Source organism: Clavibacter michiganensis (genome assembly GCF_016907085.1).
GTDB classification, from domain to species: Bacteria; Actinomycetota; Actinomycetes; order Actinomycetales; family Microbacteriaceae; genus Clavibacter; species Clavibacter michiganensis_O.
The window spans coordinates 2,324,068-2,380,469 of record NZ_JAFBBJ010000001.1 but is presented as its reverse complement, the minus strand read 5'-3'; the positions used below and the strand labels follow the sequence as shown (position 1 = coordinate 2,380,469).

General features: G+C 71.6%; 52 protein-coding genes, 1 pseudogene and 1 riboswitch (2 of these 54 only partly in view). Of the genes and pseudogenes, 29 read left to right on the top strand and 24 right to left on the bottom strand.

Going from position 1 to position 56,402, the window contains the following annotated elements; all coding sequences use genetic code 11:
* From JOE38_RS11165 to JOE38_RS11150, 4 genes are all read right to left on the bottom strand, one after another.
* Positions 1-715, bottom strand: partial view of an alpha/beta fold hydrolase gene (locus tag JOE38_RS11165; protein ID WP_204576339.1) — the 5' portion only. Its footprint begins 140 nt before the window's first position; only the first 715 of its 855 coding nucleotides appear in the window; the start codon lies at positions 713-715; the stop codon falls past the left edge of the window.
* 68 nt (positions 716-783) lie between these two features.
* Entirely contained in the window at positions 784-1,983 is a 1,200-nt protein-coding gene (locus JOE38_RS11160) for a type II toxin-antitoxin system HipA family toxin (protein ID WP_204576338.1), read from the bottom strand.
* Between the two features lies 1 nt (position 1,984).
* Positions 1,985-2,290, bottom strand: coding sequence for a helix-turn-helix domain-containing protein (locus tag JOE38_RS11155; RefSeq protein WP_204576336.1), 306 nt, complete (start codon positions 2,288-2,290; stop codon positions 1,985-1,987).
* A 119-nt stretch (positions 2,291-2,409) separates the two neighbouring features.
* Complete coding sequence (locus JOE38_RS11150; protein WP_204576335.1) at positions 2,410-3,930, bottom strand: DHA2 family efflux MFS transporter permease subunit; 1,521 nt, start codon at positions 3,928-3,930, stop codon at positions 2,410-2,412.
* An 81-nt stretch (positions 3,931-4,011) separates the two neighbouring features.
* Here JOE38_RS11150 and JOE38_RS11145 point away from each other — a divergent pair, with 81 nt between their 5' ends.
* Positions 4,012-4,752 carry a TetR/AcrR family transcriptional regulator gene (locus JOE38_RS11145; protein WP_307838863.1) on the top strand — a complete coding sequence of 247 codons (741 nt, stop codon included), beginning with the start codon at positions 4,012-4,014 and terminating at the stop codon, positions 4,750-4,752.
* 76 nt (positions 4,753-4,828) lie between these two features.
* On the opposite strand, the gene JOE38_RS11140 is transcribed toward JOE38_RS11145, so the two are convergent.
* From JOE38_RS11140 to JOE38_RS11125, 4 genes are read right to left on the bottom strand one after another with little or no spacing between them, the layout of a single operon-like run.
* Positions 4,829-6,136: an LLM class flavin-dependent oxidoreductase gene (locus JOE38_RS11140; protein WP_204576334.1), complete on the bottom strand. Its 1,308-nt coding sequence runs from the start codon at positions 6,134-6,136 to the stop codon at positions 4,829-4,831.
* 2 nt (positions 6,137-6,138) lie between these two features.
* Positions 6,139-7,524, bottom strand: coding sequence for an O-acetylhomoserine aminocarboxypropyltransferase/cysteine synthase family protein (locus JOE38_RS11135; protein ID WP_374191169.1), 1,386 nt, complete (start codon positions 7,522-7,524; stop codon positions 6,139-6,141).
* 2 nt (positions 7,525-7,526) lie between these two features.
* Entirely contained in the window at positions 7,527-8,714 is a 1,188-nt protein-coding gene (locus JOE38_RS11130; RefSeq protein WP_204576333.1) for a cobalamin-independent methionine synthase II family protein, read from the bottom strand.
* Entirely contained in the window at positions 8,711-9,928 is a 1,218-nt protein-coding gene (locus JOE38_RS11125; protein WP_204577185.1) for a MalY/PatB family protein, read from the bottom strand. Before JOE38_RS11125 ends, JOE38_RS11130 begins: the two co-directional genes overlap by 4 nt.
* A 185-nt stretch (positions 9,929-10,113) precedes the next feature.
* Here JOE38_RS11125 and JOE38_RS11120 point away from each other — a divergent pair, with 185 nt between their 5' ends.
* Together JOE38_RS11120 and JOE38_RS11115 are read left to right on the top strand one after the other, a co-directional pair.
* Entirely contained in the window at positions 10,114-10,290 is a 177-nt protein-coding gene (locus tag JOE38_RS11120) for a hypothetical protein (RefSeq protein WP_204576332.1), read from the top strand.
* 78 nt (positions 10,291-10,368) lie between these two features.
* Positions 10,369-11,709, top strand: a complete 1,341-nt coding sequence (locus JOE38_RS11115) for a glycosyltransferase (protein WP_204576331.1) — start codon at positions 10,369-10,371, stop codon at positions 11,707-11,709.
* Positions 11,710-11,742: 33 nt separating this feature from the next.
* Here the strand turns inward: JOE38_RS11115 and JOE38_RS11110 are convergent, their stop codons facing one another.
* Complete coding sequence (locus JOE38_RS11110; protein WP_204576330.1) at positions 11,743-12,096, bottom strand: hypothetical protein; 354 nt, start codon at positions 12,094-12,096, stop codon at positions 11,743-11,745.
* 77 nt (positions 12,097-12,173) lie between these two features.
* Complete coding sequence (locus tag JOE38_RS11105) at positions 12,174-13,553, bottom strand: NAD-dependent succinate-semialdehyde dehydrogenase (protein ID WP_204576329.1); 1,380 nt, start codon at positions 13,551-13,553, stop codon at positions 12,174-12,176.
* Between the two features lie 177 nt (positions 13,554-13,730).
* Between JOE38_RS11105 and JOE38_RS11100 the strand changes: the two genes are divergently transcribed.
* On the top strand, positions 13,731-14,582 hold the full coding sequence (locus JOE38_RS11100; RefSeq protein ID WP_204576328.1) for a helix-turn-helix transcriptional regulator: 852 nt from the start codon (positions 13,731-13,733) through the stop codon (positions 14,580-14,582).
* Between the two features lie 33 nt (positions 14,583-14,615).
* Here the strand turns inward: JOE38_RS11100 and JOE38_RS11095 are convergent, their stop codons facing one another.
* The gene (locus tag JOE38_RS11095) at positions 14,616-15,116 is read right to left on the bottom strand and encodes a hypothetical protein (protein ID WP_043582879.1); all 501 of its coding nucleotides are present in this window, start codon (positions 15,114-15,116) and stop codon (positions 14,616-14,618) included.
* A 413-nt stretch (positions 15,117-15,529) separates the two neighbouring features.
* Here JOE38_RS11095 and JOE38_RS11090 point away from each other — a divergent pair, with 413 nt between their 5' ends.
* From JOE38_RS11090 to eno, 3 genes are all read left to right on the top strand, one after another.
* Positions 15,530-16,273: a 2,3-bisphosphoglycerate-dependent phosphoglycerate mutase gene (locus JOE38_RS11090; RefSeq protein WP_204576327.1), complete on the top strand. Its 744-nt coding sequence runs from the start codon at positions 15,530-15,532 to the stop codon at positions 16,271-16,273.
* 53 nt (positions 16,274-16,326) lie between these two features.
* Entirely contained in the window at positions 16,327-16,812 is a 486-nt protein-coding gene (locus JOE38_RS11085) for an inorganic diphosphatase (RefSeq protein ID WP_204576326.1), read from the top strand.
* A gap of 64 nt (positions 16,813-16,876) precedes the next feature.
* On the top strand, positions 16,877-18,211 hold the full coding sequence (eno, locus tag JOE38_RS11080; protein WP_204576325.1) for a phosphopyruvate hydratase: 1,335 nt from the start codon (positions 16,877-16,879) through the stop codon (positions 18,209-18,211).
* 94 nt (positions 18,212-18,305) lie between these two features.
* Here the strand turns inward: eno and glnA are convergent, their stop codons facing one another.
* Entirely contained in the window at positions 18,306-19,730 is a 1,425-nt protein-coding gene (glnA, locus tag JOE38_RS11075) for a type I glutamate--ammonia ligase (protein ID WP_204576324.1), read from the bottom strand.
* A 75-nt stretch (positions 19,731-19,805) separates the two neighbouring features.
* Positions 19,806-19,879, bottom strand: a riboswitch (Fluoride riboswitch).
* Between the two features lie 59 nt (positions 19,880-19,938).
* On the bottom strand, positions 19,939-21,468 hold the full coding sequence (locus tag JOE38_RS11070; protein ID WP_204576323.1) for a SulP family inorganic anion transporter: 1,530 nt from the start codon (positions 21,466-21,468) through the stop codon (positions 19,939-19,941).
* A 158-nt stretch (positions 21,469-21,626) separates the two neighbouring features.
* Between JOE38_RS11070 and JOE38_RS11065 the strand changes: the two genes are divergently transcribed.
* Positions 21,627-22,019: a MerR family transcriptional regulator gene (locus JOE38_RS11065; RefSeq protein WP_204576322.1), complete on the top strand. Its 393-nt coding sequence runs from the start codon at positions 21,627-21,629 to the stop codon at positions 22,017-22,019.
* A gap of 31 nt (positions 22,020-22,050) precedes the next feature.
* Here the strand turns inward: JOE38_RS11065 and JOE38_RS11060 are convergent, their stop codons facing one another.
* Complete coding sequence (locus tag JOE38_RS11060) at positions 22,051-23,580, bottom strand: SulP family inorganic anion transporter (protein ID WP_204576321.1); 1,530 nt, start codon at positions 23,578-23,580, stop codon at positions 22,051-22,053.
* Between the two features lie 197 nt (positions 23,581-23,777).
* Here JOE38_RS11060 and JOE38_RS11055 point away from each other — a divergent pair, with 197 nt between their 5' ends.
* From JOE38_RS11055 to JOE38_RS11035, 5 genes are all read left to right on the top strand, one after another.
* Positions 23,778-24,833, top strand: a complete 1,056-nt coding sequence (locus JOE38_RS11055; protein WP_204576320.1) for a LacI family DNA-binding transcriptional regulator — start codon at positions 23,778-23,780, stop codon at positions 24,831-24,833.
* A 92-nt stretch (positions 24,834-24,925) separates the two neighbouring features.
* Positions 24,926-26,620, top strand: a complete 1,695-nt coding sequence (locus JOE38_RS11050) for a ribonuclease J (protein ID WP_204576319.1) — start codon at positions 24,926-24,928, stop codon at positions 26,618-26,620.
* A gap of 71 nt (positions 26,621-26,691) precedes the next feature.
* Positions 26,692-27,207 carry a GNAT family N-acetyltransferase gene (locus tag JOE38_RS11045; RefSeq protein WP_204576318.1) on the top strand — a complete coding sequence of 172 codons (516 nt, stop codon included), beginning with the start codon at positions 26,692-26,694 and terminating at the stop codon, positions 27,205-27,207.
* A 57-nt stretch (positions 27,208-27,264) separates the two neighbouring features.
* A complete protein-coding gene (locus JOE38_RS11040; RefSeq protein WP_204576317.1) occupies positions 27,265-27,681 on the top strand; it encodes a putative immunity protein in 417 nt (138 codons plus the stop codon).
* Between the two features lie 145 nt (positions 27,682-27,826).
* Positions 27,827-28,411 carry a GNAT family N-acetyltransferase gene (locus tag JOE38_RS11035; RefSeq protein WP_204576316.1) on the top strand — a complete coding sequence of 195 codons (585 nt, stop codon included), beginning with the start codon at positions 27,827-27,829 and terminating at the stop codon, positions 28,409-28,411.
* Here the strand turns inward: JOE38_RS11035 and JOE38_RS11030 are convergent.
* From JOE38_RS11030 to JOE38_RS11010, 5 genes are all read right to left on the bottom strand, one after another.
* Complete coding sequence (locus tag JOE38_RS11030) at positions 28,408-28,632, bottom strand: hypothetical protein (protein ID WP_204576315.1); 225 nt, start codon at positions 28,630-28,632, stop codon at positions 28,408-28,410. The two genes, JOE38_RS11035 and JOE38_RS11030, sit on opposite strands and share 4 nt — an antisense overlap.
* The gene (locus tag JOE38_RS11025; RefSeq protein WP_204576314.1) at positions 28,629-29,270 is read right to left on the bottom strand and encodes a uracil-DNA glycosylase; all 642 of its coding nucleotides are present in this window, start codon (positions 29,268-29,270) and stop codon (positions 28,629-28,631) included. Before JOE38_RS11025 ends, JOE38_RS11030 begins: the two co-directional genes overlap by 4 nt.
* A 46-nt stretch (positions 29,271-29,316) precedes the next feature.
* On the bottom strand, positions 29,317-29,721 hold the full coding sequence (locus JOE38_RS11020) for a tautomerase family protein (protein WP_204576313.1): 405 nt from the start codon (positions 29,719-29,721) through the stop codon (positions 29,317-29,319).
* Between the two features lie 66 nt (positions 29,722-29,787).
* Positions 29,788-30,450: a response regulator transcription factor gene (locus tag JOE38_RS11015; RefSeq protein WP_239544812.1), complete on the bottom strand. Its 663-nt coding sequence runs from the start codon at positions 30,448-30,450 to the stop codon at positions 29,788-29,790.
* Positions 30,451-30,476: 26 nt separating this feature from the next.
* Positions 30,477-32,000: a sensor histidine kinase gene (locus tag JOE38_RS11010; protein WP_204576312.1), complete on the bottom strand. Its 1,524-nt coding sequence runs from the start codon at positions 31,998-32,000 to the stop codon at positions 30,477-30,479.
* 201 nt (positions 32,001-32,201) lie between these two features.
* Here JOE38_RS11010 and JOE38_RS11005 point away from each other — a divergent pair, with 201 nt between their 5' ends.
* From JOE38_RS11005 to JOE38_RS10990, 4 genes are all read left to right on the top strand, one after another.
* Positions 32,202-32,558 carry a cupin domain-containing protein gene (locus tag JOE38_RS11005; protein ID WP_204576311.1) on the top strand — a complete coding sequence of 119 codons (357 nt, stop codon included), beginning with the start codon at positions 32,202-32,204 and terminating at the stop codon, positions 32,556-32,558.
* A gap of 262 nt (positions 32,559-32,820) precedes the next feature.
* Positions 32,821-32,964: a hypothetical protein gene (locus JOE38_RS16110; protein ID WP_374191162.1), complete on the top strand. Its 144-nt coding sequence runs from the start codon at positions 32,821-32,823 to the stop codon at positions 32,962-32,964.
* Between the two features lie 479 nt (positions 32,965-33,443).
* Positions 33,444-33,797 carry a VOC family protein gene (locus JOE38_RS10995; RefSeq protein ID WP_204576310.1) on the top strand — a complete coding sequence of 118 codons (354 nt, stop codon included), beginning with the start codon at positions 33,444-33,446 and terminating at the stop codon, positions 33,795-33,797.
* A 499-nt stretch (positions 33,798-34,296) separates the two neighbouring features.
* A complete protein-coding gene (locus tag JOE38_RS10990; protein WP_204576309.1) occupies positions 34,297-34,917 on the top strand; it encodes a cysteine hydrolase family protein in 621 nt (206 codons plus the stop codon).
* A 92-nt stretch (positions 34,918-35,009) separates the two neighbouring features.
* On the opposite strand, the gene JOE38_RS10985 is transcribed toward JOE38_RS10990, so the two are convergent.
* Positions 35,010-36,464 (bottom strand): MFS transporter, encoded by a 1,455-nt coding sequence (locus JOE38_RS10985; RefSeq protein ID WP_239544811.1) that lies wholly within the window; start codon positions 36,462-36,464, stop codon positions 35,010-35,012.
* A 617-nt stretch (positions 36,465-37,081) separates the two neighbouring features.
* Here JOE38_RS10985 and JOE38_RS10980 point away from each other — a divergent pair.
* A complete protein-coding gene (locus JOE38_RS10980; protein ID WP_204576307.1) occupies positions 37,082-37,909 on the top strand; it encodes an aldo/keto reductase in 828 nt (275 codons plus the stop codon).
* A gap of 76 nt (positions 37,910-37,985) precedes the next feature.
* Here JOE38_RS10980 and JOE38_RS16105 read toward each other — a convergent pair.
* Positions 37,986-38,348, bottom strand: a pseudogene (locus tag JOE38_RS16105) (ABC transporter permease); the annotation flags it as partial.
* Positions 38,349-38,806: 458 nt separating this feature from the next.
* Here JOE38_RS16105 and JOE38_RS10970 point away from each other — a divergent pair.
* On the top strand, positions 38,807-39,829 hold the full coding sequence (locus JOE38_RS10970) for a GNAT family N-acetyltransferase (protein ID WP_194683853.1): 1,023 nt from the start codon (positions 38,807-38,809) through the stop codon (positions 39,827-39,829).
* A gap of 189 nt (positions 39,830-40,018) precedes the next feature.
* Here the strand turns inward: JOE38_RS10970 and JOE38_RS10965 are convergent, their stop codons facing one another.
* Positions 40,019-41,518, bottom strand: a complete 1,500-nt coding sequence (locus JOE38_RS10965; RefSeq protein ID WP_204576306.1) for an MFS transporter — start codon at positions 41,516-41,518, stop codon at positions 40,019-40,021.
* Positions 41,519-41,638: 120 nt separating this feature from the next.
* On the opposite strand from JOE38_RS10965, the gene JOE38_RS10960 reads away from it, so the two are divergent.
* From JOE38_RS10960 to JOE38_RS10915, 10 genes are all read left to right on the top strand, one after another.
* A complete protein-coding gene (locus JOE38_RS10960; RefSeq protein WP_204576305.1) occupies positions 41,639-42,298 on the top strand; it encodes a TetR/AcrR family transcriptional regulator in 660 nt (219 codons plus the stop codon).
* 482 nt (positions 42,299-42,780) lie between these two features.
* A complete protein-coding gene (locus tag JOE38_RS10955; protein ID WP_204576304.1) occupies positions 42,781-43,371 on the top strand; it encodes a hypothetical protein in 591 nt (196 codons plus the stop codon).
* 275 nt (positions 43,372-43,646) lie between these two features.
* Complete coding sequence (locus tag JOE38_RS10950) at positions 43,647-44,294, top strand: vitamin K epoxide reductase family protein (protein ID WP_204576303.1); 648 nt, start codon at positions 43,647-43,649, stop codon at positions 44,292-44,294.
* Positions 44,295-44,320: 26 nt separating this feature from the next.
* Positions 44,321-45,127, top strand: coding sequence for a DsbA family protein (locus tag JOE38_RS10945; RefSeq protein ID WP_194683858.1), 807 nt, complete (start codon positions 44,321-44,323; stop codon positions 45,125-45,127).
* On the top strand, positions 45,124-46,185 hold the full coding sequence (locus JOE38_RS10940; RefSeq protein ID WP_204576302.1) for an ABC transporter substrate-binding protein: 1,062 nt from the start codon (positions 45,124-45,126) through the stop codon (positions 46,183-46,185). Before JOE38_RS10945 ends, JOE38_RS10940 begins: the two co-directional genes overlap by 4 nt.
* A 2-nt stretch (positions 46,186-46,187) precedes the next feature.
* Positions 46,188-47,249 (top strand): FecCD family ABC transporter permease, encoded by a 1,062-nt coding sequence (locus JOE38_RS10935; protein WP_194683860.1) that lies wholly within the window; start codon positions 46,188-46,190, stop codon positions 47,247-47,249.
* Positions 47,246-48,025 carry an ABC transporter ATP-binding protein gene (locus tag JOE38_RS10930; protein WP_307838861.1) on the top strand — a complete coding sequence of 260 codons (780 nt, stop codon included), beginning with the start codon at positions 47,246-47,248 and terminating at the stop codon, positions 48,023-48,025. Before JOE38_RS10935 ends, JOE38_RS10930 begins: the two co-directional genes overlap by 4 nt.
* A gap of 61 nt (positions 48,026-48,086) precedes the next feature.
* On the top strand, positions 48,087-48,932 hold the full coding sequence (locus JOE38_RS10925; RefSeq protein WP_204576301.1) for a DJ-1/PfpI family protein: 846 nt from the start codon (positions 48,087-48,089) through the stop codon (positions 48,930-48,932).
* A gap of 109 nt (positions 48,933-49,041) precedes the next feature.
* Entirely contained in the window at positions 49,042-50,985 is a 1,944-nt protein-coding gene (locus JOE38_RS16040; protein WP_204576300.1) for a cytochrome c oxidase assembly protein, read from the top strand.
* The gene (locus JOE38_RS10915; RefSeq protein ID WP_204576299.1) at positions 50,982-53,255 is read left to right on the top strand and encodes a heavy metal translocating P-type ATPase; all 2,274 of its coding nucleotides are present in this window, start codon (positions 50,982-50,984) and stop codon (positions 53,253-53,255) included. Before JOE38_RS16040 ends, JOE38_RS10915 begins: the two co-directional genes overlap by 4 nt.
* Before the next feature lie 367 nt (positions 53,256-53,622).
* Here the strand turns inward: JOE38_RS10915 and JOE38_RS10910 are convergent, their stop codons facing one another.
* Entirely contained in the window at positions 53,623-54,528 is a 906-nt protein-coding gene (locus JOE38_RS10910) for a hypothetical protein (RefSeq protein ID WP_204576298.1), read from the bottom strand.
* A gap of 966 nt (positions 54,529-55,494) precedes the next feature.
* Positions 55,495-56,402, bottom strand: partial view of an ABC transporter permease gene (locus tag JOE38_RS10905; protein WP_204576297.1) — the 3' portion only. Its footprint extends 325 nt past the window's final position; the window shows 908 of its 1,233 coding nt (coding positions 326-1,233); its start codon lies beyond the right edge, outside the window; it ends in the stop codon at positions 55,495-55,497.

Sequence of the window (56,402 nt, the reverse complement as noted above, 5' to 3'; positions counted from 1 at the left end):
GCAGATCCTGGAGGATCCGCTCGCCCTCGGCCCGCGGGTCGGCCCAGTCGGGATCCGCGCCGCCCTCGATCACGAGCACGGGGCACCGGACGTCGGCGAGCCGCGCGCCCGCGTCCGCCGGGCTCGTCTTCGCCATCGCCCGCAGCACGGCCATGCGCTCCGGTCGCCCGAGGGTCGTGCGGATGCGGGCGCTCTCGGCAGCCCAGTCGGCGGGCTTGGCGGGGAACGCGAGGTCGAGGTACTTCATCCAGCCGGCGAGGCTGCCGCTGAGGAGGACGCGGGCGAGCTGCACGGTCGCCGCCCGGTGGGCCTTGGCGCGGAGGAGGCCGCCGAGGTCCGCCGACTGCGCGCGCGTGAAGGGCGCGAGCTCGACGACGCCCGAGATGACATCGGGGGCGTCGGCCGCCGCGATGGTGGCCGCGCCGCCGCTGATCGACTGGCCGACGACGACGGCCGGGCCGCCGAGGTGCCGGACGAGGGCGACGAGGTCGCCCGCGATGTCGGTGCGGCTGTAGCCGGTCCAGCCGGTGCTGGACTCGCCGCAGCCGCGGATGTCGACGTTCGCGACCCGGTAGCCGGCGGCCACGAGCTGCGGCACGAGGAAGCGGTACGAGCGGCGGCTGTCTCCCATGCCGTGGGCGAGCACGACGAGCGGGCCGTCGCCGATCAGGTCGTAGGCGAGGGTCTCCGCGCCGATCTCCATGGTGTCGCTCATCGTGTCCTCCCGGGCAGCTAATCGTCTTAGCTAGAAGCTAACACAATTAGCCGCAAGAGGGGACAGCGTCATCGGCCCGACTTCTCGAGGCCCTGATCCACGGCCGCGACCGCGGCATCGACTCGGGAACGCATCGTCTCGATCGTGAGAGCGTCCGCGCCATGGGCGGCAGCTCGTCGCGGAAGCCGCGGCAGCGCCGACCGCAGCCGCTCGAGGAGATCGCGTGCGGGTGACGGACGGACACCGAACAGGTCGAGCGCGTCCACGGCGGTGAAGGAATCGAGGCTCGTCTCGCGATCGCCGAGGAGCGCCAACTGGTGCGAGTCACCGTTGCCGAGCGGCTCCGGGTTCACGTCGAACGCGGGAGCGAGGGCCCAGGCTGTCCCCTCACGGAGGAAGCCGTGATTGCGCAGATGGTCGTCGAGGTTCCCGATGAGCGCACCGAAGACGGACCTCCGCCACAGCTCGGTCGTGTCGGCGCCGGCCGATCGAGCGAAGTCGACCAGGTCGACCCAGTCCCCTCCGTCGCCATCCGTCGCCTCGAGAGCGGTCATCGCCGAGATGTACGGGACTCGGACGCCGTCGGCGGTGCGGTCGAAGCGCCTCAGGAACAGCACGGTGCGTCGAGTCCCCTCCACCGTGATCGTCTTCGTGATGTGCTGCGGCACGTCGATGCCCACCTCGCCCATCACGTCGAGCGTCGCCGCTTCCCACGCCATCACGTCCCATTCGTCGCCGATGGGCTTGGGGAACTTCGCCAGCCACAGGTCGGCGCCGATCCTCACGTTCGCCTTGGGACGGGCACCACCCAGCGAGCCGGTCGCTCGGAAGAGGCGCCGGACCGCGGCGTCGTCGATCTCCGTCGCGCCACGCTCGATCTGGTCGGCGACATGGATGATCTGGGACAGGTCTGCTTCCACGGGGACCCCGGCGCCTGGCGCCATCGCGACACCGCCCTCCCAGAAGCGGGTCGCCCCCTGTCGCCCCTCGTCATTGACGCCGAACATCAGCGTGAGCTCATCGAGGGCGCGGCCGGCTGCGCGGTTCTGCACCTTCCGACCCCAGGTGTCCGGCGCCGAGTCGCTGAAGGGGTTGATGGGAGAGAGCGCCTGGGCACCGGGGAACAGACCCAGGGCGGGCGACAGCGCGAATGCGTCCCTTCGCCGCAGGTAGTCCGAGTCGTACTCGAACGACCCGGAGGTCCTCGTGCGGTAGATCCGGCCCGCGCGCACCTCTTCGCGGCCGAGCACCGTGGTGACCTCGTACACGTCAGCCACGCTTGCTCACCCGGACCCGTTCCGGCAGCTTCTCATCGGCCATCAGTCGGCCTCGCTCGGTCTCGAACGGATCGGTGGCGACGACGACGGCGTCCATGAGTCCCAGGACGCGCAGGACCCGGAGCGTGATCTCGAGGCTGGTCCCTTGGCCGTTCTCGAGCTTGCTGATGGTCTGCGGCGTCGTCCCGGCGCGCTCCGCGACCATCTTCGCCGTCAGACCCAGCAGCTTCCGTTGCGTGGCGAGGTTGCGCCCGACGGTGCGCATCGCTCGCGAGACAGGAGGAGGCGTGGGCGGCATGCCATCAACTTAGATCAAGCACGCCATAAGCAGAAGCGCTTTGCATCACGCAGGATGGATGCTGCGATGCGTCCATCCGCCGCGGGCCGCGGGCGGCGGCCCACGCCGGAGCCTGGCCGCTAGTGCGCCGCGACGCCCTCGGGGACGGGCTCGGCCGGGCGACGCACGAAGAACGACGCGACGATGGCGGCGAGCGAGATGAACCCGCCGATCATGAAGGCCGCCTGCACGCCGGCCGCGGTGGCCGTCACCTCCGACTGCCCGTCGGCGAGGCCCGCGACCGTCGTGGTCGTGAGCACCGTGACGAACAGCGCCGTGCCCGCCGCGCCCGCGAGCTGCTGCATCGTCGAGACGGTCGCGCTGCCGTGCGAGTAGAGGCGCGGCGGCAGGGATCCGAGCGCCGAGGTCAGCAGCGGCGTGAACATGAACGCGAGGCCGGCGTTGAGCACCAGGTGCACCGCGATGACCCAGCCGATCGACGTGCCCTCGTGCAGCATCGTGGTCATGCCCCAGAGGGCGATGCTCACGACGATGGCGCCGGGGATCACGAGCGGGCGCGGCCCGACGCGGTCGAAGAGCCGGCCGACGATGGGCGACAGGATCGCCATCAGCGCGCCGCCGGGGAGCAGCAGCAGGCCGGTCTCGAGCGTGCCGAGCTCCAGCACGTTCTGCAGGTAGAGCGGCAGGACGATGAGGCTGCCGAACAGCGCCATCATGCTGACGCTCACCATGATGATCGCGACCACGAACGGACGGCTGCGGAAGGTGCGCAGGTCCATGAGGGCGCGGTCCTCGCGCTGCAGCGCGATCTGGCGGGTGATGAACGCGGCGAGCGCGAGCACGCCGACCGTGATGGGGATCCAGAGCGGCAGCGGCGCGTCGCCCTCGGCGGACTCGCCCAGGCTGGAGAGGCCGAAGATCAGGCCGCCGAACGCGAGCGTCGAGAGCACGACGGAGAGGATGTCGAACGGCAGCTTCCGCGGCGTCGTGAGGTTCGTGATCTTCCAGAGGCCGAGCGCGAGCGCGATGAGCGCGATGGGCAGCACGATCCAGAACATCCAGCGCCAGGACAGCGAGCTGAGGATGAGGCCAGAGACCGTCGGGCCGATCGCCGGGGCGACTGCGATGACGATGGAGATGACGCCCATGAGGCGGCCGCGGCGCGCGGCGGGCACGAGGTTGAGGACGGTCGTGAACAGCAGCGGCATCATGATCGCCGTGCCGCTGGCCTGCACGATGCGGCCGAGGAGCAGCACGCCGAAGCCGGGCGCGATCGCGGCGACGAGCGTGCCGAGGGAGAACAGCGTCATGGCGGCGCCGAACACCTGGCGCGTGGAGAAGCGCTGCAGGATGAAGCCGGTCGCGGGGATCACGACGGCCATCGTCAGCATGAAGCCGGTGGTGAGCCACTGCGCGGTGGCGGTCGTGATGTCGAGGTCGGCCATGAGGCTCGGCAGCGCCACGCTCATGATCGTCTCGTTGAGGATGACGACGAACGCGGCGACCACGAGCAGGCCGATGACGAGCGGGGCGCCCTGTGGGAGGCGCTCGTCCTCGGGGGCGACGGCGCGGTCGGAGGCGGCGCGGCTCGCGGTGGGGAGTGTCTCGCGCCGGGTGTCGGCGGAAGGCGGCGTGGTCATGGGGTGTCTCCGGGGAGTGGATGGCGGGGCGCACGCGACGCTGCGGAGCGGGGGACGATCCAGATGTCAGACTCGGACCATGTGGCAGTCTATGACACGAACGACGGATCCGGCAGGTCGGATCCGCGGAGGGCGGACGAGGGCATGAGCACGGTGAGCGAGACGGCGGACGGCGAGAGCGCAGGCGCGAGCCTCCCGGCGGCCGGCACGACCGGCCTCCGCGAGCGGCGGCGCATGGCGACGACCACCGAGATCAGCGAGGCGGCGCTCGCGCTGTTCGAGCAGCGCGGCATGGCGGCCACCACCATCCACGACATCGCGCAGGCCGCGGGCGTCTCCGACCGCACGTGCTTCCGCTACTTCCCGAGCAAGGAGGAGTCGGTCCTCACGCTCCACCCCGTGTTCGACGCGCCGCTCGACGCGTGGCTGGCCGACGTCGACCGTGGATCCGCACCCCTCCCCCAGCTCGAGGCGGTCTACGAGCGCGTGCTCGCGACCCTCGACGGCGACCTCTCCGCCATCGCCCACCAGCAGCTGCGCGTGCGCCGGCTCATGGCCGCCGAGCCGCAGCTGCGGTCGACGGCGGTCTCCCTCGACGCGACGCGCTCGTGGGAGCTGGCCGAGCGGATGACGACGGCGTTCGGCGGCCGCATCACCGCCCAGGAGGCCCGGCTCGTGACCGAGTTCGCGGGCGTCGCGGTGCGCGCGGCCTTCGACGAGTGGGCGGATGCGCGCACGGCCGGCCTCGACGCGACCCTCGTCGCGTCCTACGCCGCGGTCCGCCGGCGGCTGCGCGAGATCGCGGGGACCGGCGCGGCCTGAGACGCGACGGGCGCGCAGATCAACTCTGAGCGCGTCAGAGGTGATGCCGACCGGCTCGGAGCGCGCTTGTCGCGCCTCACCCGAACAGGTTCGCCCGCAGCCCGCCCGGCGTGAGCTCGTCGCGGAGGATCCCGCGGCGGCGGAGCACGGGCACGAGGTCGTCGAGCATGCGGTGGAGCGTGACCGGGTGCAGGTCGCCCGAGAGGAGCAGGCCGTCGTTGTCGGCGTCGTCGCCCAGCTCCTCGACGAAGTCGGCGAACGCCTCGGCCGTGCCGACGAACCCGGTGCGCTCGGACACGAGGCCCTTGCGCGCCTTGCGGGTGAGCAGCTCGCGGAGGGGCGCGTCCTCGGTGCCGCCGTAGAGGCCCGCGATGGTGCCGTGCGAGACGTGCTCGCCGAAGACGCCGCGGTCCACCGGGCGGTCGAGGTCGAGGCCCGTGAGATCGGTCTCCAGGTCGCTCGACCAGCCGAGCGCGATCGCCCGCAGCTGCGCGTCGGTCGGGTGGCGCGACGCATCCACGACCCGGCGGGCCTCCTCCGCGCTCGCCACGATCTCGGGCTTCACGACGAAGAGGATCCGGATGTCGCCGGGCCCGCGGCCGTGGGCGGCCGCCGCGTCGAGCACCTTCGCGCGGTACGCCAGCAGCTTCGCGGGCTCCAGCGGGGCGAGGCCGAGCTGCACGTCGGACTGCGTGCCGGCGAAGGAGAGGCCGCGCGGGGATCCGCCGGGCGAGACGATCACGGGGTCGCCGAACGCGGAGGGCACGGCGTTGAGCGGCCCGTCGACGGAGAAGTGGGCGCCGCGGTGCTGGAACGCGTCGAGCAGGGATCCGTCGGCGAAGCGGTCGGTGGCCGCATCCTCGACGAGCGCGCCGCCGTCCCAGCTGTGCCAGAGGCGGCGGACCACCTCCATCCACTCGTCGGCGCGGTCGTACGCGCCGTCGTGCGAGAGCGGTTCGAGGCCCACGTGCCGGGCGCTGCCGACGTCGGTGACGAGGTTGATCCCGAACCGGCCCGCGCTCATGTGCTGCAGCGTCTGCGCCTGCCGGGCCGCGAGGTACGGCGGCGTGATCCCGGCGTTGATGGTCGGCACGAGTCCGATGCGCGAGGTCGCGGCGAAGAGCCACGGCGCGAGCAGCAGCGGGTCGTGCTTGGGGCCGCCGTACGCGCCGCGCACCCGGAGGTCGAGCGTCTCGGGCGAGCCGAGGGAGACGGCGTCCTCCATCACGACGAGCTCGAAACCGGCCTGCTCCAGCTCGCGCGCGGACTGCTGGTAGAGGTCGGGCCGGGTCCAGTCGTGGTTCCACTCGCGGTACGGGTGGCCCCAGCCCTGCGGGCCGAAGCCGCGGGAGAGGAACCAGCCGAGGTGCTGGCGGCGGGCCACCGTCAGGATCCGATCGCGCGCGCGGCATCGAGGCCGCGCTCGAGGTCCCGGAGGATGTCGGCGATGTCCTCGATGCCGATGGACACGCGCAGGAGGCCCGGCCAGATCCCCGCGGCGTCGCGCTCCTCGGGCGTGCGGCCGGCGTGCGTGGTGGACGCCGGGTGCAGCACGAGCGAGCGCACGTCGCCGAGGTGCGTCATGCGGCTGAACAGCCGCACCGCGTCGGTGAACGCCTCGGCTGCTGGCTCGCCGCCCGCGAGCGTGAACGAGAACACGGATCCCTGGCCGTCGGGCAGGTACTTGAGCGCCAGGTCGTGCGACGGGCTCGACTCGAGCCCCGCGTAGTCGACCGACGACACCTCGGGCCGCCGCTCGAGGAAGCGCGCCACCGCGAGCGCGTTGGCGGAGTGGCGCTCGACCCGCAGCGACAGCGTCTCGATCCCCTGCCGCAGCAGGAACGAGCTGAAGGGCGCGGGCGTCGGGCCGAAGCGGGAGGCCACGATCTCGCGGGCGTACGCGGCGAGCGCGCCACGGCCGAAGCGGTCGGCCCAGCTCGCGCCGCCGAACGAGCGCTCGGGCTGGTTGAGGTGCGGGAAGAGGTCGGGCCGGGCGGCCCAGTCGAAGGATCCGCCGTCCACCACCACGCCGCCGAGCACCGAGCCGTGGCCCGCGAGGAACTTGCTCGTCGAGTGCACGACGACGTCGGCGCCGTGCTCGATCGGCCGCAGCAGGTACGGGGTCGCGAGCGTGTCGTCGACCACGAACGGCAGGCCGTGGCGGTGCGCGACGTAGGCGATGCCGGCGAGGTCGAGCAGGTCGTTCTTGGGGTTCGGGATGGGCTCGCCGAACAGCACGCGCGTCTCCGGGGTGATCCGGCGCTCCCACTCGTCGAGGTCGCGGTGGTCGTCCACGAAGTCGACGCCGATGCCGAGCCGGCCGAGGTTCTGGCGGAAGAGGCCGCGGTTGCCCTCGTAGATGCTGCTCGAGGAGAGGATCCGGTCGCCGGCCTGGAGGATCGAGAGCAGCGCCGTCGTGGTCGCCGCCTGGCCGCTCGCGAGGAGGATCGCCTCGGTGCCGCCCTCGAGCTCGGCGAGGCGCTTCTCGACCTCGTCGGTGGTCGGGTTGCCGTTGCGCGTGTAGAGGTAGCCCTCGTCGACCCCGGCGAAGCGGTCGCGGGCCTCGGCGAAGCTGTCGAAGACGAAGCCGGCGCTGAGGTGCACGGGCGAGACGCGGGCGCCGTGGTCGCCGTCGATCGCGGATCCGGCGTGGACCTGGCGCGTGGTGAAGCCGGCGGCGGTCGGGGCGGTGTCGGTCGGGGCGGTGTCGGTCGGGGCGGTGTCGGCCCGGGCTCCGTCGACAGGCGCGGCGGCGCGGATCCCGTCGAGCACGCTCACTCGCCGAACGCCCGACGCGAGGCGATGGCCGCGCCCTCGACGAGCGCGCCGAGCTTCGCCCACGCCACGTCGGTGGCGACGAACTCGTAGCTCGCGAAGGTCGAGAGGCCGCAGTCGGTGCCGGCGATCACGCGGGTCGGGTCGCCCACGGCGTCGATGACCTCGAGGATCCGGTTGGCGATCACCTGCGGGTGCTCCAGGTAGTTGGTGGTCACGTCCACCACGCCCGGGATGAGCACCGCGCCCTCGGGCAGCGGGTGCGCGCGGAACGACGGCGCCTCGTGCTGGTGCGCGGGGTTGCCGAGCGGGATGCTGAACGCGCCCACGTTGGCCCGGTACAGGTGCGGGAGGAGCACGTCGACGGGCACGTCGTCCTGGTGCGGGCCCTGCCAGTTGCCCCAGCACACGTGGAGGCGCACCTTCTCCCGCGGGATGTCGCGGATCGCGTGGTTCAGCGCGTCCACGTGCAGGTCGACCGCCGCCAGGAACTCCTCGAGGGTGGCGTCGCCGAACTGGATCACCCGCTCCATCGCGAGGTCGGGCGCGTCGAGCTGGAGCGTGTGGCCGCGCGCGACGATGGCGTCGTACTCGAGCTTGAGCTGGTCGGCGAGCGCGAAGACGTAGGCGCGGTCGTCGCCGTAGTGCGGGTTCGCGGCGTCGAGCAGCAGGGTCGTCGAGACGATCCCCGGGGTCGCCGCGGAGAAGAACGTGCCGACGGGCGCGAGGCCGCGTCCGGCCTGCACGGCGAGCTCGCGGTCGAAACCGTCGAGGTCCTCCGTGATCCCGGCGAGCGCGGGGTCGTACTCGAGGAGGCCCTGGGCGACCGGCGGATCCCAGACTCGCGCCACGTCCGCCCCCTCCACGATCTGCTTCGCCTGGAACGCGGCGTACTCGGGGAACTTGATCGAGTCGAGCGTGGGCTTCCGGTGACCGGCTCCGCCGAACCCGTCGATGCGCTCGAGCACGTAGGTCGAGAAGCCGACGCGCGGCACCTCGCCGTCGTTGACGATGTCGAGGCCGGTCTCGAGCTGCCGGCGCACGGTGTCGGCGACGGCGGAGGCGGTGACCTCGGCGAGCTCGTCCACGTCGAACGCGCGCCGCTGGTCGCGGGCGACGAGCAGGCGGGTCAGCTCGGGCGTGCGCGGGAGGCTGCCGGCGTGCGTGGTCAGGATGCGGTCGGTCATGCGGGTGCTCCTCGGTGGGTGACGGCGCGGGTCGGGACGCGGGCGGGGGTGCGGGTGGATGCGGCGGATCCGACGGCGGCCGCGATCCGCCGCACGGCCTCCCGCAGCACGTCGGGATCGCAGGCGAGGTTGAGGCGCGCGTGGCCGGCGCCCCCGGTGCCGTAGCGGTGGCCGGCGTTGAGGGCGACTCGAGCCCGCTCGAGCAGCACCGCGGCGGGATCGGCGCCGAGGCCGAGCGGGCGGAGGTCGAGCCAGGCGAGGTAGCCGGCGGCGGGGCGGTGGTGGACGACGCCGGGCAGGTGCTCGGCGAGGAGGGAGGCGAGGAGGCGGTCGTTCGCGACGATTCGGGCGATGGCATCGTCGAGCCAGTCGGTACAGGAGAACGCGACGACGTTCGCGTGCAGCCCGAGGATGCTCGTGCGACACGCCACCTCCTCGACGAGGCCGGCGAGGAGGGCGTGGGTGCGCGGATCCCCCGCGATGACGAGCGAGCACTTGGCGCCCGCGAGGTTCCAGCCCTTGCTCGCCGAGGTGACGCACACCGAGCTCGCGCCGAGCGACTCGGCCAGCGGCGCGAACGGCGTGAAGGTCGCGCCCGGCAGCGTGAGCGGCGCGTGCACCTCGTCGCTGATCACGAGCACGTCGTGGCGGGCGGCGAGACGCGCGACGGCCGCGAGGGTCACCGCGTCGTGCACGAGCCCCATCGGGTTGTGCGGGTTGCAGAGGAGGAACGCGTCGACCCCCGACGCGAACGCGCGCTCGAGCCCCGCGAGGTCGAGGGAGGCGCGGCCGTCGGCCACCAGGAGCGGCACCTCCTCGACGCGCGCGCCCGCCTCCTCCACCAGCTCGAAGAACGGCGGGTACACGGGCGGCGTGACGACCACGCGGCCGCCGCGCGGCACCGCGAGCCGCAGGGTCTCGACGATGCCGACGCTCACGTCGGTGGCGATGCGCACGCGGGACTCGTCGACGATCCAGCCCCACCGCTCGCGGGCGAACCGGGCGAAGGCGGGCGCGAGCGGCCCGGGCCCGTCGAGGTAGCCGACGTCGGACGCGCGCACGCGCCGCACCAGCTCCTCGACGACGGGCTCGGCGATCGCGAAGTCCATCTCGGCCACGAACAGGGGCAGCACGTCCGCGGGGAACCGCGTCCACTTGATGCTCGTGCGCTGGCCGCGGATCTGCTCGATCGGCGCCGTCGTGACCTCCACCATGGCGGCCATGGTGACGCCCACGGTGCCGCGGCCGCGAGCGCGCGCGTCACACGGCGACACGCGCGGCCTCCCGGTCACGTCGCGGTGCGCTCCGTGTGGACAGATCCGCTGACCTCCAGGGACCGCTCGCTACCGTGCACCACCTGACCGCGGGCTCCCCGCGCACCCGATCGAGGAGTCCCCGCATGCGTCGTCCCCTGCACCGCCGGCTGCCCCTCGTCTGCGCGGTCACCGCCCTCGGAGCAGGCTGCGTGGCCGCCCTCGTCGTCTGCACGTCCCTCGTGTCGGGGACGGTCGGGCTGCATCGGCTCCTGCTCGCGGATCCGCTCGAGCCCGAGCCCGTCCTCGCCGCCTGCACCTGAGACGCGATCCCGCTCACCTCCCCGCCCCGGCGACGCGCCGCCGACCGGCCCGCATCGCCTTCGAACGGAAGCCCCGCCATGCCCTCCTATCTCCTCTGCGCGCCGCCCATCTACGGCCACGTGACGCCGCTCGTCGCCGTCGGCCGGGGCCTCGTCTCCCGCGGCGCCGACGTCACGCTGCTCACGGGCGCGAAGTACCGCGGGCTGGTCACCGACGCCGGGCTCGCCTTCGCCGCGCTGCCCGCGGACGTCGACTTCGACGACGCCCAGCTCGACGGCCTGCTCGGCGAGGCCAACGCCGCGCGCGGCGTCGCCGCGATCCGGAAGGGGATGATCGCCATGTTCGTGCGGGTGATCCCGGGCCAGCACCGCGCGCTCCGCGAGCTCCTGGAACGGGGCCGCTTCGACGCGGTGCTCGCCGAGGCGGCATTCACCGGGATCGCGCCCTATGTGGCCCTGCCGCGCGCCGACCGCCTCCCCGTCCTGGGGCTGGCGACCACGCCCGTGACGCTCACGAGCGTCGACGCGGCGCCGTTCGGCGCGGCCCTCCCGCCCGGCCGCGGCCCGCTCGGCCACCTCAGGGACCGGGCGCTGACGGCGGCCATCCGCCCGGGTCTCACGCGCCCGCTCCGTCAGGCGGTCGACGTCGTGCTGGCCGAGATCGGCGCGCCGCCCGCCCGGACGGACACCTTCGACTTCGCGTACCTCTGCTTCGACGGCCTCTTCCAGCTGAGCGTCGCCGACCTCGAGTACCCGCGCCGCGAGCTGCCCGACACGGTGCGCTTCGTGGGCCCCCTGCGGGATGCGATGGGCAGCACGCACGACGCATCGCTTCCCGACTGGTGGTCCGACCTGCAGGACGGCCGCCCGGTCGTGCACGTGACCCAGGGCACCATCGACAACGCGGATCCCGGACGGCTCATCGCCCCGACGCTCCGCGCCCTCGCGGACGAGGACGTGCTCGTCGTCGCGACCACGGGCGGGCGCCCGGTCGAGGAGCTGGAGCGCGCGTTCGGCGGCCCCCTCCCCGCCAACGCGCGCGTGGCGGTGTTCGTCCCCCACGACCTGCTCCTGCCGCTCTGCGACGCGGTCGTGACGAACGGCGGATTCGGCGGCGTGCAGCGGGCGCTCGCGCACGGGCTCCCGCTGGTGGTCGCGGGATCCACGGAGGACAAGCCCGAGGTCGCGGCCCGCGTCGCCTGGGCCGGGTGCGGGAAGGACCTGCGGACGGGCACCCCACGGCCGCGGGCCATCCGGCGTGCCGTGCGCGACGTCCTGACCACGCCGTCCTACCGCGCGCGGAGCCGGGAGCTCGCCCGCGTGATCTGCGCCCTCCCGGATCCGGTGGACGTCATCGCCGAGGGGCTGGCCGCCGCCGTGTCCGTGCGCCGGGGTCCGTCGGCGACGCACGGCGCCTGAGCGGGCGGGGCCCGGCGGCCAGCCCGCTGGTCATCACGGGCGGTACTGCGAGAGCGCGAAGAGGATCCCGCCGATCACGAGCACGACGACCGCGGAGGCGAGCAGCCCGAGGGAGGCCACCGCGATGCCGCCCCCGATGAGGCGCGGCCGCTCCGCCGGGTGCCGCCGCGCATCCGCGATCCCCCTCCGGACGCCCACGATCCCGATCACGAACGTGACGATCGACGCCGCCGAGAACGGGAACACCCCGATCAGGAGCTGCGGCTGGAGGCCCCCGTACGCGGCCGCGATCGACGCGACGACGCCCACGGGCCCGATGAGGCTGAGCCAGCCGAGTCGCCAGGCGCGGGATCGCGGGCGGAGGGCGGTGTCGTGCGGATCCGTCATGGGTGCAGGGTATTCGCGGGCCGCGCCTCACGGACGGCTGCGCGCCCCCCTCGCGGCCCGCCCGGCAGCGCCAGCCGTCACGCGATGCGGATCAGCTTCCGGTTCGCGAACTCGTCGACCGCGTGGCGACCGAGCTCGCGACCCGAGCCCGAGCGCTTGACCCCGCCGAAGGGCAGCTCGGCGGCGTCGCCGAGCACGAGGTTGACCCAGACCATGCCCGCGTCGATGCCGTCGGCGACCCGCATGGCCTGCTCCGGATCCGTCGTGTAGACGTACGAGCCGAGGCCGAACGGGGTGTCGTTCGCGAGCGCGACCGCCTCCTCCTCCGAGCGCACGCGGTAGAGCGCGGCGACCGGGCCGAAGAACTCCTCGCGGTAGGCGTCCATCTCGGGCGTCACGTCGGCGAGCACGGCCGGCGGGAAGAGGTTGCCGACGGGCTCGCCGCTCGCGAGCACGGTGGCGCCCTGATCCACGGCGCGGGCCAGCTGCTCCGTGAGGCGCTGGGTCGCGGCGCGCGAGGAGAGCGGGCCGAGCAGGGTGCCGTCGGCCATCGGATCCGCGGGCTGCGCCGCTGTGAGCTCCGCCGTGAAGCGGGCGGCGAACTCGTCGTAGAGGTGGTCGATCACGAGGAAGCGCTTGGCGCCGTTGCAGGACTGGCCGTTGTTGTCGAGGCGCGCGTTCACGGCATCGGTGACGGCGGCTTCGAGGTCGTCGGTCGACAGGAGGATGAAGGGGTCGGATCCGCCGAGCTCGAGCACGACCTTCTTGAGGTGCCGGCCGGCGATCTCCGCGACGGCGGCGCCCGCGCGCTCGGATCCCGTGACGGAGACGCCCTGCACGCGCGGGTCGGCGATCACGCCCTCGATCTGCGCGTTCGTCGCGAGCACGCTCACGTAGACGCCCGGGTCGGCGCCGAGCTCGGCGGCCGCGTCGCGGTACATGCGCTGGATCGCCGCGGCCGACTCGGGGCACTGCGGCGCGTGCTTGAGCAGGATCGCGTTGCCCGTGACGATGGCCGGCGCCGCGAACCGGGCCACCTGGTAGTAGGGGAAGTTCCACGGCATGATCCCCAGCAGCACGCCGAGGCCCGAGCGGCGCACGAACGCGGATCCGGTGCCGTCGGCGAGCTCGATGGCCTCGTCGGCGAGGAACTCCTCGGCATTCCGGGCGTAGTAGGCGTAGATGTCGGCGGCGAAGTCGACCTCGCCGAGCGCCTGGTCGAGCGGCTTGCCCATCTCGCGCACGATGATCCGGGCGAGCTCGTCCCGGCGCTCCACGTGCAGCTCGGCGACGCGCGCGACGAGCGCGGCGCGCTGGGCGATCGTGGTGCGACGCGACCAGCCGCGGTACGCGCCCTCGGCGGCGGCGATCGCCTCCTGCAGCTCCTGGTCGGTGATCTCCGGATGCTCGGCGACGGTCTCGCCGGTGGTCGGATCGGTGACGGCGTAGCTGCTCATGGGGGCTCCTCCTCGTGCTGCCGCGCGGGTCACGCGGGTGGGCCCACGATATCGAGCGGGTCGGCGCGAGCCCCGTTCACGTCCGTGCCCTTGAGCCGGGGCGCGGACTGTGGGACGTTCGTGATCGGGGGAGGACGCATCGTCGTCGCCTCGCGCGCATTCCTGGGGGGGGATCCGATGAGCGACGTCCGGGGTGCCGAGCACGCGAGGGCCCTGCGCCCGGGACAACCGCTGGGGCTCCGGCTCGACGCCCGCGTCGACGAGTTCCACGCGCTGCTGCTGCAGTGCCCGCTCGACGAGGTGCGGCCCGCCGGACGCGACTGGCTGCGGCTCCGGTACGCGGAGATCGTGCCGCTGGTGCTGGGATCCGCGCTCTCGTCCGTCGAGCACGGGCGCCCGCTCCCCGCGGCCTGCCTCGAGGACCTGCGGGGCGTCGCCCGGCGCAGCGCCGCCGAGCCGGACGTCGACCTCTCCGTCGCGCTCCGCGGTGCGCTGCCCGCGCTGCGCGTCTTCGCCCTCGTGATGCAGGCGGCCGTCGCGGAGCGGAACGGGATGCTGATCGTCGCGATGGCCCGGGCATCGCACGTGGCGCACGAGCTCGGCACCTGCTGGGTGGAGGCGTGGGCGCAGCACCGCGCGGAGGACGCCGCGCGGCCCGCGGTGCCGGCCGCCGTGCCCGTCGTCGTGACCGTGCCCGGGTCCGCCGTCGCGGATCCGGCGGCGGAACCCGAGCCGGAGCCCGAGCTCGACCTCGTGGCCCGCGCCCCCGACCTCGACGACGTGGAGGAGCGGATGCTCGCGCTCACCGCGTACGGCATGTCGAACGACGAGATCGCGCGCGCCACCTCCTACAGCAGACAGGCCGTCGCGTGGCACCTCGGCCGGCTGATGCGCAGCTGGAACGCGCCGAACCGCACGGCGCTGGTGTCGGTCGCGTTCGTGCGCGGCGTGATCCGGTCGCGGCGCGTGCGGCGACCCCGGGCCATCACGGGCACGACGGACGACCGCCCCGCCATCTCAGGAGGATGACGGGGCGGTCGCGGTGCAGCGCTCTCGAGGGGATCAGCCGCCGTTGATGCTGATGACGTTGTCCGTCTTCACCTGGTTGCCGAGCACGCCCCAGTTCAGGAAGCCGCCGTCGCCGTTGTTGGTGACGCGACCGGGTCCGTCGAACCAGTAGATGACGTAGCTGCCGCCCTTGATGTCGATGGGCTGCGCATCGACGATCGCGCCGGTGACGTCGATGGGCTGGTTCTTGTTGACGACCGCGACGGTGAGGCGGTCGGGGTTGCCCGCGTTGTAGTAGCCCACGTCGAGCGCGGCGAGCACGGCGCCGTTGCGGTCGCCCTGGTCGTTCACCGCGGCGCTGACCGCGGCGATGATGGCGACGGGATCGAGGTTGACGCTGCCCGTGATGGGGCTGTTCACCTCGCTGGACGCGGCGGGCGCCGGCTCAGCCGCCTGGGCGGGGGCCGCGGCGAATCCGCTGAGCCCGGCGATCAGGGCTCCGCTCAGGGTGGCCGCGGCGATGGTCTTCGTGGTCTTCGACTTCAGCTTGCTCATGATTTCGTCCTCTTCCGTATAGGGGGTCGGATTGATCTGTCGTGTCGACGAGTCGGTGGTGCTGACGAGTCGGTGTTGCTGACGAGGAAGAGACTGCGGCAGGAGAGGCCGGACCGCACGCGTCCGAGGCGCTCGTTGGTCGGTCGTCCAACGTCCGGCAGCACCCGGCGTCGGCGGGTGTATCGGGGCCGGGGCGGGACCGGCCGGGCAGCTGCTGTGCATCCACGGTGCTCGACCGGTGCCCGGGATCCGCGGGTGCATACTGGCTGCATCGTCATTCCCGGCAGTGGGGCTTGCCGGAACCAACCTCGACATCCGTCGACAACGGTCCCTATCCAGAAGCGGTGCTCGCGCACCCACTGAGATAGGAGGACCACGATGCCCCACCCTTCCCGGATCCCCGCGACGTCGTCATGACGGGCCTGCTCGTCCTGCTGCGCCACGGGCAGAGCGCCGGCGACACGGCGGGCCGGTTCGCCGGCCTGCGCGACGTGCCGCTGACGGCGTCCGGCGCCGCCGAGGCCTCCCGCGCGGGCGCACGGCTCGCCCGGGCGGGCATCGCGCCCGACCTCGTCCTCACGTCGACGCTGCAGCGGGCGACGCACACCGCCGAGCTCGTCACGGATGCGCTCGGCCGGGACGTGCCGACGCACGCGCTGTGGCGGCTCAACGAGCGCGACCACGGCGCGCTCACCGGGCGGCGGCAGGACGACGTCCGTCGCGAGCTCGGCGACGACCGGGTCGACGCGCTGCGGGGATCCCTCGACGCGCGCCCTCCCCGCATGCCCGTCGGCAGCTGGGTGGCGCTGTGGGCGAGCCCGGCGCTCCGCGGCCTGCCGATGGCGGCGATCACGCGCGCCGAGTCGCTCGGGGACGTGGTGCACCGCGTGCGGCCGGTGCTCGACGACCGCATCGCGCCCGAGCTGCGGCGCGGTCGGACGGTGCTCGTGGTCGGGCACGGCGACTCGCTCCGGGCGCTCGCCCTGTGCATCGACCACCTCACCGAGCCCGAGCTCGCGCGGCTCGAGCTCCCGGCCGCGCAGCCCGTGCTCCACCGGCTGGACGCCGACGGCCGGCCGTTCCCGCGCGGCGGCGCGCACCTCGACCCGGCGAGCCAGGGCGTGGCGGACGCCCTCACGACGGACGGCGCCGCATGAGCCGCCCGATCCCCGCACCCGGCTCGCACCCACCCGCATCGGAAGGACCCGACATGCAGTTCGACATCACCATCGAGATCCCGCGCGGCAGCGGCAACAAGTACGAGGTGGATCACGCCACCGGCCGCATCCGCCTCGACCGCGCCGTGTTCACCAGCATGGTGTTCCCCCAGGACTACGGGAGCATCGACGGCACCCTCGGCGACGACGGCGACCCGCTCGACGCCCTCGTGCTGCTCCCGCGGCCCACGTTCCCCGGCGTCGTGATCGAGGTCCGTCCCGTGGGCATGCTCCGCATGGTCGACGAGAACGGCGGCGACGACAAGGTCCTGACCGTGCCGGCGGGGGATCCGCGGTTCGCGCACATGCAGGACGTCGGCGACGTGCCCGCCTGGACCCTCGACGAGATCGCGCACTTCTTCGCCCACTACAAGGAGATCGAGCACGGGAAGCACGTGACGACCTCCGGCTGGGCGTCGCGCGCGGAGGCGGAGGCCGTCATCGCCGCCGCCCAGCGCCGCGGCGCCGACCCGCGCTGAGCGTCGGCCGAGCCGCCGACCACCACCCCACGATCACCCCGAACGACCATCCGGAGGACCAGCCATGAACGACTACATCAGCACCACCCACCACGACGCGCGGCGGCCGGGCGAGTACGTGACCCGCTCCCTGCACCCGGTCGCGCTCTCCGGGGTCCGTGCCAGCCGCATCCTCGACTCGCGCGGCCACCCCACCGTCCGGGTCCACCTCACCCTCCTCGACGGCACCGTCGTCACGGGCGACGCCCCGGCGGGCGCGTCCACGGGCGCGCACGAGGCCCGCGAGCTCCGCGACGGCGGCGACGCGTACCTCGGCCGCGACGTGTCGCAGGCGCTGGATCTCGTCCGCACGGAGATCGCGCCGATGCTCACGGCGCGGTGCTGGACCTCCATCACGCAGGTGGACCAGGCGCTCGCCCGGCTCGACGGCACCCCCGGCTACGGACGCCTCGGCGCCAACGGCGTCGTCGCCACCTCCATCGCCATGGCCCGGGCCCTCGCGTCCGCGGCGGGATCCCCGCTGTGGCGGTGGATCGCCGACGTCACCGACAGCACCCCGCGCCTCCCCGTGCCGCACTTCAACGTGCTCAACGGCGGCGCGCACGCGTCCAACGACCTCGACTTCCAGGAGTTCATGGTCGCGCCCGTCGCGGCCCGGAGCATGGCGGACGCGGTGCGCATCGGATCCGACGTGTACCACCACCTCGCCGCCCTCGTGCGGGAGCGGTTCGGGTCGGTCGGCCTCGGCGACGAGGGCGGGTTCGCGCCCGCGATCTCCTCGCCCGAGCAGGCGCTCGACCTTCTCGTCGCGGCCATCCGCGCGGCCGGGTACGAGCCCGGCGCCGACCAGGTCGCGATCGCGCTCGACCCGGCGGCGAACGAGTTCGCGCTCGACGGCGGCACGTACCGGGTCGCCGACCGGACCCTCGACCGGGACGGCCTGGTGGGCTACTACCGCGGCCTGGTCGAGGCGTACCCGGTCCGCAGCATCGAGGACGGCTTCTCCGAGGACGACCACGGCGGCTGGGCGGCGATGCAGACCGCGCTCGGCGACCGGATCCAGATCGTCGGCGACGACCTGTACGTGACCGACCCCGCGCGCATCCGCGACGGCGCGTACGACGGGCTGTCCAACGCCGCCCTCATCAAGCCCAACCAGATCGGCACCGTCTCCCAGACGTTCGACGCGATCCACGCGGCGCGCGCGGCGGGCATGCGCTGCATGGTCTCGCACCGCTCGGGCGAGACGATCGACGCCTTCATCGCCGACATGGCGGTGGGCACGGGGACCGGGCAGATCAAGTCGGGCGCCCCGGCGCGCGGCGAGCGGGTGGCGAAGTACGACCGGCTCACCGAGATCGAGGAGACCTCCCCCGGCCTGCCGTACGGGCTGTCCTGACGCGACGCGAGGCGGCGGCGCCCGGGAACGACGCACGGGCCGCCCTCCTGGTGGAGGACGGCCCGTGCATCACGCCGCGGGGGCGTGGTGGCGATCAGACGCCGTAGTACAGCTCGAACTCGAACGGGTGCGGGCGCTGCGCGAGGGGCTTGATCTCCATCTCGCGCTTGTACTCGATCCACGTCTCGATCAGATCCGGCGTGAACACGTTCCCCGCGGTGAGGAACTCATGGTCCGCCTCGAGCGCCTCCAACGCCGCACCGAGCGACGCGGGGACCTGCGGGATGCCCTTCGCCTCCTCGGGCGGCAGCTCGTACAGGTCCTTGTCGACCGGCTCGTGCGGCTCGATGCGGTTCTTGATCCCATCGATCCCGGCCATCAGCTGCGCCGCGAACGCGAGATACGGGTTGCTCGACGCATCCGGCGCCCGGAACTCGATCCGCTTCGCCTTCGGGTTCGTGCCCGTGATCGGGATCCGGATCGACGCCGACCGGTTCCCCGCCGAATACACCAGGTTGACGGGCGCCTCGAAGCCCGGCACGAGACGGTGGTACGAGTTCACCGTCGGGTTCGTGAACGCCAGGATCGCGGGCGCGTGCTTGAGGATCCCGCCGATGTACCACCGCGCGACATCCGACAGACCGCCGTAGCCGGCCTCGTCGTAGAACAACGGCTTCCCGTCGTTCCACAGCGACTGGTGCGTGTGCATCCCCGACCCGTTGTCCCCGAACAGCGGCTTCGGCATGAACGTCGCCGTCTTGCCCCACTGCTCGGCCGTGTTCTTCACGATGTACTTGAACTTCAGGATGTCATCCGCCGCGTGCACCATCGTGTCGAACCGGTAGTTGATCTCCGCCTGCCCACCGGTACCCACCTCATGGTGCGCACGCTCCAGGATCAGACCCGCATCGATCAGCTTCAGGCTGATGTCATCACGGAGATCGGCCTGCTTGTCGACCGGGCTCACGGGGAAGTACCCGCCCTTGTACGGGGTCTTGTTCCCGAGGTTGCCGCCCTCCTCCTCACGACCCGAGTTCCACGCACCCTCCTCGGAATCCACCGAGTAGAAGCTCGTGTGCTGGTTCACCTCGTACCGGACGTCATCGAAGATGTAGAACTCCGCCTCCGGCGCGAAGAACGCCGTGTCCGCGATCCCGGACGCCGCGAGGAACTTCTCCGCCTTCTTCGCCACCTGACGCGGATCACGCGCGTAGATCTCGCCATTGCGCGGGTTGTAGATGTCGAAGACCATGATCAACGTCCGCTCGATGCGGAACGGGTCGATGTACGCCGTCGTCACGTCCGGGATCAGCTGCATGTCCGACTCATGGATGCTCGCGAAACCACGGATGGAGGAGCCGTCGAAGGCGATCCCCTCCGCGAAGAACGCGTCGTCGACCGTCGATGCCGGGATCGTGAGGTGCTGCTGCACCCCGGGGAGGTCGGTGAACCGGACGTCGAGGAACTTCACGTCGGTGTCCGTGATGAATTCGAGGACCTGGCTGGTGTCAGTGAACACTCTGTCTACTCTCTGCTTCGATGCGCAGGTGATCGCTGACAGGGACCGATGGCACCGCGAACGACCACCTATACGGGTGGGGTAGGAACCATCAGCAAGCGGTGCGGTTCGAACGGGACGTTCGGGCGGGATCCATCGCCGCCGCGAGTGTAGCCGCCCATGCCGACACGACCGTGTGCGTCGTGCCGAGCGCGACCGCGGGGACCGATCAGTGCCCGGCGCCGAGCTCCCCCGCGAGGCGGCCGTGCATGGCGGCGGACGAGTCGTTCATCCCGCTGATGACGGCGCGCTTGCCGTGCCGCTCGTACTTGTACGTGATGGCGTCGAGCGCCGCGACGGTCGAGGCGTCCCACACGTGGGATCCGGTCATGTCGATGACCACGCGCTCCGGGTCGCCCGCGTAGTCGAACTGCGTCGTGAGGTCGTTGCTGGAGGCGAAGAACAGCTCGCCGATCACGGCGTAGTGCGCGATCGGGGCGCCGTCCTCGTCGGTGCGCTCCGTGCGCTCGACCGTGGCGAAGTGGGCGACGCGGCGGGCGAAGACGATCATCGCGGCGATCACGCCGATGATGACGCCGATCGCGAGGTTGTCGGTGAGGACCACGACGATCACCGTCAGCACCATCACGAGCGTCTCGCCGACCGGCATGCGGCGCAGCGTCGACGGCCGGATGCTGTGCCAGTCGAACGTGCCGACCGAGACCATGATCATCACGGCCACGAGCGCGGCCATCGGGATGATCGCCACGATGTCCCCGAGGCCCACCACCAGGATCAGCAGGAACACGCCCGCGAGGAACGTGGAGATGCGGGTGCGGGCGCCGGAGGCCTTCACGTTGATCATCGTCTGGCCGATCATCGCGCAGCCGCCCATGCCGCCGAACAGGCCCGAGAGGATGTTGGCGCCGCCCTGGCCGAGCGTCTCGCGCGTCTTGCGCGAGGGGGTGTCGGTGATGTCGTCGACGAGCTTCGCCGTCATGAGCGACTCGAGGATCCCGACGAGCGCGAGGGCCAGCGCGTACGGCGCGATGATCCGCAGGGTGTCGAAGGTGAGCGGCACGTCCGGGATGAAGAGGGTCGGCAGGCTGTCGGGCAGGGCGCCCTCGTCGCCCACGGTCGGCACGGCGAGCGCGGTGACGACCACCGCGACGGTGACCACGACGATCGCGACGAGCGGCGCCGGGACGACCTTCGTGATCCGCGGCATCACCACGATGATCGCGATGCCGACGGCCACCAGCGGGTAGACGAGCCACGGCACGCCCACGAGGTTCGGGATCTGCGCCGAGAAGATGAGGATCGCGAGCGCGTTGACGAACCCGACCATGACGCTGCGCGGGATGAAGCGCATGAGCTTCGCGACCCCGAGGAGGCCGAGGACGATCTGCAGCAGGCCCCCGAGGATCACCGTGGCGATGAGGTAGTCGAGGCCGTGGTCGCGCACGACCGGCGCGACGACGAGGGCGACGGCGCCCGTGGCCGCCGTGATCATGGCGGGCCGGCCGCCGAGGAACGCGATGGCGACGGCCATCACGAACGACGAGAACAGGCCGACGCGCGGATCCACGCCCGCGATGATCGAGAACGAGATCGCCTCCGGGATGAGCGCGAGCGCCACGACGAGGCCGGCGAGCACCTCGCGGCTGAGGAGACGCGGGCTCCGCAGCGCCTCGAGGACGGTCGGGCTGGGGTGGCGGACCGCGGGCGTGCGGACGGCGGGCGCGGGCGTGGCGGTCATGTCGACTCCGAGGGAGGAAGAGGAGGGGGCCTGGCCCGGGCACCCTCGTGGGGCGCGTCCCGGTGCGGCTGGCTGGGAGGATGGCGTCGGCCGTCAGGCCGCACAGGACACCCTATCCTGACGTGAGGGTAGGGTCGCAGCGACCGGGAGGACGGCCCATGACCGCGTCGGAGAGCGCCATCACCATGCACATCGGCGAGCTCGCCGAGCGCACGGGCCTGTCCCACCGCACGATCCGCCACTACGACGAGACCGGGCTCCTCCCCGCGTCGGGACGCACGGAGGGCGGCTTCCGCCTCTACACGCAGGCGGACCTCGACACGCTCCTGCTCATCCGGCGGATGAAGCCGCTCGGCTTCTCGCTCGAGGAGATGCAGGAGCTCCTCCGCGTGGTCGAGGGGCTCGCGGACGCGGACGCCCCGGCCGCCGCGCGGGCGGATCTCCGCGACGCGCTGGCCGCGTTCATCGCCGAGGCGGAGCGCCGCCGCGCCAAGCTGGTCGACCAGCTCGCGCAGGCGGACGAGTTCCTCGGGATGCTCCGCCGGCGCTGAGCCGCGGGCGCGTCCGCGGGTGCGGATCCGGTCAGTGGCCGGAGCCGAGGTTGCCGGCGAGGCGGGCGTGCATCGCGGTGGATGCGGCGTTCATGCCCACGATCTCGACCTCCTTGCCGTGCTGGTGGTACTTCGTGGTGATCGCGTCCAAGGCCGCGACGGTGGAGGCGTCCCAGACGTGCGACCCGCTCATGTCGATGAGCACGCGGTCGGGGTCGCCCTTGTAGTCGAACTGGGTGGTGAGGTCGTTGCTCGAGGCGAAGAACAGCTCGCCGTCGACCTCGTAGTGCGCCGTCTCGGTGCCTGCGGGGTCGGTGCTGATGCGGCGGTCGACGGTGGCGAAGTGGGCGACCCGGCGGGCGAAGACGATCATCGCGACCACGACTCCCGCGACCACGCCGATGGCGAGGTTGTGGGTGGCGACCACGATGACGACGGTGAGCACCATGACCGCGGTCTCCCCCACCGGCATGCGCCTGAGGGTCGACGGCCGGATGCTGTGCCAGTCGAAGGTGCCGACCGAGACGATGACCATCACCGCGACCAGGGCGGCCATCGGGATGACGGCCACCACGTCGCCGAGCCCGACCACGAGGACGAGCACGAAGATCCCGGCGAGGAAGGTCGAGATGCGCGTGCGGGCGCCGGAGGCCTTCACGTTGATGAGGGTCTGGCCGATCATGGCGCAGCCGCCCATGCCGCCGAAGAAGCCGGAGAGCACGTTCGCGGCGCCCTGGCCCCAGGCCTCGCGGGTCTTGTGGCTCGGGGAGTCGGTGATGTCGTCGACGAGCTTGGCGGTCATCAGCGACTCGAGGATCCCGACCACGGCCATCGCGGCCGCGTACGGCGCGATGATCTGGAACGTCTCGAACGTGAGCGGCACGTCCGGCAGGAACAGCGACGGCAGGCTGCGCGGCAGCTCGCCCTCGTCGCCGACCCGCGGCACGTCGATGCCCATCACGAGGACGGCCGCGGTGAGCAGCACGATCGCGACGAGCGGCGCCGGCACGACCTTCGTCACCCGCGGCAGCAGGACGATGATGAGGAGGCCCACCGCGACGAGCGGGTAGACCGCCCACGGCACGCCGATCAACTGCGGGAGCTGCGACGTGAAGATGAGGATCGCGAGCGCGTTGACGAAGCCGACCATCACCGAGCGCGGGATGAAGCGCATGAGCTTGGCCACGCCGATCACCGCGAAGAGCACCTGGAAGACGCCCGCGAGGATCACGGTGGCGATGAAGTAGTCGAGGCCGTGGTCGCGCGCGACCGGCGCGATGACGAGCGCGATGGCGCCGGTCGCCGCGGTGATCATGGCGGGGCGCCCGCCGAGGAACGCGATCGAGACGGCCATCACGAACGACGAGAACAGGCCGACGCGCGGATCCACGCCCGCGATGATCGAGAACGAGATCGCCTCCGGGATGAGCGCGAGCGCGACCACGAGGCCGGCCAGCACCTCGCGGCTGAGCATGCGCGGGTCCTTCAGCGCCTGCAGCACGGTGGGCCCCGCGGGTGGTCGGTGGCGGACGGGCGTGAGGGTCGCGGTGCGAGAGGGCATGGAGGGGCTCCGTTCTGTCGCGGGCGTCGCGCCCGCTCTGATGAGGGCTGGGGCGCGTCGGCGCGCGGATCGAGGGCGGCCGCGGCGGCGTGGCCGGGGGCAGCGGGGGAAGGGGATCGGAGCGGGGCTCCTGCACGCTACCCTAACGTAAGGGAAGGGTTGCCGTCACGTCGGGACCCGGAGGAGGGCGGACGACCGTGGGGACCGAGGGGCCGACCGCATCCACCGCGCCGGCCGCGGCGACCCGGACGACGACCCGGACGACGCTCCGCCGCCCCTCCCTCGCCGACGTCGCGGCCCTCGCGGGCGTCTCGAAGCAGACCGTCTCCCGGGTGGTGAACGGCAGCGCCGCGGTGCGACCCGAGACGCGCGCCCGGGTGGCGGCCGTGATCCAGGAGCTCGGCTACCGCCCCGACCAGGCGGCGCGCGCCCTCGCCACGGGCGGGCGGGAGTCCATCGGCATCGTCACCCTCGGCCGGCCCGCCTCCGAGAACGCGGCCATCCGGGATGCGCTCCGGAGCGCGGCGTCGGCCGCGGGCGTGCGGACGGTCGTCGCGGGATCCGAGGGCGAGCGACGGGACGACGTCGAGCGCGCGTTCGCCGACCTCGCCGTCGAGCGGCCGGGCGTGATCGTCGTCATCGGCAGCTCCCCGTGGTCGCGCGCCGCCGCGGAGCTCGTCGCCCCCGGCACCCCGCTCGTGCACGCGGACGACGCCCCCGCGGATCCCGCGGCCGACCCGCAGCGCACCGCCGCCCGCATCGCCACCGAGCACCTGCTCGCGGCCGGCCACACGCGCGTCGGCCACGTCGCCGGGCCCGCGTGCTCCGGGACGGCCCGCCGTCGCGCCGCCGGCTGGCGGGACGCCATGCGCGCCGCCGGCCTGCCGGTCTTCGCGATCGCGGAGGGCAGCTGGTCCGAGCGCACCGGCTACGAAGCGACGCGACGGCTCCTCTCCCGGTGCGCCGTCACGGCCGTCCTCGCGGCCAGCGACGCCACCGCGGTGGGCGCCCTGCACGCCGCCCGCGACGCCGGGGAAGCCGCGCCTGACGGCATCAGCGTCGTGGGCATGGGAGACTCGGGCATGTCCGCGCACTGCGCGCCGCCGCTCACCACCGTGAGACTGGACCTCGCCGCCCTCGGCCGATCCCTGTTCGACCGGGCGCGAGACGGCACCAGCGCGACGCGCGTCGCGTGCGCCCTCGTCGTCCGCGACTCGGTGCGGCACCACCCGCCCTCACCGGCGGCCCCCTGAACATCACCGGAGGCACCGTCTCCACGCACGAACCGCGCGAGCACAGCCCGCGCATCTCGGCATCACCCGCACGACCTGACCAGAAAGGCACCATGCCTCCCACGTCCCACGCCCACGCCCTCGACATCGCCAAGCCCGGGCGCCTGCCCCGCGGCGGCCTGCGCGTCACGCCCCTCGGCGGCCTCGGCGACGTCGGCCGCAACATGACGCTGTTCGAGTACGAGGGCGAGCTGCTCATCGTCGACTGCGGCGTGCTCTTCCCCGAGGAGAGCCAGCCCGGCATCAACGTGATCCTCCCCGACTTCAGCACCCTGCGCGGGCGCCTCGACAAGATCACGGGCATCGTGCTCACGCACGGCCACGAGGACCACATCGGCGGCGTCCCCTACCTCCTGCAGGAGCGGCCCGACATCCCCGTCATCGGATCCCGCCTCACGCTCGCGTTCATCAGCGCGAAGCTCGAGGAGCACAAGATCAAGCCCGTCACCCGCCAGGTGAAGGAGGGCGACCGGATCGCCGCCGGCAAGTTCGACCTCGAGTTCGTGGCCGTGAACCACTCCATCCCGGACGGCCTCGCCGTCGCGATCCGCACGGGCGCCGGCATGGTCCTGCACACGGGCGACTTCAAGATGGACCAGTTCCCGATGGACCGCCGCCTCACCGACCTCGGCGCGTTCGCGCGCCTCGGCGAGGAGGGCGTGGACCTCTTCCTCACCGACTCGACGAACGCGGAGGTCCCCGGCTTCACGACCGCCGAGAAGGACCTCACGCCCGCCATCGAGAAGGTGTTCCGCACGGCGCCCAAGCGCATCGTCGTCTCCAGCTTCGCGAGCCACGTGCACCGGATCCAGCAGGTGCTCGACTCCGCCGAGCAGTACGGCCGCAAGGTCTCGTTCGTGGGCCGCTCGATGGTCCGCAACATGAAGATCGCCTCCGACCTCGGCTACCTGCGCATCCCCAAGGGCCTCGTCATCGACCTCAAGGCGCTGAACAAGCTGCCGGACGACAAGGTCACGCTCATCTGCACGGGGTCGCAGGGCGAGCCGATGGCGGCGCTCAGCCGCATGGCGCGCCGCGAGCACATCATCGAGGTGGGCGAGGGCGACACGATCCTCCTGGCCAGCTCGCTCATCCCCGGCAACGAGAACGCCATCTACGGCGTGATCAACGGCCTCATCCGCTGGGGCGCCGACGTCGTGCACAAGGGCAACGCGAAGGTGCACGTCTCCGGCCACGCCAGCGCCGGCGAGCTCGTGTACTGCTACAACCTCGTCAAGCCCCGCAACGTGCTGCCCGTGCACGGCGAGTGGCGCCACCTCGTCGCCAACGCCGCCCTGGCCGAGAGCACGGGCGTGAAGAACGCGCTCGTCATCGAGGACGGCGTGAGCGTCGACCTCGTCAACGGCCGCGCCACCATCTCCGGCCGCGTCCCCGCGCCCTACGTGTTCGTCGACGGCATGACCATCGGCGTCGCGACCGAGGAGGCCCTCGAGGAGCGCCGCACGCTCGCCGCCGAGGGGCAGATCACCGTGCTCGGCATCTTCGACGAGAAGGAGCAGAAGCTCATCCACCCGGCCGAGCTCATCACGCGCGGCTTCGTGGAGCACGACGGCTGGATCCCCGAGGCCGAGGCCGCCATCAGCACCGCCCTGAAGAACGCGGCCGCCAAGCGCCACCTCGACGGCGTGGCCGCCGAGCGCGCCATGAGCGACGGCCTGCAGCGCTGGCTCCAGCGCCGCCACCGCCGCACGCCGGTGGTCACGGTCATCGTGGTGGACGCCGACTAGCACGACCCGCGGAGACGCGACGAGGGGCGCGTGCGGGCTGAGCCTGCACGCGCCCCTCGTACGATGCTCCGGTGACCACCCGGATCCGTCTCGCCACCGCCCGTGACCTCGACGCGCTGCAGCGGATCGAGGACGCGGCCGACCGCCTGCTCGTCGACCTGCTGGATCCGGAGGACTGGCCGCCCGCGCCGACCGGGGCGTCTCGGGCCGCGGAGCCGGGGTTCCTGCTGGTCGCGGAGGAGACGGCTGACGGATCGGACGCCGCGCTCGTGGGCTTCGCGCACGTGCTCGAGGTCGACGGCCTCGCCCACCTCGAGCAGGTCTCGGTGCCGCCCGCGCACGGCCGTCGCGGCCACGGGCGCGCGCTCGTCGAGGCGTCCGCGGATGAGGCAGAGCGGCGCGGCCACCGGCGGATCACGCTGCGCACCTTCGCGGACGTGCCGTGGAACGCGCCTTCCTACGCCCGCGCCGGGTTCGCCGAGGAGCCGCCCGCGACGCCGTTCCACGCGGCGCTCGTAGACACGGAGGCGCGGCTCGGCCTCGACCGGCTCGGGCGGCGGATCCAGATGGGGCGCGAGCTGGGTTGAGCGATCGTGCGGCCGGGGCCCGACGCCGGCACGCGGGCCGTGTGGAACGCTGAACGCATGATCGACGCGGACGACCTGACGCTGTCCGAGGGCGACCGTCGGCGGCTCATCGTCTGGTCTGCCGCATGCGCGGCGCGGCTCCTCCCGATCTTCTCCGCCGAGCGCCCGGACGACGGCCGGCTGCGCGACGCCATCGCGGGGGCGGCGGCGTTCGCGGACGGATCCGTGGGCGTCGCCGCGATGCGCACCCTCGCCTTCGCGTGCCATGCCGCCGCCCGCGACGCCACGTCCCCGGAGGCGACGGCCGTCGCGCGAGCCGTCGGCCAGGCCGCGGCCGTCGCCCACATGGCCGCCCACGCCCGCGAGATCCCGCGGTACACGCGGAAGGCGCTGACGGGCGAGGCGCTCGTCGCGGAGCTGGCCCGGCAGCGGGAGCAGGTGCCCGCGGACCTCGCGTCGTACGTCTTCGGCTGAGCCACGCGGATCCGCCGCGGGCCTTGCGGCGGGATCGCCGCGTCCGCCACGGTGGATGCATGTCGTCGAGATGAGCACCGCCCACGCTCCCCCTCCACCCGCACCAGGCCGATCCGCCCGGCGCGCCTCGACGACAGGACCCCGCATGACCGCGCACCCCGCGCCCCCCATCCGCGCCTACTCCCCCGCCGACGAGCCCGGCTGGATCCGCTGCCGCGCGCTCTCGTTCCTCGGCTCGCAGTACTACGACGACGTGCAGCAGCGGCGCCCGGAACCGGCCGAGCCGTCGGTCGCGCTCGTCGCCGAGGATCCGGACGGCACGATCGTCGGGATCCTCGACATCGGCGTCGAAGGCGCCCTCGCCACCATCGACACCGTCGCCGTGGACCCCGACCACCAGGGCCGCCGCATCGCCACGAGCCTGCTCGAGGCCGCCGTCCCGCTCCTCGCAGGCACCGGCGCGACCGAGCTCGACGCGTGGACCCGCGAGGATCCCGCCGCGAACGCCTGGTACCAGCGCGTCGGATTCGTCGAGGAGACCAGCTACCTGCACGTCTTCGTGGGCGATGGCGACGACACGACCGGCTTCACGACGCCAGAAGGCCTCGGCCGGCCGGTGCTCGCGTTCCTGCACGCGCCGATCGAGCGCGAGGCGGAGATGCGGGCGCGCTTCCGGCGCGTGCACGTGTGCCGGCGGTACGTGCAGCCGCTGGGCGATCCGCTCGGCTAGCGCGAGCGCCGCAGGGCGACCGCGAACAGCGCCGACATGATCGCGGCGACAGCGGCGCCCACGAGCATCGCGACGCCCATCGCCCGGATGCCCTCCGCGCCGTCCGTCACGGTGAGGGCCAGGACGCCGACCACCGCCTGGCCGACAGCGAGGATGGCCCAGACGATGACGAGGAGGCGGCGGATCGTGCGGATGCGGGCGGGATCGACGGGGTCCGTCACGTCGCAGGCTCCGCGGCGAGGATCCCGCCGACGCGAGCGAACGCGGTGACCTGGTGCGCCTGCCGCTCGGCCCGGACGCCCGGATCCCGGTGGAAGAGCGCCTGTCGCCCGGGGTGGATGGTGCGCACCACCTCGACCCCGGGTCCCGGGAGCGCCGGGTCGAGCACGAGCGCCCGGGCCCAGATCCGCTCGGCGTCGCGGCCCTGGAGCAGCACGACCTCGAGGTGCGGGAGCAGGCGGATCAGCTCGACGAGCGCCTGCGCACCCGCACGGCCCTGCTCGGCGTTCGGGGCGGCGTCGATGTACCAGGGGTAGGCGTTCCACGGCAGCACGTCGCGGTCGCGGATCCCGTGCTCGGCGAACAGCGTCGCCTGGCGCTCGGCGGTCGGGTCGTCGTTCTCGACGCTGAGGAAGCCGGATCCGACGCCGACCTGCGTCGCCGGCCCGGGGTCGCGGAGGACGCTGAGGACCCGCGCGTCGACGCCTCCGTGGTGGGGGGCGACGCCCGGCGCCCATCCCCGTCCGTCGCGGTCCTGGATCGCTGCGACGAACCGGGTGATCGGTGCCATGTGCGGCGCGGCGGCGGCCTCGCGCTCCTGCGCGGCGCGGAAGACGGGGTCGGCCATGCGTCGGGTCATCCCTCGACCGTACGCGGGCGAGCGCGGCCCGCGGAGTGCGGGCGGATCAGCTCCCCGGCTTCTGCAGCTCCCCGGTCACGTACTGGGCGCGGCCGAAGCCGAAGGACCAGTCGGCGGCGGTGTTCTCCACGAAGCCGACGACGAGGTCCTCGCCCGCGACGCCGACCTCGGCGAGGGAGGCCGCGAGGGTGCGGAAGAACTCCTGCTTCTCCTCGGTGCTGCGGCCCGCCTGCGTGAAGATCTGGATGACGACGACCTGCTCGGACCGCTCGATGCCGAGCCCGACGTCGAGGGCCGTGAGGCGACCCGGCGCGTGCTCGGTGACGATCTGGAAGCGGTCGCGCTCCGGGAGGCCGTAGACGTCCACGAGCGTGCGCATGAGCACGTCGCCGATGGCGGCGATCTGCTCGTCGGGTCGTCCCTCGACGAGGTCGATGCGGATGAGGGGCATGGGGTTCCTTTCGGTCGGTCGGGGTTCGGAGGCGGCGCGGAGGACGACGGGCGGATCGCCCGGCCATCACCCCAGGTACGCGAGGACGGCCAGGACCCGGCGGTGGTCCTCGCCCGTGTCCTCCAGGCCGAGCTTCACGAAGATGCTCGTCACGTGCTTCTCGATCGCGCCGGTGCCGATCACCAGGGCCCGCGCGATCGCCGCGTTGGTGCGGCCCTCGGCCATGAGCGCGAGCACCTCGCGCTCGCGCGGCGTGAGCGCGGTGAGGGGATCGCGTCGTCGGGCCATGAGCTGCGTCACCACCTCCGGGTCGAGCACGGTGCCGCCGGACGCGATGCGGCGCACGGCGTCGTCGATCTCCTCGAGCCGGGTCACCCGGTCCTTGAGCAGGTAGCCGATCCCGGCCGTCCCGCTCCGGAAGACCTCCTCGGCGTAGGCGGCCTCGACGTACTGGGAGAGCAGCAGCACGCCGATCCCCGGCACGCGGCGGCGCGCCTCGACCGTGGCGCGGATCCCCTCGTCGGAGAACGTCGGCGGCATGCGAACGTCCATCACGACGACGTCGGGGGCGTCGGCGGCCAGCGCCGCGAGGAAGCTGGCGGCGTCCGCGTGCTGGGCGACGACGTCGATGCCGGCCTCGACGAGCACGCGCGCGAGCCCCTCGCGGAGCAGCACGGCGTCGTCGACCACGACGGCCCGGATGCGCGCTGCATCCCGGCCGTCGTCCATGGTCCCGAGCGTAGCGAGCGGGATGCTCACGCGGCGGGGTCGGGCGAGGAGGCGAACGGGCCGCCCGCCTCGGCGCCGGTGCCCGTGCCGGTGCCGGATCCGTCGGTCGGGACGCCGTTGAGCGTGAGCAGGGGCACGCGCGCGGTGATCCGGGTCGGCCCGCCCTGCGGGCTGGAGATGCTCACGTCCCCGTCGAGCGCGCCGATCCGTCCGACGAGCCCCTCGAGGCCGTGGCCCTCCTGCACGGACGCGCCGCCCCGGCCGTCGTCGGTCACGCGGGCCACAAGGATCCGCGCGCCGTCGAAGTCGCGCATCAGCACCAGCGTGACGTCCGCACGGGTCGCCTCGGAGTGCTTCGCGACGTTGGTGAGCAGCTCGCTGACCGTGAAGTAGACGTTGCGCTCGACCTCGGTCGGGAGCACCAGGGTCTCGGGCAGGTGGACGTCGAGCGCGACGGGGACGGTCGCCCGGGACGCGAGGGCCTCCAGCGCGGCGACGAGCCCGCGGTCGAGGAGGATCGGCGGGGCGAATCCGCGGGACAGCGCGCGCAGCTCCTCGAGGGTGTCGTGCGCGTGCTCGGAGGCCTCGGCGATGAGCGTCCTGGCCCGCTCCGGATCCGTGTCCAGCGCGCGCTCGGCGGCTGCGAGGTCCATGCGGAGCCGCACCAGGCGCTGCTGCGGTCCGTCGTGCAGGTCGCGCTCGATCTGGCGGAGCGTCTGGCCCTCGGCCGTCACGGCTCCGGCGCGGGACTGCTCGAGCCCCTGGACGCGGCGCTCGAGGGCGTCGGACTTGAAGCCGCCGAGGAGAGCGTGGTCGGTCCAGTAGTGGGCGAGCACGGCGCCGCGCGCCCAGAGCGGGAGCAGCACGACGGACAGGATCATCGCCGTCACGCCGAGGACGCCGGCGAGGGCGAAGGTGCGTCCCGCGTCGTAGCCGTGGTCGACGAGGATCTGCTCGAAGCGCCAGCCGTAGCCGAGGATCGCGATGCCGCCGGCGATCGGGCCGAGGAACCCGGCGACCAGCAGGGCGCCCACGCCGAGCGTCACGAACGACACCAGCGGGTAGACGACGACCGCGTGCAGCAGGTGCAGCCAGTAGTGCGGGCTCGCGACGGCCGAGAGGATCCGCGTGGCTCGGTTCTGCTGCCAGCGCGGCGTCCAGTCGACCGGGCGGATCGGCCGGGGCTCGGCCCACCCGATCCGGGCCCGCTCGACGGCGCCGAGACCCCGCGCGGCGAAGAGCGCCGCGAGGAGCGCGACGGCCGCGAAGAGGCCCGACGCGGACCACAGCAGCGAGTCGAAGAGGCTGTAGACCGCGGCGGGGAGCGCGATGTAGACGGTGGCGAGCAGCAGGGCGGTGAGCGCGAGGTAGCCGAAGTCGCGCGGGAGGTGGCGCCAGGCGTCGGCGTAGAAGGAGCGGCGGCGCGCGGGCGGCGTGCCGGCGCCCTCGTCCGTGTCGGCTAGGTCGTCGGCGTCCGCGGGTGCGGCGGGGAGGTCTTCGGGTGGCACGGGCGTCGATTCGGCCTCGGTGGTGGGCGATGTCTCGTTCATGATCCCAGCCTCGCGAGCGCCGGGCACGGGGCCCATCCTGCTCGCTCCCGGATCGGGGGTGGGGGATGCCCCCGTACGACGAGCGCGGTGAGGGCTCCCGGCGACGCGGGGATGACCGCGCGGGCGCCTGCCACCATGGAGGGCGGCCCTGAGCCGAGCCGCCCGCCGAGGCGAGACGAGACGAGACGAGGGACAGGACCCATGAAGTCGGAGCACGAGTTCTTCGCGACGGAGGACATCGAGTGGACCCGCGACCCGGGCAGCCCGGGCATCAGCGAGCGGGTCCTCAGCCGTCAGGGCGACGTCATCCTCACGCGTCTCGCGCGATGGGACCCGGGGCTCGACACCAGCGCGGCGGGGGTCATCCGGCACGCGTTCGTCGAGGAGGTGTTCCTCCTCGACGGCGAGCTGACCGACCTGTCGCTCGGCCGCACCTTCGGCCCTGGCCACTACGCCTCGCGTCGGCCGGGCATGCCGCACGGGCCGTACCGCACGGCGACCGGCTGCGTGATGCTCGAGATCCGGTCGGAGCCGTCTCGCCGCACTGAACATCGCTGACAGCGTCCCCGCTCGGCCCCTGACGCGGCGCTCGCGAGGGTCGCCTCGCCCCGGGGAGCGCCGGTCGGCCACCTGCTGTTCACGTCACGGTCGAGGACCTCCTCCCCTTCGTTGAGGACGAGGCCGCAGGTGGCCGCTCGTTCAGCAGGCGATCCTCCTCACCTACGACGCGGACCGCACGAGCGCATCCGCTGCGCCCTCGGATTGGCCGGACCTCTGGAACGACCCGGCGTACAAGGGCCGGTACGAGAGCGCGAAGAGCATGGGCTCGACCACCGGCCAGGTCCTCGTGGCGAGCATCCTCTCCCGCTACGCCGACCCGAACGGCGAGCTCGGCGTCTCAGCGGAGGGCTGGGACCAGATCCCCATCGCGAACGATCGAACTCGACCTGCACCCTGCCGCTGAGCGTCGGCGTGTGTCGACGCGACTGGTCCGGTAGGGGATCCCTCTCCGGACCACCGCGACGCCGGGCACCATCCGCGGATCCACCCGCCTCAGGAAGGTGGTCCGGCGACTGTTCCGGTGAGGGGACCTCGACTGAGATGAGCCGAGTGCTGTGAATGGCCACCGACAATGAGAGTTATGTCTGGTAGGGGGTCGGGGCACTGGGCCTCGACCTAGCCCTACCGAGGACGCAACGACGACGACGCTCCACCCACAGCCCAGGCCACGTCCCTGCCGCCTGCTCTTTCGCGATCCTTCTACTACAGGCACACCCTGGATACCTCTTGAGAATTGTCGCGTCGTCACCTGGCGATCTGATCGTCTGATTCCCTGAGCTTCCGTGTTTTGAGCTGGGAGCTCTGGGCACCACTGCCGCTGCGGTGGCAATGCCAGGTAAGCCGGAGAAGCAGGCGATTTTCGTCGCAGAAATGGAGTTCACAATGGTCAAGGATCTGACTGCTGTATGGGTCCCGGTCACGGACATGAAGCGGGCCACCGCGTTCTACCGCGATGTTCTGGGTCTCACGATCACGAGCGAGAGCGACACCTGGAGCGAGATCGAGACCAGTGGCGTGGTCATCGGGCTCAACGCCCGCGAGAACGCGGCCGTCTCCGAGCACGGAGGCGCTGTCCTGAGCTTCGAGCCCGATGGCAGCATCGAGGATGAGGTCGCGGCGATGAACGAGAAGGGCGCGGGCATCACGCCGGAGATTAGCGAGAAGCCGTTCGGCCGGATCATGCCGTTCAAGGACAGCGAAGGCAACGACCTCCAACTCGTCACCGCGCAGGAGTAGCGGTCCACGCCCGACATATTCTCAGGCCGCGTAGACACGTCTGCTGAAGCGACTACGTCGGGATCGCGTGCCGCGTCGCTGCGTGCGCGCACCAGGGCATGGGAGATGGCCGGGGAGTCTCAAGAACATGAGACCCTCGGCCATTCCTCTCCAACAAGGCTCTGCGACCCGCTCACCAAAGGCGAAGACATTACCCACTCGGGGGCAGGGGCGTCTCGGCCGGTCGTCGAGCTGGCAGCTGCGGACGGCAGCACACATGAAGACAGGCCGCCGATTCACATCCCCGAAACACACCCGATATTGATCCGACCCACGGACCTGATGGACTGAGATCGTCCTCGGCGAGGGCGCCCGCCAGCTGCACCGCAGCCCCAGCGGGGAGGCACCCTCGATCTCCTGCATCGGCTTCGTGGGTCTGACGCGCCGGGTCGCAGGCCGACCACGGCCACGCGGTCCGCACGATGCTGGCCGCGTCACACCTGCTCAGCAAGGAGACGGAATGTCCAGCGCACTGCTCGTCATCGACATGCAGAACGGTTTCATCCACCCCGACGGATCACTCCCCCGCCTCGGCATGGGGATGCCCGACGTCGACTCGGTCATCGCCGCGAACGCGCAGGCCATCGCCGCCGCACGCGCCGCCGGGATCCCGGTCATCTACACCCGCAGCGTCTTCCGCCCCGGGATGGTCGACCTCCCGATGCGGATGGAGGGCTTCCTCCCGCCGCACTTCGAGCTGCTCGAGCGCGGCAGCTGGGACGCGGACGTCCACGCGGCCCTGACGCCCGCGGAGGGGGAGGCGGTCATCGACAAGAACCGCTACGACGCCTTCCTGAACACACCGTTGGAGCAGGTGCTGCGGACGCTCGGTGCCACGACCGTGCTCGTCACGGGGACGGTCACCTCCATCTGCGTCGAGTCCACGGTGCGGTCGGGATACATGCGCGACTTCGACATGTACGTCGCCTCGGACTGCGTCGCCGGCGCGCCCGGGCAGCACGAGGCCTCGCTGGCCATCATGGACGCGGCCTTCGCGACCGTCCTGCCCTGGAGGGAGGCGATGTCCCGCATCAGCGGCGAGGGAGTGCTCGCCGCCACCGGAGCCTCCGACGCCGACTGACTGCTAGTCACTCTGGCCACCTAGCCACGAACGTAGAGACGGCCTCCGGCACCGAGATGGTGCCGGAGGCCGTCTCCGTCATGCGGTCAGGATCAGTGCACCGGTACCGCGACCTCGGCGTCCGCGCCCTGGGGAAGCAGGTCCGACTTCGAGCCGCGGATGAACACGGCCGCGATGATCGATGCCAGCACCAGTCCGATGGCCGCCGCGAGGAAGGCCACCGAGTAGCCGCTCGTGAAGGCGTCGAGCTCCGATCCGCCGCCGTCGTAGCGGTCGACCGTGGAGGCGTACAGGGCGGTGAACACCGACAGGCCGATCGATCCGCCGATCTGCAGGGCGGAGTTCAGCGTCGCCGATGCGGCGCCGGCGTCCTGCGGCTTCACGCCGGTGAGGGCGAGGTTCTGCAGCGGGACGAAGATGAACGCCATGCCGATGCCCAGGACGATCAGCGCCGGCATCACCTGCACGAAGTAGGAGCCGTCGACCGTGATGCGGCTGAGGTAGGCCAGGCCGACCGCGGAGATCAGCGGCCCGCCGATCATCATGGGGCGCGGCCCCACGGTGGAGAGCAGCTTCGTCGCGACCGGCGCCATGAGCATGATCATCAGCGTCATAGGCAGCGTGGCGAGTCCTGCCGGCAGCGGGTCCATGCCCAGCACGATCTGCAGATGGAACGCCACGTACAGCATGGCTCCGATCAGCACGCTGCCCACGATGGCCTGGATGAGGAACGCTCCTCCTCGGACGGGGTCGGTGACCACGCGGAGCGGGAGCAGGGGCTGGGCGACACGGCTCTCGATCAGGACGAAGAGTGCCAGAAGGCCGGCGCCCAGGGCGAGGAAGCCGATCGTGTCGATCTGGCCCCAGCCGTGCTCGGCGAGGGTGAATCCGTACACGAGCGAGCCGAGGCCGAGGGTCACGGTGACGGCACCGAGCATGTCGTAGCGGTTGTCGCCTTCGGCCTTGCTCTCGGTGACCAGGACGGCACCGCCGATGACTCCGACGATGACGAAGAAGACGTTGACGAGCAGGCACCACCGCCAGTCGGCGAACTCGGTCAGCACGCCGCCGAGGACGAGGCCGACGGCGGCGCCGGCACCCGCGACCGTGCCGAAGACCGCGAAGGCGGTGTTCCGCTCGCGGCCGCTCGGGAAGGTCACGGTCAGCAGTGCGAGGGCGGCGGGCGCAAGCAGGGCCGCGAACACGCCCTGCAGGCCGCGCGCGACGATCAGCTCGGTGCCGTTCTGAGCCAAGCCGCCGATGACGGAGGCGATGCCGAAGCCGATCATGCCCACCATGAAGGTGCGCCTGCGGCCCCAGTAGTCGGCGACCCGGCCACCGAGCAGCAGCAGGGCCCCGAACGCGAGCGCGTACGCGGTGACGACCCACTGGCGCTCGACGTCGCTGAGGCCGAGCTCCTGCTGGGCCTGCGGCAGGGCGATGTTGACGATGGTGCCGTCGAGCACCACCACGAGCTGGGTGAGCGCGAGGACGACCAGCGCCCACCAGCGCTTGGGAGAGGCGGGGGCGTTCGACGCGCCCCGCAAGGGTATGGACGTAGACATAGAGGATCTCCGGGCTTCGATGGGGATGCCGGAGGTTTTCAGCCTCGGACCGACCGCGCGAATGCGCCGAGTCGACCGCACCGATCACAGTCGGTCAGACGGAGACGGTAGCTCACGTGCGCCGACGTACGCACGTGCGCACGGACACTTCCCCAGGCCTTTGTAATGAGATGGTCCTCGAGACCTGGGTCTGGAGGACGCGGGCGATTCCGAGTCGCTGACCTATGATGCGCTCCGCGTCGTAAACCTGGGGGGGGTATTGGTTGGCATGGCCCCTGAAGGGCTCGGCGGCACGGTGATCGCCTGGTCGCGACGAGCTGATCGGGTCGATGTGCCGCGACTCGCCGGCGACGGCGGCTACCTTCGTTGCGTGCGCACCGCCAGCGCTGTCGTGTGGGCGTGCCCCCACCTCGTGCGCCGCTGGTGGACAGCCCGCGGTGCGTTCGACGGGGCTCGTCTAACGTCAGGACCCTCATCAGGCCGGCGCCCTGCGAGACAGCCTCGCAACGCGGCCCCCTGCCGCCTGCAAAGCGGCCCACACGCCGCGGCAGCCACGCCCCCTTCCTCGACCGACCACCGGATGACACGGAGATGCACCCATGGACACACCCGACCTCGCGTTGAACGACGGACGCACCATCCCGCAGATCGGACTCGGGACCTACCCGCTCACGGACGACCAGGTCCGTGAGGTGGTCGTCACGGCGGTCGAGGTCGGGTACCGGCACATCGACACGGCCGCGATCTACGGCAACGAGCGGGGGGTGGGCGAGGGCGTCCGCCGCTGCGGCCTACCGCGCGCCGAGCTGTTCATCACGACCAAGATCGGCAACGACGACCATGGTCGCAGGAGGACCCGCCGCGCGCTCGAGGAGTCGCTGCGGCGTCTCGGGGACGACCACGTCGAGCTCGCCCTCATCCACTGGCCGATGCCGTCGCAGGACCAGTACGTCGAGACTTGGGAGACGCTCATCGAGCTCCAGCGCGAGGGCAAAGCACAGAGCATCGGCGTCTCGAACTTCCGCCCGGAGCATCTCGACCGGATCATCCAGAGCACCGGGGTCACGCCGGCGGTGAACCAGATCGAGGTCAACCCCGTCGTCGCCCACCGGGAGCTGCGCGCGGCCACCGCCGCCCGAGGCATCGCCATCGAGTCCTGGTCCCCGCTCGGACCTTCGACGAACCTGCTCCAGCACCCGGTCGTCCTCGACATCGCCGAGCGCAGCACGAGCACGCCCGCCCAGGTGATCCTGCGCTGGCACCTCGCCCACGGGCTGATCGTCATCCCTAAGTCCGCGTCCGAGGATCGCCTGCGGCAGAACCTCCGGGCCCTCGACGCGACCCTCAGCGCGGCCGACATGGCGGCCCTGGATGGCATGGATCAGGGAACGGCGGCGCGCTACGACCCTCCCCTCGCAGGGGACTGATCGTCACCCCGGTCCCGGGATGACGCCGTCGCGACCCGACGCGGAGCGGGGCAGGACGCCCCGCCCGGCTCCCGCGTCAGTACCGGATCGCGTCGATCACGAAGACCCGCACCGCGACCAGCGCCGGCAGCAGGCCCGCGATCGCACCGACTGCGAGCGATACTCCGAGTCCGAGGATCGCCGCCGACAGCGGTAACGGCGGGAACTCGGTGACGCCTTAGGCGACGTAGGAGAGGATCACCGGGTTCTTCACGACGGCCACGGCGACCACGACGCCGGTCACGCCCGCCGCGACCGTGGCGACGATGCTCCTCATCATCACGGCGAAGAAGATCCGACCCGCGCTCGCGCCGAAGCTGCGGCGCACGCCGATGTCGCGGATCCGCTGCTTCACGGTGACGAGCGAGATGTTCACGAGACTGAGGGCGACGAGAAGCATAGGAGGCACGCATTACGCCCGGTCGGCATGAACCGCCAGCTACGATTACCGCGGATTGGACCACCTGGGATGGACGTGGGGCAGGTCACGATGCCCCCTTCGCCCGGATGGTCCCGAAGAGGTACTCGTAGAGCCCAGCGGTAGCCATGGAGCTCAAGCCGACATCCGGAGCGATCCATGACAACTCTCTGCGAGCTGACCATTTGGCCACTGGCGCTCGGATCGTGACTCCGCGTCTCAGCCGCTTTCCCTGGGTCTTCGCGTACCTCAACAAAGCCCTGCGGAGCGCGACAAGGGGTGCGGAGTGTGTCTACTAGGGGGTCCCTGCCGGAGGTGGGCACATTGCGTAGGCCGATCTTCGGGAGTGTGTCCATCGTTCTTCGGAGGTCTTCGACGGTTACATCGCGCTGGTCGTCGTGCCGGGAATAGCGCCGCAGGGGCGCGGTAGCTTTCTCGACATGAGCGCGCTACCCCTCTCCCAACGCATCGACCGCTCCGAGTCGATAGATCCCGCACCGCTGGTCGGCATCCATTGGCGGCCCGTCGTCCTCGCCGACGTCGATGCTCTCGTGCAGATCGGTGAGAGGATCGCCGAGGCCGACCATCCTGACTGGGTCGACACACGAGAGGACATCCTCGAAGAGCTCGGCCATAGCTACATGGACCTCGCGTCGGATTCGCTCGCCGCCGTGACGGAAAACGGCGAGATCGTCGCATGGGGTCTCGTGATCCATCCTCCGACCCAGGAGACCCTGGTTCGATCCATCCTCACCGGCGGTGTGGCTCCGACCCGACGCGGAGAGGGCATCGGCCGTTCCCTCCTCGCCTGGCAGCATTCGAGAGCCCTGCAGCAGCTCGCGGAGTCCGCGAGCACACTGCCCGGGTGGGTCGTCGTCGCTGCCGACGAGCGCGCCTCGGGTGCCGCATCCACGCTCCGGCATGCGGGATTCGCTCCGAACAGGTGGTTCCAGAACCTCGCACGCACGACGACCGGACCTCTCGAAGACGTCACTGCGCCCGACGGGATCCGCATCGTGGAATACGCTGCCGAGCACTCCGAGGCGGCGCATGCCGCGCGAGACGCGGCGTTCCGCGGACATGGCAGCAGCCAGCCCATGAGCGACGAGCAATGGGACTCGATGACGTCGCTTGAGACGTTCGACCACGGACTCTCTTATCTCGCCCTGGATGACGCGGATCGCGTAGTCGGACTCATCCTGACGCTCCTCACCGAGCATGGAGCGGAGGGCCCTTCGGCCTCGAGCGGCTACGTGTGGGTCATCGGCGTCGTCCCCGATGCACGTCACCGCGGTGTCGCGCGCGCGCTGCTCGCGCAGCACCTCCGCTCGGTGAATGATGCGGGAGTGGATCGGAGCGTCCTCGACGTCGCGACCGACGGAGACGGCAAGGGCCTCGAACTGTTCGAGGGGCTGGGTTACGTTCCGCAGACGGTCAGCGTCAACTACGTCGCCGCCTATTGAGCTTGAGCCTGACCCGCTGGGGTTCTGCGATCGCTTGGCAGCTCGGTGCTAATGGAGAGCATGGGGCCTCGAGGTCAGACCAGCACCTCGGCAGGCACTTCGACCTGCGAGACGCCTCGCAGACAAACGGCTGCAAGGCGCCCCGTCCGGGGAGTGAGGCGTTCTGCCATCGCCGGCTGAAGAGGAACCCTAGTCGCTGCGTGCCTCGAGCTCCGCGGAGTCGTCGACCCCGGCTGCGATCGCTTCGCGTCGGCGCGAACGCAGCGACGGCGCGGCCAGCGCGGCAATGATCGCGAGGGCTCCGACGCCGACGGAGGCCCAGAACCCCATCGTGAACGCGTAGTCCGTCGGAGCCCCCTGTGCTGTCACGTTCGAGGAGATGAGCGCCGCTATGACAGCCGTGCCGACGCTGCTCCCCACCGTCCGGATCACCGTGTTGGCGCTGATGGCCTCGCTGGTCTGCGCGGCAGGGACACTCTCCACGATGGCATTGGAGGTGGCGGCGAGGGCCATGCCGACGCCGACGCCGGTGAGAACGCCGGACAGCAGGATCTGCCAGTCCTCCGCATGCCCGAGCGCGGGGATGACGAATGCGACAGTCACCGCGACCCCGCCGATGACCATGGGGATCTTCGGCCCCATGCGGCGGATCAGGATGCCCGCGACGACACCGGATACGACCATCCCGACGACGGTCGGCAGAAGGTAGAGGCCGGCCTCGCTTACGGACTTGCCGAACCCGTAGCCGAGGAGGGTGGGCAGCTGCAGCAAGGTGGGCACCAGGATGAAGGTGGCGAACATCGCGAATCCGAAAGCAAGCGCCACGATGTGCGCGGTCCAGACCCCACGGTGTCGGAACAGGCGCACGTCGATCAGCGGGTTCGCCGCTCGGAGCTCCACGAACACGAACGCGACGAGGGACACGGCACCGAGCACGAGCAGCCCGACCGTCTTGCCGTCACCCCATCCCCACTTCTCTCCATCGCTGATCGCCAGGAGCAGGGCGACGAGGCCGATGGAGAGGATGCCGGTACCGAGCATGTCGAGGCGACCCGGTGTGCGCACCGGGGACTCCGGGATGCCGAAGATCGCGCCCAGCAGGGCGATCAGCACGAGCACCGCGGGAAGCCAGAACAGCCAGTGCCAAGACAACGTCTCGACGATCGGTCCAGCCGCGACGATGCCGACACCCGCGCCGATCCCGAAGATGGCCGAGAGGAGCCCGATGGTCACGCTCACGCGCTCTCTCGGGAGCTCGTCGCGCACGATCCCGATCGACAACGGCATCACGGCACCAGCGGCACCCTGGAGGATGCGCGCCACGATCAGCACGCCGAGGTTCGGTGCGAGCGCGGCGAGCACTGTGCCGACCAGCAGCAGCGAGAGCACGACGATGATGACCTTCCGCTTGCCGACCATGTCGCCCAGGCGCCCGAGGATCGGAGTCAGCACGGCGGCAGAGAGCAGGTACGCCGTGAGAACCCAGCTCGCGTCAGCGGTCTCGACGCCGAGGTCCGCACCGATGGTGCCGAGCGTCGGCGCGACCAACGACTGCAGTACCGAAAAGGACAACCCTCCCAGCGAGAGGAACAGGATGATCGCCGCGCCGCGGGGCCGAGGAGCCTCCGCATCTTGACCGGTCAGGGTTGGAACCGAGCCTGTGGCAGAGCTGTGTGTGATGGTGGACATGAATCTCCTCAGAATGTAAACGTCTGCTGACCCCGCGAGTCTTCTCGTTTGCGAGGCGTGTGTCAACACGCGTTTACACTGGGCGTAGGACGCGCTACGGTTGCGTCGAGGATGTGAGACATGAGCTACGAGACCCAGACAACGAGTAGGGCACTCCCCAAGCTCCCGCTCTCCGACGAGGACGAGCTGCAGCGCCCGGAACGGGGCGGGGCGGCGACTCGCCGCGCGTTGGTGGGGGCAGCTCGACGGAGGTTCGCGACCGACGGCTACCGAGCTACGACGGTCCGTCAGATCGCCGGGGACGCCGGGGTCAACGTGGCCCTGATCAATCGGTACTTCGAGTCCAAGGAAGGCCTGTTCGAGGCCTGCATGCTGTGCACTTTCGATGAACTCGAGATATATGCATCGCCACGTGCAGCCGACCTGGATGGCCTGATCGACCGGCTCATCACGCACGTCGCGAACACGCCGGATGAAGACGATCCGCTTCAACTCCTGTTGCTGCTGCGCTCCTCGGGAGATGAGAACGCCGACCGCATCCGCCGCAGGACCCTCGAGCACTTCACTCAGAGCATCGCCAGGGCCGCGGGCTGGAGCGACGACGATGCCCGCACCGCCTCGATACTCCTCCGGGCACAGCTCACCATCGCGACGATGACGGGAGTGGTGATGCTCCGTACCTCCGCAGCGGTACAGCCCGTCGCCACCGCCACCGCAGAGGAGCTCTCCGGCCCGCTCGCGCGAATGTTCCGGACGCTGCTCACGGAGCACGACGTCTAGTCGGATCGGCCTGACCTTCGTCGAGCAATGCATGCGGGGTGTCTTGCAACCAGCTCGTCTCCCCACCCGAGGGTTGCCGAAGGCAGTACGCGGCCACGGAGGCGACTCCGGGGTCCGAGGACGAGGAGAGGGGGACATCGCGGCGCGCGTGTTCAGCAGGGGGGGATGACGAACCCGCCACCCTCACGGCCGCGGCACGCTTTCACCGCGTACTACGCGGACGCGACGCCGCTGGTCAACGACGCGCGGAGCGCAACGACGTCGAGGGCCTAGACGATGGGTCCGGCGTAGAGGAAGACGCTCTGAAGCGGACACCGCTGGCAGGCAGCGCATGACCAAGATGCTTCGATCGTCGTGAGCGTGGCAGAGCGCCCCGCGCCGAGGCCGGGGCATCGCATGCGCCGGGAGCGTCTGCCGCTTAGGCTGTCTTCCAAATGAGGGGACCGGGGGCGCTGGTGATGGCCGGGCGGGGGACGCGCGTCGTGCGCGGCCTCGTCACGGCTGCCTTCGCGATCCTCGTCGCGATGCTGTCGCACATGGCCGGGGGCGGACACGCGCCGGGAGCTGTGGGCCTGGTGCTCGCTGCGGCGCTCGCGGTGCCGACGTGCGTCCTTCTCGCGGGGCGCACCGTCTCGACCACTCGCCTGTCCCTCGCCGTGACGGGGAGCCAGGGCATCCTGCATCTGCTCTTCTCCGTCGGCGTCCCGACGTCGACGACCATGCAGGTCATCGGCGGCCATCACGGTATGGGCGGTCACGTGGTGACCGACGGCTCGGCGTCGGCCGACATGGTGGGCATGGGTGCGATGCACGCAGGATCCTCGATGTGGATCGCTCACCTCGGTGCCGCGATCGTGACGATCGTCGCCATGCGGTTGGGCGAGCGTGCCTTCTGGGACGTGCTCGCGCTCGCGCGCACGAGCTTCGCAGTGGTGTTCTGCGCCGTCGCGTTCCTGGTCGCCCCTCGCGCGGAGGTGCGTCACCGGGTAGCCCACGTCGTCCGAGTCGAACTCCGCGACCTCGGCGTCTTCGTCGCAGCGTCCCCGCTCCGCGGGCCTCCGACCGCGGCCTGACCCGACTCTCCTGTCCCGTGCGCTGCCGCGCGCTCGGGCATTTCCCGGCACATCTTCCCGTGCCGTGCTCTTGCCGCGTCCCCTGACGCGGCCACGCGCCGTCCGCGCTCTCGACGAGCCGGCCGGAACCGTCGAGCCGTCCTCCACGGCGCCCATCTCAGGACCCCTTTCATGCCCTTGCGCACTCCCCTGCCCTCCGCCGACCACACGATCGGAGTAGACGACCCCGTCCTCGAACTACGGACCACGGACGTCCACGTCGGCGACGCCCTCCCGTGAGCTCACGCACCGAGCGGACCACCGACAAGCAGCCGGCCCAGCCGGCCCGCGACCACCGCCGGCCCGTCGGGCTCGCCGTGCTGCTCGTGATCACCGGCGTCCTCGGCTGGGCGGGCTCCTTCGTCCTGGTGCTCGAGCGCATGTCGCTGCTCGAGCACCCCGGGCGTGCCCTCTCGTGCGACATCAATCCGTTGGTGTCCTGCGCCACGGTGATGCAGTCCCCGCAGGCCTCGTTGCTCGGGTTTCCGAACCCGCTCATCGGCGTCGCCGCCTTCATCGCGCCGATCGTCGTCGGAATGGGGCTGCTCGCGGGAGCGAGGTACGCGCGCTGGCATTGGACCGTCTTCACCGCGGGGCTGTCCATGGGGTGGGTGTTCATCACGTGGCTGTTCACCCAGACCGTCTTCGTCATCGGCGCCCTCTGCCCGTACTGCCTCCTCGTGTGGATGGCGATGATCCCGCTCTGGTGGACCACCTCCATCCACGCTCTCCGGTACAGCCAAATCCCCGCGCCCGCCGCGGTGCGACGCATGGCGACGGCGATCGCCCCGTTCACGTGGGCGGTGGTGGTGCTGAACTACGCGGTCATCGTGATCGCGATCATCACCGAGTTCCCCGCCCTGATCCCCTCCCTCCTTCCCTGACCGACTCCCGACAGGAGCACCAGACCATGAGCAAGAAGACCACCGCCGACCGCGACCGCACACGCGAGATCCGCGAGAAGGCCAACGCCCAGCGCCGCCTCGAGGAGACGAGGCGCAAGCGCCGGCGCCTGTTCGCGCAGCTCGGCGTCGGCGCCGCCGTCGTCGTCCTGGTCGCCGGCATCTGGGGCGGCGCGAGCCTGCTCCGCGACCAGGCAGCCGCCGGCAGCGTGCCCCCCACCGCGGACGCCGACGTCGAGCTCGCCAGCGGCGGCCAGGCGCAGGTGACCGCCGAAGCGGACGCCGTGTCCGTGGGCGCTGCCGACGCCCCGGTGACGCTGGACATCTACGAGGACTACTCCTGCCCCCATTGCCAGGAGTACGAGGCCACCACCGGCGACCTCCTCGACCGGCTCGCCGGATCCGGGCAGGTGCGGGTCGTCTACCACCCCATCCAGATCGTGACCAACTACGGCAGCACCGCCGGCAGCACCGCCGCGTGCGTCCTCCAACACGACCCGTCCGCCTGGCCCGACGTGCACTCCGCCCTGTTCGCGAACCACTCGGCCGCCACCGACTCGTGGACGGGCGCTGACTTCTCCTCGTGGCTGACCTCTCGAGGCGTCACGGACCCGGAAGCCATCACCTGCACCGAGAAGGGCGCCTTCACCAGTTGGATCGGCTCCAACACCGACGTGGCGGCCGCCGCAGGCGTCACGGGTACGCCGACCCTCATGATCGGCGGCCAGAAGACCGCGACCGTGAGCGGCCAGGGTCTCGTCGACGCGCTCACCGCAGCAGGTGCCTCCCTGCCGTCCGGGATCGCCGCCGGATGAGCGGCCTCGCCCGCCGCGTCCTCACGGCCACCACGACGACCGCGACGCTTCTGATCCTCGCGACCGCCTGCTCCGCGAGCACCTCGGCCCCCGTGCCCGTCCCCGGCGGCGCGTCCGGGGGCTCGTCGAGCGAATCGTCCGTAGGGGCGTCTTCGGCCGGGTATCCCGTGACGCTGACGAACTGCGGCCGCGAGCTCACCATCGATGCTGAACCGCAGCGGGTGGTGAGCCTCTGGCAGTCCACCACGGAGGCGCTCCTCGCCCTCGGCCTGCGGGACCGGATCGTGGCGGTGCAGGAGGCCTACGCCCCCTACCCCGACTCCGTCGCCCAGGACGCGGCCGCGCTGCCGACGATCGGCGGCCAGACGGGCTTCCCCTCCAAGGAGGTCCTGCTGAGCGAGATGCCCGACTTCGTCACCGGGCAGGTCCTCGACGGGTACGCCTTCGATGCCTCGCGGGGATACGCGACCGTCGAGCAGCTCGAGCAGTCCGGCGCGACCGTGTACGGGGCCAACCTCTGCACGTCCGCGGATGCGCAGAGCACCGACACATGGAACATCGAGTCCGCCCTCACCACGTTGCGGGACTACGGGATCGTGTTCGGCGTTTCCGCGAAGGCGGACGAGGTCATCGGAACGCTCCGCGACGACGAGCAGAAGGTCATCGACGCCGTGGAGGGAGCGCCGACGGTCAGGACGGCTTTCTTCAACGGCGGGACCGGCCCGCTGAACGTCCTCGCGGGCGGGCTCCACGACGATCTGATCCGAACCGCGGGCGGCGAGGACGTCTTCCCGGCCGGCTCGGTCTACGTCAGCAAAGAGGAGTTCGCCGCATCCGACGCGGACGTCATCCTGGTCGGCACGTACCCCGGCCAGGACTTCGCCACGCAGAAGGAGTTCCTGGAGCAGACCTTCCCCGACCTCCCTGCGGTGAGGAGCGGCCGGATCAGCGAGGTCCCGACGCAGGAGGCCGACTCGTCGATCTCCGTCATGGTCGGGCTCACCAGGATCGCGAACGCACTCCACCCGGACCTGGATCTCCCGGTGCCGAGCTCGTGACCATGACGATCGCTCCCCCGCGGCCGGCCCGACGGGTCGTGCGACGCCCGCACATCACGCTCGGGCTCCTCCTCGTCGCCTGCGTGATCGCCGTGATCCTCTCGGTCGCCGTCGGCAGCGTGGGGATCCCGCCCGGTCGGGTGGTCGACGTCATCGGCGCCCACCTGCTGCCCGGGGGCGGCGAGAGGGGCACCGCGTTGGATGACCGGATCGTGTGGGAGTTCCGTCTGCCGCGAGCCCTGCTCGGCTTCGTCGTCGGCGCCGCTCTCGCGGTCGCCGGCGCCGTGCTGCAGGCCGTCGTCCGCAACCCGCTGGCGGACCCGTTCGTGTTCGGGGTCTCCTCGGGTGCGTCGGTGGCCGCTGTAGCAGCGCTCACCCTCACCACCGGCCTGTTCGCCGCGGTGTCGACCCCGGTCGCGGCGTTCATCGGGGCGTTCGCGACGACGGTCCTGGTGTTCGTGCTCGCACAGCAAGGAGGGCGGGTGACCCCGAACCGGCTGGTGCTCGCCGGTGTCGCGATGTCTTACCTGCTCAGCTCGATCACGAGCTACCTCGTCCTTCGCTCCTCCGGCCCCGGTCAGGGCGTCGGGCAGGTCCTGTCCTGGCTGTCCGGGAGCCTCGCCGCCGCGACCTGGGGCGACCTCGGGGTGCCGGCGCTCGTGCTGCTGCTCGCGACCGCTCTCCTGGTGCTGCTCGCACCCGTGCTGAACGCGTTCCTCACCGGGGACGAGACCGCGGCGAGCCTCGGCGTGGACGTCGGGCGGGTGCGGCTGGGGCTGTTCCTCATCACATCGCTGCTCGTCGGTGTCGTGGTCGCCGTCAGCGGATCCATCGGGTTCGTCGGCCTCGTAGTCCCGCACGCCGTGCGGATGGTCATCGGCTCGGATCACCGGTGGGTGCTGCCCGCGTCGGCTCTCGCCGGCGGGCTGCTCCTGGTGGTCGTGGACATCGCCGCCCGGGTGGTCCTCGCCCCGACGGAGGTCCCGGTCGGCCTGCTCACCGCCGTCGTCGGCGCCCCCTTCTTCCTGTGGCTGCTGCGCCGGTCGGGGAGAAGGGGACGGTGAGCGCCGGAGACGGCGCATCTCTGCGCATCACGGGCGTCACCGTCGAGATCGCGGGCCACCGCATCATCGATCAGGTGACGTTGGGCGCGCACGCGAACGTCGTCGGTCTCGTCGGACCCAATGGCAGCGGCAAGTCCACGCTGCTGCGGACGGTGTACCGCATGCTCCGCCCCGCCGACGGGCAGGTCATCGCGGGCGACCAGGACGTCTGGACGATGCCCGCGCGCGACGCCGCCCGGATGATCGCCGCCGTCGTCCAGGACAGCCCCGCGGATCTCGAGCTCACCGTCGCCGAGTGCGTGGCCACGGGACGGATCCCGCACGGGCGCATCCTCGGCACGGATCACGATGCGGACCGGCGGGCCGTGGAGCGGGCCATGGTCCGGGCGAGGGTGGCGGAGCTCGCTGACCGCGACGTCAGCACCCTCTCAGGTGGCGAGCGGCAGCGTGTGCAGCTCGCCCGGGCGCTCGCGCAGGAGCCGCGGATCCTGATCCTCGACGAGCCCACCAACCACCTCGACGTCCGCCACCAGCTCCAGCTGCTCGCCCTCGTCCGGGAGCTCGGGATCACCACCCTCGTCACGCTGCACGAGCTGAACCTCGCGGCCTCCTACTGCGACGAGATCGTGATGCTCGAGCACGGCCGCGTCGTCGCTGCCGGTTCCCCCGAGGCCGTCTTCACTCCACCGCTGCTCCGCCAGGTGTTCGGCGTGCGCTCCGCCGCGATCACGAACCCCCTCACCGGGCGCCTGCAGCTCGTCTACGCCGACAGCTGAGACGTCAGCTGCCGCCCGCCATCGACCAGCACCACGTCAGAAGGAACAGGAGAACCACCACATGCACGATGAGCACGACACCGTCCTCGGCGCCGCCGCGTCCCACGCAGGCTCAGCCCCGCTCGACGCCGCCCGCAGCACCCTTCTCACCGCCCCCGACGGGGACCCTGCCAAGCGGGCGGCCATCGACCGGTCGATCGCCGCTCATCGGACCCTGGAGTCGCTCCCCGGGCTCCGCTTCGCGACGGATGCGACGATCCTGATCGTCCTGCACCCGGGATTCGAACTCCTCGACGCGGTCGGACCCTTCCACTTCCTCGCGGCGACCGGCGCCGCCGTGCACTTCACCACCACAGGGAGCCTCGGCGAGCCGGTACCCAGCGGCAGCGGCGTCTCCCTCACTCCCACGGCGACCCTCGCGGACGCGGTGGAGGGGCCGGAGGTGATCCTCGTCCCAGGCGGCGACACCGGGATCCTCCTCCGCGACACCCGTGCCATGGGCCACCTCCGCCGCCTCGGCGAGACAGCCACGTACGTCACCAGCGTCTGCTCCGGATCCATCGCCCTCGCCGCGGCCGGGCTGCTGGACGGGCGTCATGCCACCTCGCACTGGTCCGTCCGGCACCTGCTGCCCGGATACGGGGCCATCGAGGTCGATGAGCGCGTGGTTGAAGACGGCAACCGGCTCACCGCCGCCGGTGTCACGGCGGGCATGGACCTGGCGATCCGGCTCGTCGCGTACCTCTGCGGCGAGCAGCTCGCCCGATTCGCCGAGCTGGGCGCCGAATACGCGCCCGAGCCGCCCTTCGGCACCGGCACGCCGGACGCGGCCGGAGCGGCCCTCACCACCTTGTCCCGGGACTTCCTGGCGCCTCTCGTGGAGGAACTCCGTGCCCCTTCCCGTTGAGCGATCGAGGCCCTCGATGCCGTCCGCGTCGACGACGGATCTCCGTGGCGCGTCCATCGGGCGACGCCGCGCGGTGCTGGCCGCCGCCGTGGCTGCCGGGATGATCCCCGTGGCCATCGTCGTGACGACGGTGCTGCTGCTGGGCGACAGCGGGTACTCCGCGATCGGCCGCGGCGACCCGGGCATGACGACCTCGATGACCAGCGCCATGCTGCGGCTGGTGGCCGTCGTCGCCGGCGCCCTGTGCCTCGGGGCCCTCACGGTGGCCCTCTTCGTGGTCCCACGGGCGGGTCGGGATCGGATGCGCGTGCACTCCGGGGTCGACCTGAGGCTGGTGCGGTGGAGCGCAGGCGCGTGGTCGGCGGCGGCGGCGGCTCTCGCCGTCGTGGATGCAGCGGACGCCAACGGCGTGCCGCTGTCGCGCGCGATGGAGCCGGGTGCGCTCGCGTACCTGGCGCAGGCGTCGTACCTGCCCGCCGCGTGGATCGTCACGGCGCTGCTCGCCCTGGTGGTCTTCTGCGCAGCGCATCTGGTCGACGCCTGGACCTCGACGCTGGCGCTGGCGGGCATCTGCGTCGTCGCCATCCTCGCACCGGTGCTGGTCGGGCAGGTGCTCGTCGGCCCTGACCACGACTTCGGAGGGGACGCGGCGATCTTCGCCGATCCCGCGATGTCCGCGTGGCTGGGTGCCACGGTGACCGTGCTGGTGCGATGGCGCTCGACGTCGATGCGCTCCCCCCTGGCACAGAGCCGGTTCGTGGGGCTGAGCCTGGTGTGCGCCGGGATCGCGACGGCGGGTCAGCTGGTCATCGCTGCGTTCGAGCTCGCCGGCGGATCGCCGTTCGCGTCCACGACGGGCGTGCTGTTCCTGGTCCGGTTCGCTCTCCTCGCTGTCCTCGGAGTCCTGGGGACCGTGGCATGCCGGCGGCGCGGCTCGTCCACCGAGTTCGGCCGCCCGCTCGTCGCGGCCGGTGCCGCCCTCCTGCTCGTGTCCGCGGGCGTCTCCGTGGCGATGCTGCGGATCCCGCCGCCGCAGTACTTCGTGCCGACGTCGATCATGGAGCTGTTCCTGGGGTTCGACGTCACCCCGGCACCGACGTTGGCGGTGCTGGTCGGAGCGTGGCGCGTGAACATCCTCTTCGCGGTGCTGGCCGCTGTCGCGGTCGTGTCCTACCTGGTCGGCGTCCGGCGGTTGCGTCGCCGCGGGGACGCGTGGCCGCGAGGACGCACCGTGGTGTGGGTCCTGGGGTGGGTGGTCGTGTTCGTGACGACCTCGTCCGGTCTCGGGAAGTACTCCAGCGTGTCCTTCAGCCTGCACATGCTGCTCCACATGAGCCTGAACATGCTCGGCCCCCTGCTCCTCGTGATGGCCGCCCCCGTGACGCTGGCCTTGCGTGCGATACCACCGCGGCGACGCGGAGAACCGGCGGCGGCGCACGAGTGGATCACCGGGTTGTTGAACTGGTCGGTGACGCGCACCCTCCTCAACCCGCTGTGGGTGTTCGTCTCCTTCGTCGGCAGCTACTACCTGATCTACCTGACGCCGATCTTCCAGGAGGCGATGCGGTACCACTGGTCGCATCAGCTGATGAACCTGCACTTCCTCATCGGCGGCTACCTGTTCTACAGCCTGGTCATCGGTGCGGATCATCCGCCCCGCCCGCTGCCGCACATCGGGAAGCTGGGGCTGGTGCTGGCCGCCATGCCGTTCCACGCCTTCTTCGGGGTGATCATCATGACCTCCACGACCGTGATCGCCGAGACCTTCTACGCCTACGTCGACGCCCCGTGGATGACGGACCTCGCCGGGGACCAGTACCTCGGCGGAGGCATCGCCTGGTCGGCCGGGGAGCTACCGCTGATCGTGGTCGTGATCGCCCTCGTCACCCAGTGGGCACGCCAGGACGCGAGATCGGCCGCCCGCACCGACCGGCACCTCGACAGCGGTCTCGACGACAGCTTCGACGCCTACAACGAGATGCTCACGCGGTTGAGCGACCGCACCCCCATCGTCCTCACCGGGGCGACGCCGACGAAGGAGGAGGACCGATGACCACCATCGACGACCGGAGGTCGACCCTCGAGGACCAGATCGAACTCGACATCGGGGGCATGACCTGCTCGGCGTGCGCGAACAGGGTCGAGCGCCGGCTCAACAAGCTCGACGGGGTCACCGCGTCGGTCAACTACGCCACGGAGCGGGCCCTCGTCACCGGCCTGCCTGTGCATCAGACCCAGCGCGCCATCGACGTGGTCACCCGGGCCGGGTACACCGCGGCCATCCGCAGCGGTGAGGACGACACCTGGTCGGCCCGGGCGACCGAGGTGCGCATCACCTCGCTGCGTCGACGGTTGGCCGTGGCCGCGCTGCTGACGATCCCGCTGTGCGACCTCACCATCCTCCTGGCCCTGGTCCCCGGTTTCCGCTTCGACGGATGGCAGGCGGTCTGCGTCCTCCTGGCGCTGCCGATCGTCACCTGGGCGGCATGGCCCTTCCACCGCGCGACCCTCCGTGGGCTCCGCCAAGGCACCGCGTCGATGGACACGCTCGTCTCGCTGGGCAGCGTCGTCTCGTTCGGGTGGGCCGTGTGGACCCTGGTGTTCGCACCGAGCGACACGCCCGGCTACTGGCTGGGATTCGGGGTGACCCCCGCCGGTGCCGACTCGATCTACCTCGATGTGGCAGCGGGCATGGTCACCTTCCAGCTCGGCGGACGCTACTTCGAGACGCGGGCCCGACGGCGGGCCGGTGACGTGCTGAACGCGATCGGCGACCTCGCCGTCCGTCAAGCGCGCCTCATGCAGCCCGACGGCACGGAGACGGTCGTGTCGGCGAGCACCCTGTGCGTGGGCGACCGCATGGTCGTCCTGCCCGGGGAGAGGATCCCCGCCGACGGGGACGTCGTGTCGGGCCGCTCCGCGGTGGACACCAGCGCCATGACCGGGGAGTCCGTCCCGGCGGAGGTCGACCCCGATGATGCCGTGATCGGCGGGACCACCAACATCTCCGGACGCCTCGTCGTACGGGTGACGGCCGTCGGCACGCGCACCCGTCTGGCTCAGATGGCGGCCCTCACGGACGACGCCCAACGGCGCAAGGCGAAGGCGCAAGCCGTCGCCGACGCCATCTCCGCGGTCTTCGTCCCCTGCGTGATCGTGCTCGCCACGATCGTGACCGCCCTCTGGCTGCTCGTCGGCGCCGAGGCGGCCACCGCCGTGGGCAACGGCATCGCGGTGCTCATCATCGCCTGCCCCTGCGCCCTGGGCCTGGCCACCCCGACCGCGTTGATGGTGGGCATCGGGCGAGGCGGGCAGCTCGGCATCCTGATCAAGGGGCAGGACGCCCTGGAGGCCAGCGGGGTCATCGACACGGTGGTGTTCGACAAGACGGGCACGTTGACGACCGGGAACATGCAGGTGTCCGAGGTCATCCCCCTCGCAGGCAGGTCCCTCCCCGAGGTGATGCGCCTCGCTGGTGCGCTTGAGACGGGATCCGAGCATCCCATCGGGCGCGCGGTCGTCGCCCACGCCCGCACCATCGTGTCCGAGCTGCCGCCGGTGGAGGACTTCCGCGCGCTGGTCGGCACCGGTGCCGCCGGCACCGTCGGCGGGAGCTCCTGCATCATCGGCAACGAGCGCCTCCTCGCCGAGCAGGGCATCGACGGGGATGGGGATGCCAGGATCGCTCGCGACCGGGTGCTGCGGTCGGGGGGCACGGTCGTGACCCTGATCGTGGACGGCGCCCCTGCCGCGATCATCGTCGTCTCCGACAGCGTGCGCCCCTCCGCGGTCCCCGCGGTCGCGGCTTTGAAGGAGCTCGGGCTGACGACGGTCCTGCTGACCGGCGACCGGGACCTCGTCGCCCACGACATCGGGCGTCTGGTGGGTGTGGATCGCGTGGTGTCCGGTGTGCTGCCGGCAGACAAGGCCGGCGTGATCGAGTCGCTCCAGGCCGAGGGCCACCGCGTGGCGATGGTCGGGGATGGGATCAACGACTCCGCCGCGCTCGCGACCGCGCAGCTCGGGATGGCGATGGTGCAGGGGTCGGACATCGCCATGAAGGCCGCGGACATCATCCTGGTTCGGGAGGACCTGCGGGTGGTAGTGGATGCCGTGCAGCTGTCCCGCCGCACGCTGCGCACGATCCGGGGGAACCTGATCTGGGCGTTCGGGTACAACGTGGCCGCGATCCCGCTCGCCGCGTTCGGTTTCCTGAATCCGCTCATCGCGGCAGCCGCCATGGCGCTGTCGTCGGTGCTCGTGATCTCCAACAGCCTGCGCCTGCGGAACTTCGCAGGGGATCGGACGCGGACGGGCGGGTGAATCGAGGAACCCCGAGCATGAGCTCGTCGCGACAGGGGATGCGGACGGATCAGGCTCCCCACCGCGCCGGGCGAGAGCGAGCGGGTTCTGAGCCGTCAGAACGACGTCATCCTCACGCAGCTGGTTCCGGGGACCCGGGACTCGATGCGAGCGTCGCGGGAGCCGCGCACGGAGCGGTCGATCCGCTCTCTAGGACAGATGGCCCGGACGTCGAGCGCCGAGGATCAGGTCGATCCTCCGGTGCGTTCGGGTCGGTTGCCCAGACGACGAGGACGAGCATCCGCATGGCCTTGTCGACATGCTCGTCGACGTCCGGAACCGCAGGATGGGAGCCGATCGCCGCCACCACGGGTCCGCGGGAGATGGACTACCGCGGGCCGTCGTGGAGGGCGCGCTCGATCCGCTGACGCGTCCTGCTCTCGACCGGCACCGCTCCGCCGCGCGGCGTCATCGGCCCGAGCGCGCGGCGCGGGAGGACATCGGGCCGGAACCCGCCCAGGAGGAGGTGATCGATCCAGAAGTGCGCGAGGGTCGCACCACGAGCCCAGAGCGGGAGCAGCACGATGGACAGGAGCATCGTCACCGCACCCAGCACGATCACGGGGATCCAGGTGCTCGGCGGGGTGAGGCCGACATCCACGATGTAGGCATCGACTCGATCGCCGCGCTCGAGCACGGCCATGGTGCCGAGAACCGGGAGGACGAAGCCGACGGCGAGGAGGGCGCCGGCGCCGAGGGTGACCATGGACACCAGCGGGTAGACGACGAGCGCGTGCAGCAGGTGCAGCCAGTGATGCCGATCGGCGACTGCGGAGAGCACCCGCATGGCGCGGTTCCGCGTCCACCGTGGCGTCCAGTCGACCGGGTGGATCGGTCGGGGCTCGGCCCATCCGATGCGCTTCCGCTCCACGGCACCGAAGGCCCATGCCGCGAACAGGGCCGCGAATAGGGCGACGGCCATGGTGGGGCGGGAGAGGGTCCACGGGTGCGCCACCAGGTACGGGTAGGCCGCGGTCGGGAGGGCGTAGTAGAAGGTGCCGAACAGTGCCGCCGTTGGGATCAGGTATCCGAGATCCCGGGGCAGTCGCCGCCAGGCGCCCGCGTAGAAGGAGCGGCGGCGAGGGTCTCGGGGCGAGGTGCCGTCGTCTGCGTCGGCACCCCCGTTCGCCTTCGCTGCGGGAGCGTCGCGGCCGCCGGATTCGTCGATGGGAAGCAGCTCCCCGAGTGACAGGAGGGTCGGATCGGTCTCAGTGGTGGGCGGAGTCGTGTTCATGCTCCAAGCCTCGTGCGGCGGGGGCGCGCGCCACATCCTGCCAGCTCCCGGATCTGGGGGGTGGTAAACCCCCGGGACCCGGCGGGTCGACCGCGTGGACATTGCCGGGCCGGATCGGGACCGGCAAGACGATTCCTCCGTCTCGCAGCGGCGAGGATGAGGGGAAGGACTCTTTCTCGACATGATCGGCTTGATGATCCGCGGGGGACGGGATCTCCGCAGGCCGACGCGGAGGTCGCCTCGCCGTATCCCGGTCTCCCGGCGACCCTCTCCGCGATCGAGAGCCTCGCCCTGCCCGTGGTCGACGTGCACCTGGAGGGCTGAGCGGTTCCGCACTCCGTCGACGGGCTTGGTGACGACCTCGCGCCGCAGGGCGTGCGTGATGCCGACGTGACGGTGGCACCGGCGACCCGCATCCCTGCGGCATCCGCATGACGGACCTCGCTGACGCCGTGACGGCAGTCGCCGAGATCGTGCGTGGCCGCCGAGATGGCGGGCCGGGTTCGCCGAGATGATCGTGGCGGGGCGGCGTGCGGGACGGGGCAGCCTGCTGCACGACGGAGACACGACCAGCCCCGACGATGTGTCTGGCAGTCGGCGAGCTCGGCGCCGTGCACGGTGCGGAGTCGATGCGGCTCCTGCTCGACGAGCGGGTCGCGCGCGGGCTCTACGGGTCCAGCTACGTCGCGACCGGCGCTCACCGCGCATCCGCTCCGGGTGCTGCCCGACGGCGGCGTGTCCGTAGCGACGCCACAACGTCCTTCGGCACGGACCCCCGGGAGGAGCGTCGGCAGGCGCGACACCATCGGGCTCAGGCGGACCGGCCTGCGAGCGGTCGCCGCATGGGCATCGCGGCCGGCTTCGCCTCGGCCGAGGTGAAGGGGCGGCCTCGTGACGAGCTGGAGGGGCGGCCGTGTACCGTGCGCCGGGCGGGCGGGCGCACCTGGCATCCCGTCCCGCTCGGCGTCAGTACCGGATCGCGTCGATCACGGACACCCGTACCGCGACGAGCGCCGGCAGCAGGCCGGCGATCGCGCCGACCGCGAGCGAGACCCCGAGGCCGAGGAACGCCGCGGAGAGCGGGAACGGCGGGAACTCCGTGACGCCCGAGGCGACGTAGGAGAGGATCACCGGGTTCTTCACGATGGCGACGGCGACGACGACGCCGATTACGCCAGCGGCGACGGTGGCCACGATGCTCTCCATCATGACGGCGAAGAAGATCCGCCCCGCGCTCGCGCCGAAGCTGCGGCGGACGCCGATCTCGCGGATCCGCTGCTTCACGGTGACGAGCGAGATGTTCACGAGGCCGAGCGCGCCGAGCAGCATCACCAGCCCTGCGACGGCGCCGACGAGGATCCTCAGCGACTCCAGCGGGTCGGAGGAGAAGACGCCGCGGTCATGCCTGCCCACCTGCACCTGGACGCCGTCGGGGACCGCCGCCGCCATGTCGGACTGGATGGCCGTCGCGAGCCCGCTGGCCGCCTGCTCGGGGACCCAGAACTCCATCTGCGGGAGCATGGCGTCCAGCGTCGGCGTGCTCAGGAGCCGCGTGGCGGTGGAGGGCAGCACGTACATCGACGGCTCCTCGGAGGCGTCCTGGTCGGGGATGACCCCCACGACGACAGCGGTGCGCTCGCCCTGGTCGCTGCGGAGCACGACGGTCGGGTGGGTGGCGATGTCCGGTGAGCCGAGGTCGTCGAGGAAGGCCTGGTTGACCACCAGGGTGGGCGCGAGGAGGGAGGCGTCCTGGTCGTCGAACCAGCGGCCCTTCGTCACGTCGATGCGGTGCATCTGCCCGTAGGCGACGTCCGCGACGGTCGCCTGCACGTCCGAGGTGCCCTGCGGGAACTCGACGGATACGTCCGAGTAGC

Excerpts from the sequence above, each read along its gene's own strand:
- JOE38_RS11060 (WP_204576321.1), bottom strand. The coding sequence starts at position 23,580 with ATGCCCTCTCGCACCGCGACCCTCACGCCCGTCCGCCACCGACCACCC.
- JOE38_RS11010 (WP_204576312.1), bottom strand. The coding sequence starts at position 32,000 with ATGAACGAGACATCGCCCACCACCGAGGCCGAATCGACGCCCGTGCCA.
- JOE38_RS11115 (WP_204576331.1), top strand. The coding sequence starts at position 10,369 with ATGCCCTCCTATCTCCTCTGCGCGCCGCCCATCTACGGCCACGTGACG.
- JOE38_RS11015 (WP_239544812.1), bottom strand. The coding sequence starts at position 30,450 with ATGGACGACGGCCGGGATGCAGCGCGCATCCGGGCCGTCGTGGTCGAC.
- JOE38_RS11120 (WP_204576332.1), top strand. The coding sequence starts at position 10,114 with ATGCGTCGTCCCCTGCACCGCCGGCTGCCCCTCGTCTGCGCGGTCACC.
- JOE38_RS11025 (WP_204576314.1), bottom strand. The coding sequence starts at position 29,270 with ATGACCCGACGCATGGCCGACCCCGTCTTCCGCGCCGCGCAGGAGCGC.
- JOE38_RS11035 (WP_204576316.1), top strand. The coding sequence starts at position 27,827 with ATGACCGCGCACCCCGCGCCCCCCATCCGCGCCTACTCCCCCGCCGAC.
- JOE38_RS10980 (WP_204576307.1), top strand. The coding sequence starts at position 37,082 with ATGGACACACCCGACCTCGCGTTGAACGACGGACGCACCATCCCGCAG.
- JOE38_RS10970 (WP_194683853.1), top strand. The coding sequence starts at position 38,807 with ATGAGCGCGCTACCCCTCTCCCAACGCATCGACCGCTCCGAGTCGATA.
- JOE38_RS11005 (WP_204576311.1), top strand. The coding sequence starts at position 32,202 with ATGAAGTCGGAGCACGAGTTCTTCGCGACGGAGGACATCGAGTGGACC.
- JOE38_RS10995 (WP_204576310.1), top strand. The coding sequence starts at position 33,444 with ATGGTCAAGGATCTGACTGCTGTATGGGTCCCGGTCACGGACATGAAG.
- JOE38_RS10990 (WP_204576309.1), top strand. The coding sequence starts at position 34,297 with ATGTCCAGCGCACTGCTCGTCATCGACATGCAGAACGGTTTCATCCAC.
- JOE38_RS11105 (WP_204576329.1), bottom strand. The coding sequence starts at position 13,553 with ATGAGCAGCTACGCCGTCACCGATCCGACCACCGGCGAGACCGTCGCC.
- JOE38_RS10915 (WP_204576299.1), top strand. The coding sequence starts at position 50,982 with ATGACCACCATCGACGACCGGAGGTCGACCCTCGAGGACCAGATCGAA.
- JOE38_RS11065 (WP_204576322.1), top strand. The coding sequence starts at position 21,627 with ATGACCGCGTCGGAGAGCGCCATCACCATGCACATCGGCGAGCTCGCC.
- JOE38_RS11085 (WP_204576326.1), top strand. The coding sequence starts at position 16,327 with ATGCAGTTCGACATCACCATCGAGATCCCGCGCGGCAGCGGCAACAAG.
- JOE38_RS10910 (WP_204576298.1), bottom strand. The coding sequence starts at position 54,528 with ATGAACACGACTCCGCCCACCACTGAGACCGATCCGACCCTCCTGTCA.
- JOE38_RS16110 (WP_374191162.1), top strand. The coding sequence starts at position 32,821 with ATGGGCTCGACCACCGGCCAGGTCCTCGTGGCGAGCATCCTCTCCCGC.
- JOE38_RS10945 (WP_194683858.1), top strand. The coding sequence starts at position 44,321 with ATGAGCAAGAAGACCACCGCCGACCGCGACCGCACACGCGAGATCCGC.
- JOE38_RS11100 (WP_204576328.1), top strand. The coding sequence starts at position 13,731 with ATGAGCGACGTCCGGGGTGCCGAGCACGCGAGGGCCCTGCGCCCGGGA.
- JOE38_RS10935 (WP_194683860.1), top strand. The coding sequence starts at position 46,188 with ATGACGATCGCTCCCCCGCGGCCGGCCCGACGGGTCGTGCGACGCCCG.
- JOE38_RS10965 (WP_204576306.1), bottom strand. The coding sequence starts at position 41,518 with ATGTCCACCATCACACACAGCTCTGCCACAGGCTCGGTTCCAACCCTG.
- JOE38_RS10960 (WP_204576305.1), top strand. The coding sequence starts at position 41,639 with ATGAGCTACGAGACCCAGACAACGAGTAGGGCACTCCCCAAGCTCCCG.
- JOE38_RS11130 (WP_204576333.1), bottom strand. The coding sequence starts at position 8,714 with ATGACCGACCGCATCCTGACCACGCACGCCGGCAGCCTCCCGCGCACG.
- JOE38_RS11095 (WP_043582879.1), bottom strand. The coding sequence starts at position 15,116 with ATGAGCAAGCTGAAGTCGAAGACCACGAAGACCATCGCCGCGGCCACC.
- JOE38_RS10940 (WP_204576302.1), top strand. The coding sequence starts at position 45,124 with ATGAGCGGCCTCGCCCGCCGCGTCCTCACGGCCACCACGACGACCGCG.
- JOE38_RS11150 (WP_204576335.1), bottom strand. The coding sequence starts at position 3,930 with ATGACCACGCCGCCTTCCGCCGACACCCGGCGCGAGACACTCCCCACC.
- JOE38_RS11090 (WP_204576327.1), top strand. The coding sequence starts at position 15,530 with ATGACGGGCCTGCTCGTCCTGCTGCGCCACGGGCAGAGCGCCGGCGAC.
- JOE38_RS11070 (WP_204576323.1), bottom strand. The coding sequence starts at position 21,468 with ATGACCGCCACGCCCGCGCCCGCCGTCCGCACGCCCGCGGTCCGCCAC.
- JOE38_RS11020 (WP_204576313.1), bottom strand. The coding sequence starts at position 29,721 with ATGCCCCTCATCCGCATCGACCTCGTCGAGGGACGACCCGACGAGCAG.
- JOE38_RS10925 (WP_204576301.1), top strand. The coding sequence starts at position 48,087 with ATGCACGATGAGCACGACACCGTCCTCGGCGCCGCCGCGTCCCACGCA.
- eno (WP_204576325.1), top strand. The coding sequence starts at position 16,877 with ATGAACGACTACATCAGCACCACCCACCACGACGCGCGGCGGCCGGGC.
- JOE38_RS11155 (WP_204576336.1), bottom strand. The coding sequence starts at position 2,290 with ATGCCGCCCACGCCTCCTCCTGTCTCGCGAGCGATGCGCACCGTCGGG.
- JOE38_RS11040 (WP_204576317.1), top strand. The coding sequence starts at position 27,265 with ATGATCGACGCGGACGACCTGACGCTGTCCGAGGGCGACCGTCGGCGG.
- JOE38_RS11125 (WP_204577185.1), bottom strand. The coding sequence starts at position 9,928 with ATGGTGGAGGTCACGACGGCGCCGATCGAGCAGATCCGCGGCCAGCGC.
- JOE38_RS11050 (WP_204576319.1), top strand. The coding sequence starts at position 24,926 with ATGCCTCCCACGTCCCACGCCCACGCCCTCGACATCGCCAAGCCCGGG.
- JOE38_RS11110 (WP_204576330.1), bottom strand. The coding sequence starts at position 12,096 with ATGACGGATCCGCACGACACCGCCCTCCGCCCGCGATCCCGCGCCTGG.